This window comes from Amycolatopsis speibonae, assembly GCF_042647925.1.
Taxonomy (GTDB): Bacteria; Actinomycetota; Actinomycetes; order Mycobacteriales; family Pseudonocardiaceae; genus Amycolatopsis; species Amycolatopsis speibonae.
Map to the genome: position 1 here is coordinate 1 of NZ_JBHRWK010000044.1, position 55,957 is coordinate 55,957.

General features: G+C 69.3%; 54 protein-coding genes (1 of these 54 cut by a window edge). 29 read left to right on the top strand and 25 right to left on the bottom strand.

Annotation, left to right across the window (positions count from 1 at the left end; all coding sequences use genetic code 11):
- The first annotated feature begins 592 nt into the window (after positions 1-592).
- The 11 genes from ACFOSH_RS26150 to ACFOSH_RS26200 all read left to right on the top strand — a co-directional run bounded on the left by ACFOSH_RS26150 (position 593) and on the right by ACFOSH_RS26200 (position 10,554).
- Positions 593-1,387 (top strand): MlaE family ABC transporter permease, encoded by a 795-nt coding sequence (locus tag ACFOSH_RS26150; RefSeq protein WP_020630757.1) that lies wholly within the window; start codon positions 593-595, stop codon positions 1,385-1,387.
- On the top strand, positions 1,387-2,250 hold the full coding sequence (locus tag ACFOSH_RS26155) for an MlaE family ABC transporter permease (protein WP_378241706.1): 864 nt from the start codon (positions 1,387-1,389) through the stop codon (positions 2,248-2,250). Before ACFOSH_RS26150 ends, ACFOSH_RS26155 begins: the two co-directional genes overlap by 1 nt.
- Positions 2,247-3,512, top strand: a complete 1,266-nt coding sequence (locus ACFOSH_RS26160; protein WP_378241707.1) for an MCE family protein — start codon at positions 2,247-2,249, stop codon at positions 3,510-3,512. The genes ACFOSH_RS26155 and ACFOSH_RS26160 overlap by 4 nt, the downstream gene beginning before the upstream one ends.
- Positions 3,509-4,516: an MCE family protein gene (locus ACFOSH_RS26165; RefSeq protein ID WP_378241708.1), complete on the top strand. Its 1,008-nt coding sequence runs from the start codon at positions 3,509-3,511 to the stop codon at positions 4,514-4,516. Before ACFOSH_RS26160 ends, ACFOSH_RS26165 begins: the two co-directional genes overlap by 4 nt.
- Complete coding sequence (locus ACFOSH_RS26170; RefSeq protein ID WP_378241709.1) at positions 4,513-5,502, top strand: MCE family protein; 990 nt, start codon at positions 4,513-4,515, stop codon at positions 5,500-5,502. The genes ACFOSH_RS26165 and ACFOSH_RS26170 overlap by 4 nt, the downstream gene beginning before the upstream one ends.
- Positions 5,499-6,491, top strand: a complete 993-nt coding sequence (locus ACFOSH_RS26175) for an MCE family protein (protein WP_378241710.1) — start codon at positions 5,499-5,501, stop codon at positions 6,489-6,491. The genes ACFOSH_RS26170 and ACFOSH_RS26175 overlap by 4 nt, the downstream gene beginning before the upstream one ends.
- Positions 6,491-7,546, top strand: a complete 1,056-nt coding sequence (locus ACFOSH_RS26180) for an MCE family protein (RefSeq protein ID WP_378241711.1) — start codon at positions 6,491-6,493, stop codon at positions 7,544-7,546. Before ACFOSH_RS26175 ends, ACFOSH_RS26180 begins: the two co-directional genes overlap by 1 nt.
- A complete protein-coding gene (locus ACFOSH_RS26185) occupies positions 7,546-8,739 on the top strand; it encodes an MCE family protein (protein WP_378241712.1) in 1,194 nt (397 codons plus the stop codon). The genes ACFOSH_RS26180 and ACFOSH_RS26185 overlap by 1 nt, the downstream gene beginning before the upstream one ends.
- Positions 8,724-9,227: a hypothetical protein gene (locus tag ACFOSH_RS26190; RefSeq protein ID WP_378241713.1), complete on the top strand. Its 504-nt coding sequence runs from the start codon at positions 8,724-8,726 to the stop codon at positions 9,225-9,227. The genes ACFOSH_RS26185 and ACFOSH_RS26190 overlap by 16 nt, the downstream gene beginning before the upstream one ends.
- Positions 9,224-9,832, top strand: a complete 609-nt coding sequence (locus tag ACFOSH_RS26195; RefSeq protein ID WP_378241714.1) for a hypothetical protein — start codon at positions 9,224-9,226, stop codon at positions 9,830-9,832. Before ACFOSH_RS26190 ends, ACFOSH_RS26195 begins: the two co-directional genes overlap by 4 nt.
- Positions 9,833-9,894: 62 nt before the next feature.
- Positions 9,895-10,554: a hypothetical protein gene (locus ACFOSH_RS26200; protein WP_378241715.1), complete on the top strand. Its 660-nt coding sequence runs from the start codon at positions 9,895-9,897 to the stop codon at positions 10,552-10,554.
- 64 nt (positions 10,555-10,618) lie between these two features.
- Here ACFOSH_RS26200 and ACFOSH_RS26205 read toward each other — a convergent pair whose 3' ends face one another.
- A complete protein-coding gene (locus tag ACFOSH_RS26205) occupies positions 10,619-11,539 on the bottom strand; it encodes an RCC1 domain-containing protein (RefSeq protein WP_378241919.1) in 921 nt (306 codons plus the stop codon).
- Between the two features lie 346 nt (positions 11,540-11,885).
- Between ACFOSH_RS26205 and ACFOSH_RS26210 the strand changes: the two genes are divergently transcribed.
- Positions 11,886-12,512 (top strand): DUF6801 domain-containing protein, encoded by a 627-nt coding sequence (locus ACFOSH_RS26210; RefSeq protein WP_378241716.1) that lies wholly within the window; start codon positions 11,886-11,888, stop codon positions 12,510-12,512.
- Positions 12,513-12,581: 69 nt separating this feature from the next.
- Positions 12,582-13,961, top strand: coding sequence for a DUF6801 domain-containing protein (locus tag ACFOSH_RS26215; protein ID WP_378241717.1), 1,380 nt, complete (start codon positions 12,582-12,584; stop codon positions 13,959-13,961).
- Between the two features lie 90 nt (positions 13,962-14,051).
- On the opposite strand, the gene ACFOSH_RS26220 is transcribed toward ACFOSH_RS26215, so the two are convergent.
- From ACFOSH_RS26220 to ACFOSH_RS26240, 5 genes are all read right to left on the bottom strand, one after another.
- Entirely contained in the window at positions 14,052-15,335 is a 1,284-nt protein-coding gene (locus ACFOSH_RS26220; RefSeq protein ID WP_378241718.1) for a PucR family transcriptional regulator, read from the bottom strand.
- Positions 15,336-15,566: 231 nt separating this feature from the next.
- Positions 15,567-16,361 (bottom strand): arginase family protein, encoded by a 795-nt coding sequence (locus ACFOSH_RS26225; protein ID WP_378241719.1) that lies wholly within the window; start codon positions 16,359-16,361, stop codon positions 15,567-15,569.
- 241 nt (positions 16,362-16,602) lie between these two features.
- Entirely contained in the window at positions 16,603-19,980 is a 3,378-nt protein-coding gene (locus tag ACFOSH_RS26230) for a pyruvate carboxylase (protein WP_378241720.1), read from the bottom strand.
- A gap of 88 nt (positions 19,981-20,068) precedes the next feature.
- Positions 20,069-21,004 (bottom strand): S8 family peptidase, encoded by a 936-nt coding sequence (locus ACFOSH_RS26235; RefSeq protein WP_378241721.1) that lies wholly within the window; start codon positions 21,002-21,004, stop codon positions 20,069-20,071.
- An 18-nt stretch (positions 21,005-21,022) separates the two neighbouring features.
- Positions 21,023-22,207 carry an erythromycin esterase family protein gene (locus ACFOSH_RS26240; protein ID WP_378241722.1) on the bottom strand — a complete coding sequence of 395 codons (1,185 nt, stop codon included), beginning with the start codon at positions 22,205-22,207 and terminating at the stop codon, positions 21,023-21,025.
- A 31-nt stretch (positions 22,208-22,238) separates the two neighbouring features.
- Between ACFOSH_RS26240 and ACFOSH_RS26245 the strand changes: the two genes are divergently transcribed.
- Both ACFOSH_RS26245 and ACFOSH_RS26250 read left to right on the top strand, forming a co-directional pair.
- A complete protein-coding gene (locus ACFOSH_RS26245; RefSeq protein WP_378241723.1) occupies positions 22,239-22,856 on the top strand; it encodes a TetR/AcrR family transcriptional regulator in 618 nt (205 codons plus the stop codon).
- Between the two features lie 99 nt (positions 22,857-22,955).
- The gene (locus ACFOSH_RS26250) at positions 22,956-23,363 is read left to right on the top strand and encodes a hypothetical protein (protein ID WP_378241724.1); all 408 of its coding nucleotides are present in this window, start codon (positions 22,956-22,958) and stop codon (positions 23,361-23,363) included.
- Here the strand turns inward: ACFOSH_RS26250 and ACFOSH_RS26255 are convergent.
- From ACFOSH_RS26255 to ACFOSH_RS26275, 5 genes are all read right to left on the bottom strand, one after another.
- Positions 23,353-23,856: a GNAT family N-acetyltransferase gene (locus tag ACFOSH_RS26255; RefSeq protein ID WP_378241725.1), complete on the bottom strand. Its 504-nt coding sequence runs from the start codon at positions 23,854-23,856 to the stop codon at positions 23,353-23,355. The two genes, ACFOSH_RS26250 and ACFOSH_RS26255, sit on opposite strands and share 11 nt — an antisense overlap.
- Before the next feature lie 2 nt (positions 23,857-23,858).
- Positions 23,859-25,946 (bottom strand): caspase family protein, encoded by a 2,088-nt coding sequence (locus ACFOSH_RS26260; protein WP_378241726.1) that lies wholly within the window; start codon positions 25,944-25,946, stop codon positions 23,859-23,861.
- Entirely contained in the window at positions 25,943-26,323 is a 381-nt protein-coding gene (locus ACFOSH_RS26265) for a hypothetical protein (RefSeq protein WP_378241727.1), read from the bottom strand. Before ACFOSH_RS26265 ends, ACFOSH_RS26260 begins: the two co-directional genes overlap by 4 nt.
- Before the next feature lie 83 nt (positions 26,324-26,406).
- Positions 26,407-28,560 (bottom strand): ATP-dependent DNA helicase RecG, encoded by a 2,154-nt coding sequence (gene recG, locus ACFOSH_RS26270; protein ID WP_378241728.1) that lies wholly within the window; start codon positions 28,558-28,560, stop codon positions 26,407-26,409.
- A gap of 4 nt (positions 28,561-28,564) precedes the next feature.
- A complete protein-coding gene (locus tag ACFOSH_RS26275) occupies positions 28,565-30,148 on the bottom strand; it encodes a DAK2 domain-containing protein (protein WP_378241729.1) in 1,584 nt (527 codons plus the stop codon).
- A 133-nt stretch (positions 30,149-30,281) separates the two neighbouring features.
- Here ACFOSH_RS26275 and rpmB point away from each other — a divergent pair, with 133 nt between their 5' ends.
- Positions 30,282-30,473 (top strand): 50S ribosomal protein L28, encoded by a 192-nt coding sequence (rpmB, locus tag ACFOSH_RS26280; protein WP_007031450.1) that lies wholly within the window; start codon positions 30,282-30,284, stop codon positions 30,471-30,473.
- Between the two features lie 384 nt (positions 30,474-30,857).
- Here the strand turns inward: rpmB and ACFOSH_RS26285 are convergent, their stop codons facing one another.
- Genes ACFOSH_RS26285 through ACFOSH_RS26295 form a run of 3 tightly spaced genes read right to left on the bottom strand, consistent with a single transcriptional unit; the run spans position 30,858 to position 32,556 of the window.
- On the bottom strand, positions 30,858-31,535 hold the full coding sequence (locus tag ACFOSH_RS26285; protein ID WP_378241730.1) for a uracil-DNA glycosylase: 678 nt from the start codon (positions 31,533-31,535) through the stop codon (positions 30,858-30,860).
- A 20-nt stretch (positions 31,536-31,555) separates the two neighbouring features.
- A complete protein-coding gene (locus tag ACFOSH_RS26290) occupies positions 31,556-32,077 on the bottom strand; it encodes a gamma carbonic anhydrase family protein (RefSeq protein ID WP_378241731.1) in 522 nt (173 codons plus the stop codon).
- A gap of 8 nt (positions 32,078-32,085) precedes the next feature.
- Positions 32,086-32,556: a GNAT family N-acetyltransferase gene (locus ACFOSH_RS26295; protein ID WP_378241732.1), complete on the bottom strand. Its 471-nt coding sequence runs from the start codon at positions 32,554-32,556 to the stop codon at positions 32,086-32,088.
- Between the two features lie 109 nt (positions 32,557-32,665).
- On the opposite strand from ACFOSH_RS26295, the gene ACFOSH_RS26300 reads away from it, so the two are divergent.
- Positions 32,666-33,403, top strand: coding sequence for a GNAT family N-acetyltransferase (locus ACFOSH_RS26300; protein WP_378241733.1), 738 nt, complete (start codon positions 32,666-32,668; stop codon positions 33,401-33,403).
- On the opposite strand, the gene ACFOSH_RS26305 is transcribed toward ACFOSH_RS26300, so the two are convergent.
- Complete coding sequence (locus tag ACFOSH_RS26305) at positions 33,400-34,356, bottom strand: thiamine-phosphate kinase (RefSeq protein WP_378241734.1); 957 nt, start codon at positions 34,354-34,356, stop codon at positions 33,400-33,402. The two genes, ACFOSH_RS26300 and ACFOSH_RS26305, sit on opposite strands and share 4 nt — an antisense overlap.
- A gap of 137 nt (positions 34,357-34,493) precedes the next feature.
- Here ACFOSH_RS26305 and ACFOSH_RS26310 point away from each other — a divergent pair, with 137 nt between their 5' ends.
- Both ACFOSH_RS26310 and ACFOSH_RS26315 read left to right on the top strand, forming a co-directional pair.
- Positions 34,494-34,727 (top strand): Lrp/AsnC ligand binding domain-containing protein, encoded by a 234-nt coding sequence (locus ACFOSH_RS26310; protein ID WP_020630788.1) that lies wholly within the window; start codon positions 34,494-34,496, stop codon positions 34,725-34,727.
- A gap of 19 nt (positions 34,728-34,746) precedes the next feature.
- The gene (locus tag ACFOSH_RS26315; RefSeq protein WP_378241735.1) at positions 34,747-35,289 is read left to right on the top strand and encodes a DUF3515 domain-containing protein; all 543 of its coding nucleotides are present in this window, start codon (positions 34,747-34,749) and stop codon (positions 35,287-35,289) included.
- Position 35,290: 1 nt separating this feature from the next.
- Here the strand turns inward: ACFOSH_RS26315 and ACFOSH_RS26320 are convergent, their stop codons facing one another.
- Positions 35,291-36,262: a zinc-binding dehydrogenase gene (locus tag ACFOSH_RS26320; protein ID WP_378241736.1), complete on the bottom strand. Its 972-nt coding sequence runs from the start codon at positions 36,260-36,262 to the stop codon at positions 35,291-35,293.
- 33 nt (positions 36,263-36,295) lie between these two features.
- Positions 36,296-37,654, bottom strand: coding sequence for a MocR-like pyridoxine biosynthesis transcription factor PdxR (gene pdxR, locus ACFOSH_RS26325; protein ID WP_378241737.1), 1,359 nt, complete (start codon positions 37,652-37,654; stop codon positions 36,296-36,298).
- A gap of 91 nt (positions 37,655-37,745) precedes the next feature.
- Here pdxR and ACFOSH_RS26330 point away from each other — a divergent pair, with 91 nt between their 5' ends.
- Positions 37,746-38,399, top strand: coding sequence for a pyridoxamine 5'-phosphate oxidase family protein (locus tag ACFOSH_RS26330; RefSeq protein WP_378241738.1), 654 nt, complete (start codon positions 37,746-37,748; stop codon positions 38,397-38,399).
- A 78-nt stretch (positions 38,400-38,477) separates the two neighbouring features.
- Here ACFOSH_RS26330 and ACFOSH_RS26335 read toward each other — a convergent pair whose 3' ends face one another.
- Both ACFOSH_RS26335 and ACFOSH_RS26340 read right to left on the bottom strand, forming a co-directional pair.
- Positions 38,478-39,914 carry a sensor histidine kinase gene (locus tag ACFOSH_RS26335; protein WP_378241739.1) on the bottom strand — a complete coding sequence of 479 codons (1,437 nt, stop codon included), beginning with the start codon at positions 39,912-39,914 and terminating at the stop codon, positions 38,478-38,480.
- Positions 39,911-40,612, bottom strand: a complete 702-nt coding sequence (locus ACFOSH_RS26340) for a response regulator transcription factor (protein WP_378241740.1) — start codon at positions 40,610-40,612, stop codon at positions 39,911-39,913. Before ACFOSH_RS26340 ends, ACFOSH_RS26335 begins: the two co-directional genes overlap by 4 nt.
- Before the next feature lie 137 nt (positions 40,613-40,749).
- On the opposite strand from ACFOSH_RS26340, the gene ACFOSH_RS26345 reads away from it, so the two are divergent.
- From ACFOSH_RS26345 to ACFOSH_RS26370, 6 genes are all read left to right on the top strand, one after another.
- Positions 40,750-42,105 carry a ferredoxin reductase family protein gene (locus tag ACFOSH_RS26345; RefSeq protein ID WP_378241741.1) on the top strand — a complete coding sequence of 452 codons (1,356 nt, stop codon included), beginning with the start codon at positions 40,750-40,752 and terminating at the stop codon, positions 42,103-42,105.
- A gap of 17 nt (positions 42,106-42,122) precedes the next feature.
- Positions 42,123-42,542 carry an FMN-binding protein gene (locus tag ACFOSH_RS26350; protein WP_378241742.1) on the top strand — a complete coding sequence of 140 codons (420 nt, stop codon included), beginning with the start codon at positions 42,123-42,125 and terminating at the stop codon, positions 42,540-42,542.
- Positions 42,539-43,276: an FAD:protein FMN transferase gene (locus tag ACFOSH_RS26355; protein WP_378241743.1), complete on the top strand. Its 738-nt coding sequence runs from the start codon at positions 42,539-42,541 to the stop codon at positions 43,274-43,276. Before ACFOSH_RS26350 ends, ACFOSH_RS26355 begins: the two co-directional genes overlap by 4 nt.
- A gap of 42 nt (positions 43,277-43,318) precedes the next feature.
- A complete protein-coding gene (locus ACFOSH_RS26360) occupies positions 43,319-43,699 on the top strand; it encodes a VOC family protein (RefSeq protein ID WP_378241744.1) in 381 nt (126 codons plus the stop codon).
- Complete coding sequence (locus ACFOSH_RS26365) at positions 43,696-44,520, top strand: class I SAM-dependent methyltransferase (RefSeq protein ID WP_378241745.1); 825 nt, start codon at positions 43,696-43,698, stop codon at positions 44,518-44,520. Before ACFOSH_RS26360 ends, ACFOSH_RS26365 begins: the two co-directional genes overlap by 4 nt.
- A gap of 174 nt (positions 44,521-44,694) precedes the next feature.
- Positions 44,695-45,705 (top strand): asparaginase, encoded by a 1,011-nt coding sequence (locus ACFOSH_RS26370; protein WP_378241746.1) that lies wholly within the window; start codon positions 44,695-44,697, stop codon positions 45,703-45,705.
- Positions 45,706-45,781: 76 nt separating this feature from the next.
- Here ACFOSH_RS26370 and ACFOSH_RS26375 read toward each other — a convergent pair whose 3' ends face one another.
- The 3 genes from ACFOSH_RS26375 to ACFOSH_RS26385 all read right to left on the bottom strand — a co-directional run bounded on the left by ACFOSH_RS26375 (position 45,782) and on the right by ACFOSH_RS26385 (position 48,277).
- A complete protein-coding gene (locus tag ACFOSH_RS26375) occupies positions 45,782-46,261 on the bottom strand; it encodes a cysteine dioxygenase (protein ID WP_378241747.1) in 480 nt (159 codons plus the stop codon).
- Between the two features lie 259 nt (positions 46,262-46,520).
- Positions 46,521-47,534 (bottom strand): NAD(P)H-dependent glycerol-3-phosphate dehydrogenase, encoded by a 1,014-nt coding sequence (locus ACFOSH_RS26380; protein ID WP_378241748.1) that lies wholly within the window; start codon positions 47,532-47,534, stop codon positions 46,521-46,523.
- The gene (locus ACFOSH_RS26385) at positions 47,534-48,277 is read right to left on the bottom strand and encodes a lysophospholipid acyltransferase family protein (protein WP_378241749.1); all 744 of its coding nucleotides are present in this window, start codon (positions 48,275-48,277) and stop codon (positions 47,534-47,536) included. The genes ACFOSH_RS26380 and ACFOSH_RS26385 overlap by 1 nt, the downstream gene beginning before the upstream one ends.
- A 66-nt stretch (positions 48,278-48,343) precedes the next feature.
- On the opposite strand from ACFOSH_RS26385, the gene cofC reads away from it, so the two are divergent.
- Genes cofC through ACFOSH_RS26400 form a run of 3 tightly spaced genes read left to right on the top strand, consistent with a single transcriptional unit; the run spans position 48,344 to position 52,267 of the window.
- Positions 48,344-48,973 (top strand): 2-phospho-L-lactate guanylyltransferase, encoded by a 630-nt coding sequence (cofC, locus tag ACFOSH_RS26390; protein WP_378241920.1) that lies wholly within the window; start codon positions 48,344-48,346, stop codon positions 48,971-48,973.
- A gap of 58 nt (positions 48,974-49,031) precedes the next feature.
- On the top strand, positions 49,032-51,335 hold the full coding sequence (locus ACFOSH_RS26395; protein WP_378241750.1) for an RNA degradosome polyphosphate kinase: 2,304 nt from the start codon (positions 49,032-49,034) through the stop codon (positions 51,333-51,335).
- Complete coding sequence (locus tag ACFOSH_RS26400) at positions 51,332-52,267, top strand: NUDIX hydrolase (RefSeq protein WP_378241751.1); 936 nt, start codon at positions 51,332-51,334, stop codon at positions 52,265-52,267. Before ACFOSH_RS26395 ends, ACFOSH_RS26400 begins: the two co-directional genes overlap by 4 nt.
- Positions 52,268-52,975: 708 nt before the next feature.
- Here the strand turns inward: ACFOSH_RS26400 and ACFOSH_RS26405 are convergent.
- The 3 genes from ACFOSH_RS26405 to leuC form a co-directional block, all read right to left on the bottom strand.
- Positions 52,976-53,641 (bottom strand): HU family DNA-binding protein, encoded by a 666-nt coding sequence (locus tag ACFOSH_RS26405; protein ID WP_378241752.1) that lies wholly within the window; start codon positions 53,639-53,641, stop codon positions 52,976-52,978.
- A gap of 253 nt (positions 53,642-53,894) precedes the next feature.
- The gene (gene leuD / locus ACFOSH_RS26410) at positions 53,895-54,497 is read right to left on the bottom strand and encodes a 3-isopropylmalate dehydratase small subunit (protein WP_378241753.1); all 603 of its coding nucleotides are present in this window, start codon (positions 54,495-54,497) and stop codon (positions 53,895-53,897) included.
- A gap of 49 nt (positions 54,498-54,546) precedes the next feature.
- A protein-coding gene (gene leuC / locus ACFOSH_RS26415) for a 3-isopropylmalate dehydratase large subunit (protein ID WP_378241754.1) crosses the window boundary here: on the bottom strand, positions 54,547-55,957 show its 3' portion. The gene runs 8 nt beyond the window's last position; only the last 1,411 of its 1,419 coding nucleotides appear in the window; its start codon lies off the right edge, out of view — the gene reads right to left on this strand; the stop codon is at positions 54,547-54,549.

Below are 55,957 nucleotides of genomic sequence, written 5' to 3' on the forward strand. Positions count from 1 at the left end.
GGTTACAAGACCCCACACGAGGTCCACGCCGAGTATCTGAACCGACAGCTCGCAGCGTAAAATTAGCAACTAAGCAGCTGTCCGGAAAACACTGGGCCCCCCAACACGGGCCCACACCGACCCCGGAACGCCCCCAATGACATGACACGTTTGCCCTACCGCCAAGCCCGGCACACAGCCGGGCCAGCGCCAAGTCCGTGAAGGCCTCCTTGAGGGACCCTGGGTCCGCCAAGGCCTTCACGGACAAGCGACCCAAGAGCGACTCGAGGACCGATCGAGCCGCCAAGCGGGTGACCATCGGGTCACCACTGACCGTGGTGACCCACCCCGCCGCCGAACACGAAAGAACGGACAAGATCCCCGTCCGCCTTTGTCAGATAGGGACAAGAATTCACCGGTTACCAGGACGTGACGTCTTGATCACACCGAAGTTCTTGTCACCAGGCAGGCGCGTGATTAGCGTACCGACCAGTAGCAAACAGCACGGTAACACCCCGTTGATCTTATTCAACGATTCCGTTCCGCCATTCGGAGCAAAGGAATTGCGCAAGCTGGGGTGTATTCGCCGTGCCCGGAAAACGGGAGGGTCGGCGTGGGCGTCCGGACTAACGCACCCTCATTCCCCGGCGCGGGTGCGATCCGGGAGACCGGCAGGCTCTACTCACTCGGCCTCGACGTCGTCCGCCTGACCTTCCGGCGGCCGTTCCAGGCCCGCGAGCTGATCCAGCAGTTCTGGTTCATCGCGAGTGTGTCGATCCTGCCGACGGCGCTGGTCGCGATCCCGTTCGGCGCGGTCATCGCGCTGCACATCGGTTCGCTGACCGCGCAGATCGGCGCGCAGTCCTTCACCGGCGCGGCCAGTGTGCTGGCGATCATCCAGCAGGCGAGCCCGATCGTGACGGCGCTGCTGATCGCGGGCGCCGGCGGGTCGGCGATGTGCGCGGACCTCGGGTCCCGCACGATCCGCGAGGAGATCGACGCGATGGAGGTGCTCGGGGTCTCCCCGATCCAGCGCCTGATCGTGCCGCGGGTGCTCGCCGCGATGGGGGTCGCCGCCTTCCTCAACGGAATGGTCAGCGTGGTCGGTGTCCTCGGCGGCTATTTCTTCAACGTCATCATGCAGAACGGGACACCGGGTGCGTATCTGGCCAGTTTCTCCGCTCTCGCGCAGCTTCCGGACCTCTGGATCAGCGAGATCAAAGCGGTCATCTTCGGTTTCGTCGCGGCGATCGTCGCCTCTTATCGCGGGCTCAATCCGAAAGGTGGCCCGAAAGGCGTCGGTGACGCGGTGAACCAATCCGTGGTGATCACGTTCCTGCTCCTGTTCCTGTTGAACCTCGTGCTGACGACGCTTTACCTGCAGCTCGTCCCGGCGAAGGGCAGCTGATGACCACGACGACACCTCCCCCCACGAGCACCCGCGCCACGCGGGTCCGCGAGGCGGTGGACCGCCGGTTCGGTTTCCTGGACACGCTCGGCGACCAGATCCTCTTCTTCCTCAAGGCGCTCGCCTGGGTGCCGCGCGCGGTGCACCGCTATCTCCGCGAGATCACCCGCCTGCTGGCCGAAGTCAGCTTCGGCAGCGGCGCGCTCGCGGTCATCGGCGGCACGATCGGCGTGATGATCGGGATGACCGTGTTCACCGGCACGGTCGTCGGGCTCCAGGGCTATTCGGCGCTCAACCAGGTCGGCACGTCGGCGTTCGCAGGCTTCGTCTCCGCGTACTTCAACACCCGCGAGATCGCGCCGCTCGTCGCCGGGCTGGCGCTTTCGGCCACCGTCGGCTGCGGGTTCACCGCGCAACTGGGCGCGATGCGGATCTCCGAGGAGATCGACGCGCTCGAAGTGATGGGCATTCCCAGCGTCCCGTACCTGGTTACCACCCGGATCATCGCGGGCTTCCTCGCGGTCATCCCGCTGTACGCGATCGGCCTGCTGACCTCGTATCTCGCTTCACGCCAGATCACCGTCTGGTTCTACGGCCAGTCCGCGGGCACCTACGACCACTACTTCCTGCTGTTCCTGCCGCCCGGCGACGTGCTCTGGTCGTTCGGCAAGGTGCTGGTGTTCAGCGTCGTGATCGTGCTCGCCCACTGTTACTACGGTTTCCGCGCGAGCGGCGGGCCGGCGGGCGTCGGGGTGGCGGTCGGCCGCGGGGTGCGGACCGCGATCGTGGCCGTCAGCGTGCTGGACTTCTTCCTCAGCCTCGCGATCTGGGGCGCGACCACGACGGTGCAGGTGGCCGGATGAGCCGGCGCGGGCTGCGCAAGGCCGGGGTCCGGACGGCCGGGGTGCTGTTCCTCGTGGTGATGTCCGCCCTCGTGCTGCTGTCGATCAAGATCTATCAGAAGGACTTCGTCACGTCGGTCCCGGTGACGCTGCAGGCGGACCGTGTCGGCAACCAGTTGCGCGCGGGCGGGCAGGTCAAGGCACGCGGCGTGGTGGTCGGCGAGATCCGCGGCGTCCGTGCCACGCCGGGAGGCGCGGAGATCGACCTGGCCATGGAGCCCGGCAAGGTCTCCCAGCTGCCGAAGAACGTGTCCGCGCTGCTCGTGCCGAAGACGTTGTTCGGTGAGCGGTACGTGCAACTGTCCATTCCGGACGGATCGACGGCCGGACCCTTGAGTTCGGGCGACGTGATCAGCCAGGACCGCTCGGCCAACGCGATCGAACTGGAGCGGGTCTTCGACAACCTGTTGCCGCTGCTCCAGGCTGTACAGCCGCAGAAGCTCGCCACCACGCTGACCACGGTCGCCACCGCGCTGGAAGGCCGCGGCGACCAGATCGGCGACACCCTGGCCACCGCGGCCCGGTACCTCAAAGAGTTCAACCCGAACCTCCCGGCGCTGAACGACAACATCCGCGACCTCGCCACGGTTTCGAAGCTGTACGGCGACATCGCGCCGGACCTGCTCGACTCGCTGAGCGCTTCGGCGGTCACCCTCGACACCGTCAAGGAGAAACGTGCCGAACTGGCGACCGTGTACCAGCAGGTGACGTCATCTTCCCAGCAGGTCACGACGTTCCTCGCCAACAATCGAGCCAACATCATCGCGCTCGCCGCCGACAGCCGGGCTCCGCTCGAAGTCGCCGCGAAGTACTCGCCGAGTTTCGCCTGCACGATCGAAGCGCTGGCCAAGCTGAAGCCGCAGATGGACAAGGTGCTGGGCAAGGGCACCGCCGAACCCGGCCTGCACGCGGAGATCACCGTCACCCAGCCCCGCGCGAAATACGTTCCCGGCAAGGACGACCCGGTCTACAACGCCACCGGTGAACCACGCTGCTACCCGTCGAACAGCATGATGGGCCAGGGCATCGTGGCGACCGGTGAGAAGACCGCCGCGCTCCCGGGCGTACAGGGCGACCTCGGCCTGGCGAACTCGCCGCAGGAACAGCAGCTGATCTCCACGCTGGTCGCGCCGTCGGCCGGTGTCCCGGTCAACCAGGTGCCCGCTTGGGGCAGTGTGCTCGTCGGGCCGCTCTACCGGGGCACGGAGGTGACCTTGCGATGAGGAACTTCGTGAGCCCGCTGATCAAGGGGCTGATCTTCGTCGTCATCACGACGCTGGCCACGGTGCTGCTGGCGGTGTCCATCACGAACACCGGCCTCGGCGACACCAAGACCTACAGCGCCAAATTCCTCGACGCGACGTCGCTGAACGTCGGCGACGACGTCCGGATCTCCGGGGTGCGGGTCGGCCAGATCGAAGAACTCGAAATCGCCGACCACAGCCTGGCCCGGGTCCGGTTCTCGCTCGACTCCCAGCGCAGGCTGCCCGCCGACGTGAACGCGGTGATCAAGTACCGCAACATGGTCGGCCAGCGCTACATCGCCCTCGAACGCGGCAAGGGCACCCGCGCACTCCTGGACCCGGGGGCGGAGATCCCGCTGGAACGCACGACTCCCGCACTGGATCTCACGGAACTGTTCAACGGCTTCAAACCGCTGTTCCAGGCGTTGTCCCCCAAGGACGTCAACCAGCTCTCCGGCGAGATCGTCCAGGTGCTGCAGGGCGAGGGCGGCACGGTGGAAAGCCTGCTGGCGCACACCGGTTCGCTGACCACCACGCTCGCCGGTCGCGACAAGGTGATCGGTGACGTGATCACGAACCTGGACACGGTGCTGAAGACCATCAACGGCAAGGGTGACGCACTGTCCACTTTGGTCTCCACACTGAGGGAGCTGGTGTCCGGCCTGGCCGGTGACCGCGCCGAGATCGGGGAGGCCGTCTCCGGGCTCGCGGACCTCACCACCGCCACCGCCGGTCTGCTCGAACAGGGCAGGGAGCCGCTCAAGGACAGCATCGAGGGACTCGGCCTGCTCTCCGGCGCGCTGACGACCGACCAGGGCAAACCCGAGGTCGAACGGGTCCTCACCGAGCTTCCGGGGAAGCTGAACGACCTGGGCCGGATCAGCTCGTACGGATCGTGGATGAACTTCTACCTGTGCTCGGCCGTCCTCCGGAGCAACCCTCCCCGCGGGGTCCCGGCGACGGCGGAGAGGTGCGCGTCGTGAAACCCTTCAAGGAGCGGAACCCGATCGTCATCGGTGTCGTCGGCAGCGCCGTCGCGGCCGCGCTGCTGACCGCGACGCTCAACTACGAGAACCTCCCGATCATCGGCTCCGGTACCACCTACCAGGCCGAATTCTCCGAAGCGGCCGGGTTGCAGGCCGACGACGAGGTCCGGATCGCCGGGATCAAGGTCGGCGAGGTGAGCGACGTCCAGCTCGCCGAGGACCACGTGGTGGTGAGCTTCCGGGTCAAGGACGCCTGGCTCGGCGACCGGACCGCCGCCGAGATCAAGATCAAGACCCTGCTGGGCCGGAAGTTCCTCGCGCTGCGCCCGACCGGCGAGACGGTGCAGAACCCGAAGCAGGTCATCCCGCGCACCCGGACCGTGACGCCCTATGACGTCACCGAGGCTTTCAACGGGCTCGCCGACACCGCGGGCGCGATCGACACCGATCAGCTCGCGGAAAGCTTCACCACGCTCAGCGACACGTTCAAGAACTCGCCCGACCACATCCGGAAGGCCTTGGAAGGGCTGACGTCGCTGTCGAAGACCGTGTCCTCCAGGGACACCGAACTCGCCAGCCTGCTTTCGAACGCGCACGGCCTCACCACGACGCTCGCGAACTCGAACGAAGACTTCGCCAAGCTCCTCTCGGACGGCAATCTGCTGCTGACCGAACTGGACAACCGGCGCCAGGCGATCCACGACCTGCTGACCGGATCGAAGGACCTCGCCACCCAGCTTTCGGGCCTGGTGCAGGACAACAAGGAGCAGCTCGGCGGCGCGCTCAGCCAGCTCGGAGAGGTGACCGACATCCTGCAGCGGCAGAACGACAATCTCGCCAAGAGCCTCGACCTCGCCGCGCCGTACTTCCGCGTGGTGAACAACTCGCTCGGCAACGGACGCTGGGTGGACAGCTACCTGTGCGGGCTCATCCCGGAGAACCGGGATCCCTGCACCCCGCCGATTCCCGGAGGTGGGCGATGACCAGCAGGTTCGTCACCCTGGCGCTCGTGCTCGCGCTGGCCGTCGTCGGCGGTCTCTGGTGGATCTTCTCCGGCAGCGGGCTCGACCGCGTCACCGTGTACTTCTCGCGTGCCGTCGGTGTCTACAGTGGATCGGACGTCCGGGTGCTCGGCGTCCGGGTCGGCCAGGTCGAATCGGTGGCCCCGGAGGGCGAGCAGGTCAAGGTCGTCCTGACCGTCGACGGCTCGACGCCGATCGCCGCCGACACCAACGTCCTCGTCGTGGCGCCGAGTGTGGTCGCCGACCGGTACGTCCAGTTCACCAAGCTCACCCGCTCCGGGAACCGGCTGAACGACGGCGCGACGATCCCGATGGAGCGCACCGGCACGCCGGTGGAACTCGACCAGCTCTACTCCAGCCTCGACACGCTCGCCAAGGCCCTCGGTCCCAAGGGCGCGAACGCCGACGGCGCCCTTTCGGATCTGCTGCGCACCGGCGCGAAGAACCTGCAGGGCAACGGGAAGCCGTTCAACGAGTCGGTGCGCAACTTCGCCGACCTCGCCAGGACACTGTCCGGGAACTCGCAGAACCTGTTCGCCACCGTCGACGAACTGCAGCGGTTCACCTCGATGCTGGCGACCAACGACCGGAACGTCAGCGAGATCAACAAGCAGCTCGCCTCGGTGACCGGGACGCTGGCGCGGAACAAGGACGAGCTCGCCCGCGCGCTGAACGGCCTCGGTGGCGCGCTGGCGCAGATCCAGCAGTTCATCCGGGACAACCGCGCGCTGATCAAGTCCAATGTGGACAAGCTCGCGGTGACCACCGGGACGCTGGTCGACAAACGCGCCGCGCTGGCCGAGACCCTCGACACGATCCCGCTGGCGGTGACGAACGTGCTCGAAGCCGTCGACTCGAAGACCGGGAAGCTGCAGGGTCGCGGCCTCCTGCTCGACTACGCCCCGCTGCCGCTTCCGGTCGCCGGCGACACCTACACCGGGGGCCGCTGATGACCACGAAACGGACGATCGCGGTACTCGCCGCGTGCTGTCTCGCGCTCACCGCGTGTTCCTCCGATTTCAAGGGTGTCTACGACCTGCCGCTGCCCGGCGGCGCGGACATCGGCGACCATCCGTACCGGGTGACCGTGCAGTTCGCCGACGTGCTCGACCTGGTCCCCCAGGCCGCGGTGAAGGTCGGCGACGTCCCGGTCGGCCGGGTCGAGACGATCAAGCTCGGCGAAGACGGCTGGACGGCGGAAACCGTCCTGGCCGTCAACGGCGACGTCCGCCTGCCCGCCAACGCCATCGCGCGGCTGCGGCAGTCCAGCCTGCTCGGCGAGAAGTTCATCGAGCTCGCCCCGAGCGCGGCGAAGGCCGAAGGCAGGCTGGGCGACGGCGGGGTGATCCCCGTCGCGAGCACGAACCGCAACCCGGAGTTCGAGGAGATCTTCGGCGCGCTCTCCCTGCTGCTCAACGGCGGCGGGATCGGCCAGCTGCAGACCATCAACCGCGAACTGTCGAAGGTGATGGACGGCAACGAGGAGGAGATCCGCTCCTTCCTGTCCACTGTGGAACAACTGGTGTCCAACCTGGACACGCACCGCTCCGACATCACCTCGGCGCTCGACGGGCTCAACCGGCTCTCGACGACACTGGCGAACCGGAAGACGCAGGTCGAAGGCGCGCTCACCGACCTCACCCCCGGTCTGAAGAGCCTTTCCGAACAGCGCACCCAGCTCGTCTCGATGCTGCAGGCGCTGGACCGGCTCTCCGGGGTCAGCGTCGACGTGATCAAGAAGACCAGGGCCGATCTCGTCGCCGATCTCACCGCGCTCGCGCCGATCCTCAAGCGGCTGGCCGACGCCGGCGAGAACCTGCCCAAGTCGCTGGAGATCCTGCCGACGTTCCCGTTCACCGACGCCGTCCGCGACGGGATCAAGGGCGACTACCTGAATGTCTACGCCTCGATGGTCCCCGCGCCGGGCGTCGAACTGCCTCCCCCGGGCGAAGGGGTCCCGCCGGGGCTCCCCACCCTTCCGCTGCCGTCCTCCGGAGGTAGCTGATGCTCACCACCCGTGTCCGGATCCAGGTGATCGCGTTCGTCATCATCGCGCTGGCGACGACGGCGTTCGTGGGGGCCAACTACGCGGGGCTCGGCCGGCTCTTCGGGGCGAGCGGTTTCACCGTGAAGCTCGCGCTGACCGACGGCGGAGGCCTGTTCACCAACGGCGAAGTGACCTACCGCGGCGTCGCCGTCGGCCGGGTCGGCGAACTCCGGCTCACCGCCGGGGGCATGGAAGCGGATCTGCTGATCGACGACGACGCGCCGTCGATCCCCGCGAACTCGCGGGCGGTCGTGGCGAACCGGTCCGCGGTCGGCGAGCAGTTCGTCGACCTGCAGCCGCGGACAGGCGACGGGCCGTTCCTCGCCGAGGGTTCGGTCATCCCGCGCGAGGCGACAAGTGTCCCGCTGCCGGTGCAGCATCTGCTGACCGACCTGGACTCGCTGACCGCGTCCGTGCCGACCGAGGATCTGCGGACCGTGGTCGACGAACTCGACAACGCCCTGCGCGGTTCCGGCGCGAACCTCCAGGTGCTGCTGGACTCCACCACCGACTTCACCAAACAGGCCGCGAACCACCTGCCGCAGACGGAGAAGCTGCTCACCGACGGCTCGACCGTGCTGAAGACCCAGGTCGACTCGTCGCTGGCGTGGCGGCAGTTCAGCGACAACGCCAGGCAGTTCGCCCGGCAACTGGCCCGTTCGGACGGTGACCTGCGCCAGCTGATCGCGACCGCGCCCGGCGCGGCGACCCAGCTCTCCGGGCTGCTGCGGGACAACGAGCCCGGGCTGCCGATCCTGCTGGCGAACCTGCTCACCACGTCGCACGTGTTCTCCACGCGCACCGACGGCCTTCGTCAGCTGCTGATCAACACCCCGAAGGCGGTCTCCGCCGTCGACGCGGCCATCGACGGAGAGTCCGGGAAGGTCGGGCTGACCCTGACCTTCTTCGACCCGATGCCGTGCACCAAGGGCTACGAGGGCACGAAGATCCGCAGCAGCGCGGAACTCTCGGCGCTGCCGTTCAACACCGGTGCCGCGTGCACGCTCGAAAAGGGCGACCCGAGCTCGGTCCGCGGCTCGCAGAACGCGCCGAAGGGCGGTGTCCCGCCCGCCTCCATCCCCGGCGGGTTCGGCGCCGACGGCCAGCCGACGTCCACCAGCCTCGAGGAGATGTTGTGGCTGCGCAACTGAAGATCGCGATCGCCGTGTTCGCCGCGGCCTGCGCGTTCGCCGGATGGGCCGGGTACACCTGGTTCACCGCGACGGGTTCCGAGGCCGTGGCCTACGGCAACTCGCGCGACGACGCGCTCAAGACCGGGCGTGAGCTCGTCGCCCGGCTGACCAGCCTCGACCACCACCGCGTCGAGGAGGGCATCGCCGACTGGCTGGCCGCGTCGACCGGTCCCCTGCGCGATCAGCTGGGCAAGACCGACGACGCGACGAAGCAGACGCTCACCAAGAACGCGACGGTCTCGACGGGCAAGGTGCTCGACGCGGCGATCAGCGAACTCGACGACCACGCGGGAACGGCCAAGATGCTGGCTTCGGTGGAGATCACGATGGCGAAGGAAGGCGCGGCGCCGACGACGAAGCGCAACCGGTTCGCCGCCGGACTGACCAGGACCGGCGAAGGCTGGAAGCTCAGCGCGCTCGACCAGCTCCCGGTGGGTGCGCGATGACCGCCACGGCCGACACCGACGATGTCACGGAGACCGAAACCGAAACCGAGACCGAGACCACGGCCGAACCCGTCGCCGAAGAGACCGCCGAACAGCCGTCCCGCCGGCCGAAGCTGCCGCTGATCCTGCTGGTCGCGGCGGCCGTGCTGGTGGCGGCGGGGGTGTGGTTCACGCTGCAGGCGAGGTCGATCTCGTCGGCTCCGGCGGCGGCCAACACGGCGCTCACCGACGTCGGGGCGAGCGCCGAGGTGAACTCCGCGGTGACAGTGGCGCTCAACAAGGTCTTCTCCTATTCCTACGACCGGACGGACGTCACCGAAAAAGCGGCCGCTTCGGCGCTGAGAGGCAAGGCGCTGGAGTCGTACAACCAGTTGTTCGCACAGGTCAGGGAAAAGGCTCCGGTACAGAAACTCGTCCTCACGACCCGCGTCTCCTCCTCCGCCGTCCAGGAACTCGGCGACGGTAAAGCGCGACTGCTGGTATTCCTCGATCAAGCGGCGACACGAGCCGACAACAATTCGTCGACGACGGCCGCCGCCCAGCTTTCGATCACCGCGGAACGCGAAGGCGACAATTGGGTCATCACCGACCTCGTCCCCCGGTGACAAACAAGCCATTTCTCATTTTTCGAGCGGTATAAAACACGAGAGAAAACGAGGAGAAACCCATGTTCGGTCGAACGCGCCCGAAAACCGTCCGTCGCCGTCTCGGCACGGTGGTCGCACTCACCGCCGCGGCCGCCATGGCGGGCTCCCTTGCCGCCACCCCGGCCCTGGCGGACGACCCGGTGGAGATCCCGGTGTCCTACACCGTCACCGGGAAGACCGTGGTGAAGAAGACCGGCGGCAGCCTCGATCTCGGCCCGGGCCAGCTCAACGGCGCCCTGGTCATCGACGGTGACAACGTCGGGATCCGCGGCGATCTGTCCCTGCCGCCCTCGACGGCGAACATCTCGCTGGTCTCGGGTGTCTTCAAGATCAAGGCCCGCGTGCGGATCGAGCCGACCGGCCCGGTCACCGGCACGCTGGCCAACGGCGACCTGACCACCCATTCGCAGGCGAACATGCTGATCGACAACATCGTCGTCGGCCTGTTCTGGCCGGTCATCCCGCTCCCGACGGTGCCGAACGCCTGCAAGACGGTCAAACCGCTCGACCTGACCCTGGTGTCGAAGAACGTCGACCTGTTCGCGGAGACCATCCCGTCGTCGGGCGTGTTCACGATCCCCGAGTTCAAGGACTGCTTCATCAACGACCTCGCGCTGGGCGCGTTGATCTCCGGTCCGGGCAACACGATCAACCTGAACATGAAGTCGAACCTGTCCTGACGCGCAAGTCCGTGAAGGCCTCCTTGAGGGACTCCGAGTCCCTCAAGGAGGCCTTCACGGAACGTCAGCAGAAGTACGGCGCGTTCGGGTCGACCAGTGCGACACCGGTGCTGTCACCTGCGGAAATGGCGTAGACCGGGGCGCAGACGCCGGAGAACTTCCAGAAGTCCGTCGGCGGTTCCGTGCTGGTGTCCCGGCTTTCCTGCTTCACGTTGCTGCCCCAGGCGAAAACACTCCCGTCGGACTTGAGCGCGACGTTGTGGTTGTAGCCTGCGTCGATGGCGACGACGTCGGACAGCGCTTCCGGCGGAACAGTGGCCTGACCGGAAGTGTTGTCGCCCCACGCGATGACGCCACCGTTCTTCAGCGCGATGCTGTGCCGGAACCCCGCCGAGATCGCCGACACTCCCGACGTCGCCGCCGCGGGCACGGTGATCTGGCCTTTCCCGTTGCTGCCCCAGGCGACGACGCCGCCGTTCTTGAGCGCGAGCCCGTGGTCACCGCCCGCCGAGATCGCGGTGGCCCCCGACGAAACCGTCGTGGGCACGGCCGTCCTCGAACCCCAGCTCAGCACGCTGCCGTTCGCCTTCAGCGCGAGGTTGAAGTACGCGCTGGTGGAGATGGCGGTGACACCCGAGGTGGCGGCCGCCGGGACGACGTTCTGGCCGTAGAAGCCGTTGCCCCAGGCGATCACGCCGCCGTTCTTGAGCGCCAGTTCGTGCGCCCACCCCGCCGCGATCGCCGTGACCCCCGACGTCGCCGCGGCGGGCACGGTCGCCTGGCCGTAGTTGTTGTTGCCCCAGGCGATCACGCCGCCGTCCTTGAGCGCCAGATGGGTGATCGCGCCCGCCGAAACGGCGCTCGCGCCCAGCGCCGAGGCGGGTACGTTGCCCTGTCCCTGCGCGTAGTCGTTGCTTCCCCAAGGCCGCGCCTCACCGGTGGGCGCGGCGTCGGCGATACCGGAAAGGGAAACCGTGGCGATCATTACGGCTATCGCGGTAGTCGTCACGCGCCGTGTCGTGGATAGTCGATTGACTGAAGCCATGCGGCGAATGTTAACCCGGTTCCGCCGATCGGCCGCGCCTTTGTCATCGTCGCACAAACTTCATAATCGCATTCAGCGCCCACTGACAAGAACGAACAGGCTGCTCACCCACTCCGAAACATGTCGACATGAATCCTTGTTACGTACATAACTCGCGGGTAACCTCGGTTTACCCCCACCACCGAGAAGGCCGCTCAAGTCGAGCATATTTGATCAGAAAAATCCGCCGAAAGGCGCATGGGGAAAGCCGCCCGAGACGTAAACTGGATCAAAGGAGATGACAGGTATGTCCCGCAGACTTGGCAAGTTGTCAGCAGGCGTCGCCACCACCGGCATCGTGCTGGGCGCGGTCGCCGTGCTCACCGCCGGCACGGCCGCCGCCGCGACCACCTACGCCACCGGCACCGTCGCGTACATGTGCAACTTCCCCGGCATCGGCCAGCAGCAGCTGGACGTGAAGGCGAGCTTCGTCGGGCCGGACTCGATCGCTTCCGGGGCCACCGCGACTCCGTCGAGTGTCGGCGGCACCGCCACGATCAACGCCTCCATCAACGCCCTGCTCAACGCCGCCAACTACGACGGCGTCCGCGGCAAGGCCAACATGCCGATCACCATCACCAACGCCACCCCGGCGTCGGCGACGGTGACGAACCTGGACGTCCCGACGCAGATCAACCCGTACGTGCCCGGTCCCCGGTCGTTCAACATCGTCCAGGGCGCGGGCACCGGTGTCCCGACGTTCACCGCCGGCGCCCCCGGCTCGGCGACCGCGTCCCTCGGCACCACGATCAACGCGCCGCTGGACTTCCACAAGAAGGACGGTTCCTGGACCACCTGGAACTTCAACTGCACCGTGAAGAACACCAACCCGGCACAGAACCGCGCGTTCAGCCCGGCGATCCCGATCACCTGATGACCCCTCCGTGCGGGGCGGGGCGCCCCGCCCCGCACGGGCTCCACACCGGACACGAGAGGAACCCGTATGACGCAGCAGGTTCGCCGGGCACTCGGGAGGTTTCCCGTTCTGGCGGGCGTCATCCTGCTCGCGGGCGTGAACGGCGCACTCGCCTCCTCGGCGGCGACCGATCCGACGACGCCGCCGTCCCCGCCGCTTCAGGGCGCCGCCCCCGCGCGGCAGACCCTGAACAACACCTGCGTCTTTCCGGACCCCGTCGGTGAACGACCGGTCGTCATGGAGACCTCCGCCACCCTGCCGAAGGTCGTCCAAACCGGAAAACCGCTGCAGATCAAGGACTTCTCGCTGACCTTCAGCCTCGCCGAGGGCACGCTCGGCGAGGTCACCGAAGTCGCCGGTGGCGCGACCGTCGAGCTCACGGCCACGCGCGAAGACAAGAAGACCCCGGTGCCGGTCACCCTCACGATCCCGGCGACCAAGGTCCCCGCCACCGGTGAAGTGAAACTGGTCGCGACGGGCAAGGTGCCCGAAATCGCGATGACCGTCCCCGGCGAACTCCGGCTGTCCACCGGCGCCCCGTCTCTCGCACTGGCCTCGACCTCGGCCGAGACCCCGCTCAAGCCGATCACGTGTACCCAGAATCCTGGCCAGGACACCACTCTCGGCAGTGTCGCACTGCTGGCGATGGGTGTCGCGAAACCGGACAGCGGCAAACCGGGCGAGCGGAAGCCTCAGCCCGGCACCCACGCGACGAACGACGAACCGGACCCGAACGTCCTCGTGTTCCCCCTGCAGCCCTTCGAAGTGCAAGGCACGTCGACGATCGCCAAGCTCGGCGCGTTCGCGCGGCTCACCCAGGCGTTCATGTTCAACGCCTTCTGGATCGTCCCGCCCGACCCGCCGAGCAGCATCACCGGCACGACGATGATGCCCCCGAGCAAGGTGACGTTCCTCGGCTTCGGCTTCGCCCCGATCACCGCGACGATGGAACTGCTGCCACCGGATCACCGGGCCGGCAACCACATCATCGACATCAACGGCACGGTGATCTCGGAGCCGGACGGCTCCTCGACGGTCACCACCCGAATCGAAGTCTTCGCGAAACTGAGCGGTGTCACCATCAACGGCGTCGCTCTCGACGTCGGCGACAGCTGCCTCACCGCCGGACCGCTCGTGCTCAACCTCCGAGGGGAGAAGTACGACATGTTCAACGGCGGTGTGCTGCGCACCGATCCGAACGCCGCGGATCCCGCCTACCGGGAGTTCACGCTGCCGAAGTTCTCCGGCTGCGGGGTGAAGGAGAATCTCGATTCGCTCCTGAGCGGGATGTCGTCGGGACCGGGGAACCAGGCGTGCGTCGGCGTCAGCCAGGTCTCGCTCGACGGGTCCCCGGTGCCGCCGGAACGCAAGTGCCCCAACGTCGATCCGCCGGTGGCGCGCCGCTGAGCGCATTCCTGGTCCAGGTTTCGATCACGAGCGTGTGGTGAAGGGTCTTCAGGACACTTTGGTCTTGAAGACCCTTCACCGCATTCCGGGTCAAGATCCGCTCGGCGTCCACTGTGGACTCTTGCGCGGCGCCGGAAGGATCTCCGGCAGCGCATAGCCTTCGGGCGCCGAAGAAGGGGTGACACCGGCCCGCAGCGCGAGTTCCATTTCGAACCGCGCCCCCGGGTCGCGCAGGTGCTCGCCGAAGGTCGCCTGCAGCTGCCGCATGCGGTACCGGACGGTCTGCGGGTGGACCTGGAGGCGCTCGGCGATGTCGACGACGTTGCCCTGGCTGTCGAGCCAGGCACGCAGGGTTTCGAGCAGCCGTTCCTGCTGTTTCCCGGTCATGTCGGCGAGCGGGGCGAACAGGCGGTCGCGCAGCTGGCAGGTCAGCACGGAGTCGGCGTTCACGAGCAGGGTCGCGAGGTGTTCTTCGGCGCGGATCACGCGGCGGGCCTGGATGATCCCGCGTTCGGAGAGGTGCAGGGCGTCGCGCGCCCAGCGCAACGAATCGGCGACGGAGTCCAGCGGGCGGCACGGGCCGATCGACAGCCGATAGTCGGGCAGCGCGGCCTGCAGGGTGGCCAGCCGGGCGCCGGAGATCTCGCCGGGGACGAGGAGACGCGGCTCGGCGCAGTCGAGTTCGGCCAGGACGTCCGAATCCACCGAGTTGTGCCGCCGGGTTCTGACGGCGTCGTTGAGCGGGTGCAGCACCACCGGTGTCGCGCGTTCGGGCACCGGCCAGCCGGTCAGCTGCGCGAGTTCCGCGATCGCCTTCGACGGCGCGGGCGGGGTTTCCAGCACCAGGTGCAACAGTTTGCGGCGCCACGTGTCCAGCGCCCCCGCGGTGCGCGCCTTCGCTTCGAGGTAGCCGTCCAGCGCGACGGACGCGAGTTCGTCCATGAACGCGAGCATCGCGTCGGCCAGTTGCGACATCACCGCGGACGAGAGCCCGCTGCGGCGGCCGACGCGCATGATGCGCCGCCACGAGACCCGGGCGCCGACCCGGTACGCGGACTGGAGCGTGTCGAGGCTGCGGCCTTCCCGCATCTCGTTCTGCCCCAGGCGATGGTGGACCTCGTGCGACTGTTCCTTGGAGACGGAGGGATCCGCGATCTGGGCGACGAACAGCGTGATCGCGTACTCGACGCCCGCGCGGATCGACTTGCCGTAGGGCCCGTCGAGCGGGCGCGCGTAGGCGGGGATGGTCGCGCGGATCTCGTCGACGATCTCGTTGGCGAGACTGCCGAGTTCCGGTCGCAAAATATCGGCGAGCTTGCGCGGCAGTGCTGCAGGGGACTGCGCAGCGTGTTCGATCCCGCGCTCCACCGACATCGCAGCTCCTTTGCTCCGCCCAGCGTCCTGACATCCCACGATCGTCGTGAGGTGACAACGAACACATCGCAAACTCGCTCGTGAATGTGTCACCTTTCGCAGAAGAAACCGATTTCTTGTCACCGTCGTGACAAAATCACGGCTCACCCCTGAATTTTGATGACAAGTGCCCGGCAAACGGCTCGCACGGTACGTACGAACGGCCGAAGCGAGGCTCGCTGTGACGGAGTGTCACTGCTTTTCGGTGAGCAATTCACCGAGTACTCCGAGCACGGGCTCCAGCGGGCGCACCTCGGTGCCGACACATTCGGTGATCCCCGCGCCGACGACTTCGAAGCCGCTCAGCCCGCGAAGCATCGCTACAAGGCGCTCGATCGTCAACCCTCCGGGTTCCGGGCAGTTCAGCCCGTCGAACTCCGCCGGGTCGAGCACGTCGAGGTCGAGGTGGACGTACACCTTGTCCGAGCCGGCCAGCCCGGCGGCGACGTCGGCCGATTCGACGACGAGCCCGCGGTCGATCGCGGCCCGCTCGGCGTCGTCGAACACCCTTGTCCCGGCGAGGACGACGCGACCGGGTTCGACCGGCGGGTTCGCGGCGAAATCCGGGTCGCCCTCGCCGAGCAGCGATCGCAGCACCATGCCGTGGAACGCGCCCGACGGCGACGTCTCCGCGGTGTTGAGGTCCGCGTGCGCGTCGAACCAGGCGACGCCGAGGCCAGGCCCGAAGCGGTAGCGCGCGACCCCGATCGGGATCAGCTCGATCCCGCAGTCCCCGCCGATGGTCAGCACCGGCCCACCCGGCGCCTCCAGCGCGGCGAGCTGCGCGGCCCGGTTGGCGCCGGTGAGCACCTCGCGGTTGGCGATCCCGTCGACCACGGGCGAGGTCTCGCGGGTCTGCCGGATGTGGTGCACCGGGACGCCCAGCACGTGGCCGGCCAGCTCGGCGAGCGCGACGCAGCCTTCGGGCATCTCCGGCGCGCGCTCGGTCAGCGCGCCCTGGAACTGGGGTACGGCGTGGATCAGCACCGGTCCACGTTAGCGGCGACCGCAAGCCCGTGACCCGTTCTGGCTGCGCTTGATCCCAGTCCGTGAAGGGCCCCTTGCCTACCCTGACGGTAGCGATGGAGGCCTTCACTACCGTCATAATCGCAAGCGCACCACCAGTCACAGCAGATGCGCGTGAAGGCCCCCTTCCCTCGGCTCAGCCGAGGGAAGGGGGTCTTCACATACCTCAGGCAGCCAAGCGGCGGTGAGGCGTCGGTCCGCGCTACTCCAGGACGAGCAGCAGGTCTCCGCCTTCGACCTGCTGGACGGCGTTGATCGCGCGCCGCGACACCTTGCCGCCCGCGGAGGCGGTGATCGACGCCTCCATCTTCATCGCCTCGATGGTCGCGACCGTCGCACCGGCCTCGACCACGTCGCCCTCGGACACCTGCAGCGTGACCACACCCGCGAACGGCGCGGCGATCTGCTTCGGGTCGCCCTTGTCGGCCTTCTCCGTGGCCGGGATGTCCGACGCGATCGAGGTGTCGCGGACCTGGATCGGGCGCAGCTGGCCGTTGAGCGTGGACATCACCGTGCGCAGCCCGCGCTCGTCGGCCTCGCCGATGGCCTCCAGCTCGATCAGCAGCCGGACACCCTGTTCGAGGTCGACCGAGTACTCCTCGCCCGGGCGCAGCCCGTAGAAGAAGTCCTTGGACGGCAGGACCGACGTGTCGCCGTACTGCTCGCGGTGCGCCTCGAAGTCCTTCGTGGGCCCGGGGAACAGCAGCCGGTTCAGCGTCTGGCGACGGTTCTCGGCCAGTCCCTTGTGGTCCTCTTCGGACAGTTCCTGCACCGGCTTCGGCTGCGCGCGGCCTTCGAGGGCCTTGGTGCGGAACGGCTCCGGCCAGCCACCGGGCGGGTCGCCCAGTTCGCCGCGCAGGAAGCCGATCACCGAGTCGGGGATGTCGAACTTGTTCGGCTCCGCCTCGAAGGCGTGCGGTGAGACGCCCGCGCCGACGAGGTGCAGCGCGAGGTCACCGACCACTTTGGACGAAGGCGTGACCTTCACCAGGTGACCGAGGATCCGGTCCGCGGCCGCGTACATCGCCTCGATGTCCTCGAACCGCTCGCCGAGGCCGAGCGCGATCGCCTGCGTGCGCAGGTTCGACAGCTGACCGCCGGGGATCTCGTGGTGGTACACGCGTCCGGTCGGCGACGCGAGACCGGCCTCGAACGGCGCGTAGATCTTGCGCACGCTCTCCCAGTACGGCTCCAGGTCGCCGATGGCCTGCAGGTCCAGCCCGGTCGGCCGGTCGGAGTGATCGGTGGCCGCGACGAGTGCCGAGAGCGACGGCTGCGAGGTCGTGCCCGCCATGGACGCGACGGCACCGTCGACGGCGTCCGCCCCGGCCTGGATCGCGGCGAGGTACGTCGCCAGCTGGCCACCCGCGGTGTCGTGCGTGTGGATGTGCACCGGGAGGTCGAACTCCTTGCGCAGCGCGGAAACCAGCCGCACCGCCGCCGGCGCCCGCAGCAGGCCCGCCATGTCCTTGATGGCCAGGACGTGCGCTCCCGCACCGACGATCTGCTCCGCCAGCTTGAGGTAGTAGTCCAGCGTGTACAGCTTCTCGGCCGGGTCCGACAGGTCCGAGGTGTAGCAGAGCGCGACCTCGGCGACCGCGGATCCGGTCTCGCGGACGGCCTCGATCGCCGGGCGCATCTGCTCGACGTCGTTGAGCGCGTCGAAGATCCGGAAGATGTCGATGCCGGTCGCCGTCGCCTCCTCGACGAAGGCGTTGGTCACCTCGGTGGGGTACGGCGTGTAGCCGACGGTGTTGCGGCCGCGCAGCAGCATCTGGAGGCAGATGTTCGGCACCGCTTCCCGCAACTTCGCCAGCCGCTCCCACGGGTCCTCCGCCAGGAACCGCAGCGCGACATCGTAGGTCGCGCCGCCCCAGCACTCCAGCGAGAGCAGCTGCGGCGTGGTGCGCGCGACGACCGGCGCGACGGCGAGCAGGTCCTTCGTCCGCACGCGGGTGGCGAGCAGCGACTGGTGCGCGTCACGGAAGGTGGTGTCGGTGACGCCGATGGTCGGCGACTCCCGCAGCCAGCGGGCGAAACCGTCCGGGCCGAGTTCGGTGAGCTTCTGCTTCGAGCCGGGCGCCGGTTCGAGGTCCTTGGGCAGCTTCGGCAGCTTGACCTGCGGTTCGAGGGTGCGCGGACGCTCGCCGTGCGGCTTGTTGACCGTCTTGTCGGCGAGATAGGTCAGCAGCCTGGTCCCGCGGTCGGCCGAATGGCGCGCGGTGAGCAGATGCGGGCGTTCCTCGATGAACGACGTCGTGACCCGGCCTTCGCGGAAGTCCGGGTCGTCGAGGACGGCCTGCAGGAACGGGATGTTCGTCGCCACACCGCGGATCCGGAACTCGGCGACGGCGCGGCGGGCGCGGCCGACGGCGGTCTTGAAGTCGCGGCCGCGGCAGCTGAGCTTCACCAGCAGCGAGTCGAAGTGCGCGCTGATCTCGGTGCCGGCGAACGCCGTCCCGCCGTCGAGGCGGATACCGGAACCGCCGGGCGAGCGGTACGCGCTGATCATCCCGGTGTCCGGGCGGAAGCCGTTGGCGGGATCCTCGGTGGTGATGCGGCACTGCAGGGCGGCGCCGCGCAGGTACACCTTGTCCTGCGAGAGCCCGAGGTCGTCGAGCGTCTCGCCGGAGGCGATGCGCAGCTGCGACTGGACGAGGTCGACGTCGGTGACCTCCTCGGTCACCGTGTGCTCGACCTGGATCCGCGGGTTCATCTCGATGAAGACGTGGTTGCCGTCCTTGTCGAGCAGGAACTCGACGGTGCCGGCGTTGCGGTAGCCGATCTGGCGGGCGAACTTCACCGCGTCGGCGCAGATCCGGTCGCGCAGTTCGGACGGCAGGTTCGGCGCCGGGGCCAGCTCGATCACCTTCTGGTGCCGCCGCTGGACCGAGCAGTCGCGCTCGTAGAGGTGGATCACGTTGCCCTCGCCGTCGGCGAGGATCTGGACCTCGATGTGGCGCGGCTCGACGACGGCCTTCTCGATGAACACCGTCGGGTCGCCGAAGGCCGACTCGGCCTCGCGCGCGGCGGCCTCGATGGACTCGCGCAGCTGCGCGGGCTCCAGGACGCGGCGCATACCGCGTCCGCCACCGCCGGCGACGGCCTTGACGAAGACCGGGAATCCGATCTCCTCGGCGGCGGCGATCAGCGCGTCGATGTCGGAGGACGGTTCGGAAGAGCCCAGCACCGGCACCCCGGCCTCGCGCGCGGCCTTGACCGCGCGGGCCTTGTTCCCGGTCAGCTCGAGGATGTCCGCGCTCGGCCCGACGAAGGTGATGCCTTCGTCCTCGCACGCGCGCGCGAGGTCCGGGTTCTCGGAGAGGAAGCCGTAGCCGGGGTAAACGGCGTCGGCGCCCGCCTTCTTCGCGGCCGCCACGATTTCCTCGACCGACAGATAGGCCCGCACCGGATGACCGGGTTCGCCGATCTCGTAGGCCTCGTCGGCCTTCAGCCGGTGGAGCGAATTGCGGTCTTCGTGCGGGAACACAGCCACCGTGCCCGCGCCGAGCTCGAATCCGGCGCGGAACGCGCGGATGGCGATCTCACCCCGGTTGGCGACCAGTACCTTGCGGAACATGCCGGTCCTTCCCATCATCGGATCGGTAGGTGAGGCACGTTACCTGCTAGCTCCCGCAGGGCGGGAGTTGTTGCCCAGGTGATGGACGTCATCCCCGCTTGAGTTGCGTACCCGGGGTCTGGAGCAACCTGTTCGCGGTGCCCGCGTGGACGCCGGTCAGCACGTCGACCGCGGCGAGGTCCACGAGCGCTTTCGTGACGTCCGCCGCCGAGACCGCCGGGTGCAGGGCCCGGTACAGCGCGGCCACCCCGGCGACGTGCGCGGCGGCCGACGAGGTCCCGCTGAGCACCCGGCCACCGTTGCCCCCGGCGTTGGGTCCCGGCACGTCCACGCCGGGTGCGAACAGGTCGACGACCTCGCCGTAGTTCGACGTGGACCCGACCTGGTCACTCGCGTCGGTCGAGCCGACGGTGAGCGCTTCGGTGACCCTGCCGGGTGAGAACTGCCCTGCGTCGGTGGCCTCGCCACCGGCCGGGAGGGCGACCGGGACGACCGCCGCGAGCGCGCGGACGGCGGTGTCGAGCTGGTCGTTGGCGGTGCCGCCGATGCCGAGGACGGCGACGGCGGGCTGCTGTGCGTTCTGCGTCACCCAATCGATACCCGCGATGATCTTGTCCGTCGCCCCGCCGCCCTGCGCGTCGATCACCCGGACCGGGACGATCTGCGCGGCCTTCGCGACGCCGTAGCTCCTCGACGCGGCGACACCGGCCAGGTACGTGCCGTGACCGTTGGTGTCGGAGGTGTCCGTGCCGCCGTCGAGGAAGTCCTTACCGGGCTTCACCCGTCCGCCGAAGTCCGGATGCGCCGCGTCGACACCGCTGTCGATCACGTAGACCGTCACGTCCTTGGCGTCGGTCTCGTAGTGATAGAGCTGGTCGAGGCCCGTTCGCTGGTCGATCCGGTCCAGTCCCCAGTTCGGCGGGTTCTGCTGGACTTCCGTCGCGGAGGCGGGCTGGGCCACGGCGGTCACCAGCAGCGCCGAGCAGGCCAGTGCGCCCATTCCTCGTACCAGTCGCATGATCATGCCTCGGGCCTACGCCTGTCACCCGCGAGTGGCAACCTCAACCACCCGATCGGTTGGGGCCGGTCGGAGGTGCCCGCTGACCGTCGACTCCGGGAAGCAGACCAGCGCGTCGAAGGCGTTGACGACGTCGACGGGGTTGAACAGGTGCGCGTGACGGATGCTCTGCGGTCCCTCCGTTCCGCGTCGCGGGCGGAGGTCCACGAGCCCAGGGCCTTCGGCCTCGACGCTGCCGTCCGCGGGTGTGTCCAGATCCTGGCGGTACACGGTGAACCCGAGCCGCGCGGCCGGATCCGGCTTGAGGCCGGTGGTCTCGCCCTCGGCCGCGGTGAGCGCCAGCGCGAAGTAGTCGTCGCCGAATTCCGCCGCCAGATGCGTTCCCGCCGAAGGCGAGGTGAGCCCGGGGAACGGCGAGAAGGGCACCCGCTGGAGGTGTCCGTTGTGGAGCATCACGACGATCTTCGTGTCGTCACCGTGGAGACGCCGGATCAGCCGGACGGTCTCGGCCATGTAAGCGTCGCGCGAACCGCTCTGCAGGGCGGGCGCGTCGCCGGACATCATCGCGGCCACCTCGGCGAGGTAGGCGTCGACGCGCAGCGCGCCTTCGACGTGGTGCTCGGCGACGGCTGTGTCCCCGTAGACGGGACGCAGTGAGGTGAGGTGCGTCTTGAGCCGGGTGAGCGCCGCGGTCGCCTTGTCTTTTGTCCCAGTGTCGAGGGCGGCGTACTTGGCGGGCGCCTCCGCGCTGCTGATCGACGCGTATCCCTCGGTCGCCTCGATCGCGGCGTCGACAAGGCCCACAGCGGCCTCGTCCACAGTGGACAGGTAGGCGCGGACCGCTTGCAGTGCGGGCACGGGCGAGCCAGCGGAACTCGGCACGTCGAGACCGAAGTACCGGACGTCGCCGCGCTCGCGAAGCCACGTCAGCATTTCGTGCGCCTCGGGCGACTCACCGAGCGAGAAGGTGAAGCCGTCGCGGCCGATGTCGGCGACCTCCCCGGGAGCGCCGTTCAGCCAGTCTTCGACGAGCTTGCCCTCGGCGAAACCGGATTCGAAACCGACGACACGGAAGCCGTGGTGCTCGACGAGGTGCTGGAGCAAACGATTGCGCAGGTCTCCGAACTCGTGGACGTGGTGGTTGTTCTCACCGATGGCGACGATCTTCGCGTCCCCGATGAGTTCGGCGATCTTCGCTGGGTCTGACATACTGACCACACTAACGCAACAGGAGTAGCAGTTGGCAACCTCCGGTACCCAGCGGCCAGGCGGCCGGACCGAACGCACGCGCCAGGCCGTCCTGCACGCCACCCTCGACCTGCTGGCCGAACACGGCTTCGGCGAACTGACCGTGGACGCCGTCGCCGAACGGTCCGGAGTGCACAAGACCACGGTGTACCGGCGCTGGTCCTCACCGGACGGTCTCGTCGCCGCCGCGCTGCAGATGGGCGCGGAGGACGACTGGAAGGCGCCCGACATCGGGTCGCTGGAGGACGATCTGTACGAAGTGGCCGCGGAGGTCGTGCGGTACTTCACCGAGCCCGCGCTGAAGGAGTTGCCGACGGCGTCGGTGCTGGCGGCCTTCCAGTCACCTCAGGCGGCCGAGGCGCTGCACGACTTCTACGCGGACCGGCACGTGCGGATGGCGCCGATCGCGGAACGGGCCGTCGCGCGGGGCGAGGCTCCTCCCGGGACGGATGGCGACGAACTCGTGCGGGCGGTGTGCGGGCCGATGTTCTACCGGCTGTTCCTGTCCCGGGAACGGGTCACAATGGCGGACGCGCGGGTCTCGGCGCGGGCGGTGGCTGCCGCCGCGCGGGAAGGCGCCTTCGTACCCGCGCCGCGTTCAGAGGACTGAACGCGGGAGGTTGGTCACGCGCTGAGGACAGTTTTACCGTCAGCGACAAGGACTTCCGGGTCCACACTGGTCTCTCCGTGCCGAGAGAGGGAGCCCGTCATGACCGAGGAAGTTCGCGACAAAGCGCCGGAAATGCCGCGCCAGCTCAAGACTGTCCGCGTCTTCCTGTGGATACAGGCGGTCCTCAATCTCCTCGCCAGCGCGCTCGTGACCGCCCTCGCGATCAACGAACTCGACCACGGCAACGAAGAAGCGGGACTCGCTCTGGCGTTGGCGCTCCTCGGCTTCGCGGTCTCCCTCACGCTGATCGCGTGCGCGATCAGGATCTCCCGCGGTTCGTCCTGGGTGCGGCCCACGGTGATCGGCGTCGAAGGACTGTCCGTGGTCCTGGGGGTGATCAGCCTGATCAGCGGCGGGGCGGTCACCCAGCTGATCGGGATGGGCATCGCCATCGGCATCATCGTCGTCCTCAACAAGCCCGAAGAACGCGCCTGGTTCACTCGCTGACGAGGTCGATCCGGTAGCGCAGTTCGGAAAGCGGGACGTCTTCGCCGGGCATGGTGTCGGTCTTCTCCGCCCCGTCCGGCGTCCATCCCGCGGCCGAGTAGAAGCGCCGGGCGCGCTCGTTCGAATCGAGCACCCACAGCGTCGCCTCGCGGTGCCCCGAATCGCGCAGCGCGGCGACTGCGGTGTCGAGCAGCAGCCTGGCCAATCCGGTGCCCCAGCACGCCGGTTCGAGGTAGATCGCGCGCAGTTCCCCGCGTTCCCTGTCGACGGCTGCGAAGCCGAGGAGCGAACCGTCCTCGACGAGGACAAGGACGTCGCCCCGGTTGGCGGGGTCGGCGAGGATCCGCTGCCAGCGGCCCGCCCTACCCTCGACCGAAAGATCGCGCAGGTAGAGCTCGGGCAGCAGACCTCGGTACGCCGACTGCCACGACCGGACGTTCACCTCCGCGATGGGCCAAGCGTCCTCGACGGTCGCGGGGCGGATCGTGGGCATCCTCAGCCTTTCCGGGCCGCGAAACCGGTCACGATGGCCAGCGTGAGCACCATCCCCAGCGCGATGCCCCAGCCCGCGCCGGTCACCCGCGAGCTGCTCGGCATCGCGTAGAACAGCGCGCACACCATGACGATGCCACCGCCCGCCACCCCTCCTTGGAAGGCGATCCCGAACGCCGCCGGCCGCAGGAGCGCGCCGAGCACGGTCCCGATCAGGAGCATCACCGCGACCACGAGGTAGAGCGCGCCCTCGTCGGCCCGGCTGGACGAGTACGCGAAGAGTTCGCCTGCCTCCACCGCGAGACCGGCCACGCCGCCGATCCCGGCCACGAGGACCGCGACGGCGAAGGCGTCACGCGGTTTCCCCAACTTGAGCCGGAAACTCCGGTCGCGCCGCACCGCGATCAGCGCGCAGACAGCTCCGGCGATCAGGCAGGCGTCGGCGAGCACGAGGACGGCCAGGCCGTACGGGATCGCGGAAAGCAGCGCCAGCCCGCACAACGCTCCCGGCCCCGCCATCCGGCGCGTCCGCGACAGCGACATCGCGATCCCCGCGCCGACCGCGAACACGATGAGCGGTACGACGGTCCAGCCGCCGTCCTCGAAGAAATCCTCCAGGCTGCTGCTGAGCGGGAAAGCGATGATCACCAGGTACACCGCCGCCACGAACGCGAACACGCCGGCGGCGGCAGCGAACGGATCGGGCTTCGGCCGTGGAGCGGCGGCTTCGACGGGCGGCGCCGGCGGCGGAGGTTCGGGCACCGGCGAAGGCGCGCGCACAGGCTCGGGCAGCGGACTCGGCGCAGGCGCCGGTGCTGGTGCCTGCGCGGGCGGGGGTTCGGGCATCGGTTCCTCGACGACCTGGCCCTCGACCCGCACCACCACCTCGCCGGTCGGCCCGGTCACGGTGACCCGTGCGTCGAACGCCCCGGTCTCCACCAGGTCCAGCGAAATCTCGGCGCCGCCGTCTACTTCGGTCACCCGCAGCCAGGAATGCGACGACGCGAACCGGCAGGCCCGCGCGATCGGCGGCCCTTCCAACCGGATCCGCGCCACCGGCCGCGTTCCCCGGACGACCTCGCCGAACCGCACCACCTCGGGTTCGGTGCGCACCCGCGATTCCCGCCGCGCGAGCTCGGCGGCCTCGGCGATGTGCTGGATGTCGGTCTGCGCCATCGTGGCGAGGACTTCGTGCGCGCCGATGGCGACGGAGAGGTTCTCGCTCGTCAGCCGCCGCTGCAGTTCCGTCACCGCGCCGAGGCGGGTGAACATGTTCGGATCCTCGCTCGCCGCGCGCAGATCGGCCGGGACCGGCGACGGTTTGATCCGGCGGCGCCTGCTCCGGGCCAGGTACAGCTCACCCTGCATCTCGATGTCGCGGCTGGGCGTCTGGTTCGGGTTCCGCTCGCGGACGCTGTCGAACAGGTAGTCGTAAAGCTCGCCGAGCGCGATCCAGCCGTCTTCGTCGCGGTCCGCGTCGCCTGTCCGGAGACCATCGACCAGCGCCGAGGTGAACACCGACGGCCGCGCGTGGTCGTCGGCGAGGTGATCGCCCTCGAAGGCGTACTCGATGGAGTTCGACGCGGTGATCACCGCACGGCCGCGGCCGCCGAAACCGCCGCCGGGGAACGCGTCGAGCACGTTGGCCTCACCGGAGGCGCGCACCGCGACCCCCTGGCTGAAAGCACCGCCGTAGCAGCAGTCCAGCAGGAGAACAATGCTCCGCGACCGGCTCACCCGCATGCAGCGCTGGACGAAATCGGCGGGAACGGCGCTCGACGCCAGCCGCTCCGGCCTGGTGTTCCTGGCGGCGAAGAACAGGTCCCCCGACTCGCTTTTCAAGCCATGACAGGAGAAGTGCACCAGCAGGACGTCGTCCGGCGCGCTGTCGGCGAACAGGTCCTCGACCCGGCTCGCGATGACGTGCGCGGTCTCGTCGCGCACCACCTGGACGTCGAAGTCGCTGATGTCGCGATCGGCGAGGACCTCGGCGAGCGCCTCGGCATCGGCCGCCGGGGACCGCAGCGCGCTCAGGCCGGGGTTGTCGTACTCCCCGTTGGCGATTATCAGGGCACGCCGCGCGCCGGTCATGACGGCGAATGCCTGCTCACGAACAGATCGACGAGTTTGTCCTGATCGGAGAGGGTCGCTTCGGACAGCTCCAGCACGTCGCCGTCGATCTCCAGCCGCACCGTGCGCTTCACCCGTCCGCCGCGCGAAAGCCACTCCCGCACGGCGGCCACCACCGAGCGCAGCCCGTCGGCGGACTTCCCCACCGTGACCAGGAGACCGCCCGCCGTGGCCGCGTCGAACCCGCGCGAGCCGGGCGGCGCTTCGCCGGCTGGAAGCGCCTTGACGTCGGCGACCCCGCGTTCGATCAGTTCCCCTCGGAGATACCCGGCGAGCTGGTCGACCCGCTCGGCGTCGGCCCCGTCCTCACCGAGCTGGACCCGCACCGATGACGTCATCCCCGGCCTCCCTCGCCCGCACAGAACGAGGAAACCTCGCGTCCCGTCCTGCGACAAGGTCCGATCGGGCAGAGATGTTCACGTCAGCTTTTTTCCAGGTACTCCACACGATCTTCGTCGACGACGTCGGCGATCATGTGCGCCAGCCCGAGGTAGTTCCCCAACGCCGGGTCCTTCTCGACTATTTCCAGCGCCCGCGCCCTCGCCTCGGCGATGACTTCCTCGTCCTGCAGCAGCGACAGCAGTTTCAGGGTCGATTTCTTCCCCGACTGCGCGGCACCGAGGATGTCGCCCTCCCGGCGCAGTTCCAAGTCCATTCTGGACAGTTCGAAACCGTCCGTCGTGGATTCGACGGCGGCGAGCCGCTCGCGGGTGGTCGTCCCGTCGAGGGTTTCGGTGACCAGGAGGCACAGCCCCGGCACACTGCCCCGGCCGACGCGGCCGCGCAGCTGGTGCAGCTGGCTGATGCCGAACCGGTCGGCGTCCATGATCACCATCGCGGTCGCGTTCGGCACGTTCACGCCGACCTCGATTACGGTGGTCGCGACGAGCACGTCCAGCTCGCCCTTGGAGAACGCCTGCATCACGGCGTCCTTGTCGTCGGAGGGCATCCGGCCGTGCAGGGCCGCGATCTTCAAGCCCTTCAACGGTCCTTCGACCAGCTCGGGTGCCACGTCGAGGACGGCGAGCGCGGGCCGCTTGTCACCCTTGTCCGACGCCGGTTCGTCGCCGATGCGCGGGCAGACGATATACGCCTGGTGTCCCTTGCCGCATTCCTCACGGACCCGCTGCCACGCCCTGTCCAGCCAAGCGGGCCGCTCCGCGACCGGCACCACCGACGTCTTGATCGGCGACCGGCCGACCGGCATCTCGCGCAGCGCGGAGATCTCCAGATCGCCGTAGACTGTCATCGCGACCGTGCGCGGGATGGGCGTCGCCGTCATGACGAGCACGTGCGGGCTGGTCTCGTCGGCGCCGCGGGAGCGCAGCGCGTCCCGCTGCTCCACGCCGAAACGGTGCTGCTCGTCGACCACGGCCAGGCCGAGATCCGCGAAGGACACCGTGTCCTGGATCAGCGCGTGCGTGCCGACGACGATCCCGGCCTCGCCGCTGACCGTCTCCAGCAACGCCTTCTTGCGTTCCTTGGCGCCCATCGAACCGGTCAGCAGGGTCACCCGTGTCGCGTTCTCCGCGCCGCCGAGCTGGCCACCCTGCCCGAGGTCGCCGAGCATCTCGCGCAGCGACCGCGCGTGCTGCGCGGCGAGGACCTCCGTCGGCGCGAGCAGCGCCGCCTGCCGCCCGGAATCGACGACCTGCAGCATGGCGCGCAGCGCGACCACGGTCTTGCCGGAACCGACCTCGCCCTGCAGCAGCCGGTTCATCGGATGCTCGGTGGACAGATCCCGGGAGATCTCCTCGCCGATCTCCTGCTGGCCCGACGTCAGCGCGAACGGGAGCCGTTTGTCGAAGGCGTCGAGGATGCCGCCTTCGGTGTGCGGGCTGGCTTTCGCGGGCCGGGAGACAAGGGAATGCCGCCGCTGCGCGAAAATCAGCTGCACCGCCATGGCTTCGTCCCATTTGAGCCTGCGGCGCGCGGAGTTCAGCGCGTCCCAGCCCGACGGACGGTGGATGCCGCGCAGCGCGCTTTCCAGGTCGGGCAGGCCGTACCGGGCCAGCAGCTCCGTCGGCATCGGGTCCTCGTCGACCTCCAGCACGTCCAGCACCTGCCGGACGCTCTTGGCGATCACCCACGTCGGGATCCCCTGCGCCGCCGGGTACACCGGGATGATCTCGGCGAGGAAGTCGTCCAGCGCCTCGGCTTCCCTGTCCGCCTCGAACAGTTCGTACTCGGGGTTCGCCAGCTGCAGGACGTCGCGGAAGGCGGTGACCTTGCCCGCGAAGAGCCCGTTCTTGCCGGGTTCGAGCTCCTTTTCGCGCCAGGCCTGGTTGAAGAAGGTGCACTGCAGGCGGCGTTTGCCGTCGGTGATCACCATTTCGAGCAAGGTGCCGCTGCGCGCCTTCATCCGGCGCTTGTTGACCCGCTCGATCCGCGCCATCACGGTCGCGTGCTCGCCGAGTTCGAGCCCGGCGATGTCGGTGAGCTGCCCTCGCTCGGCGTAGCGGCGGGGGTAGTGGCGCAGGAGGTCGCTGACCGTCTCGATCTTGAGGCCCTTGGCGAGTGCCTTTGCCGTCGCCGCGCCCACGACCAGTTTCAGGTCCGCGCGCAGGTTGGTCATGCGGTCACTCCACCCCCATCAGAAGCACGGCGTCGGGCTGGCCGCCGGCGTAACTCGTCAACTCGACCTCAGGATGTTCCAGGCGCAGCTGATCGGCCAGCTCACCGGGCAACCGGACCGGGACGTCGACGCCGGTCAGCACGGTGACCAGCTCGCCACCGAGGGCCAGCATCCGGTTCAGCACGCCGACCGCCGCCGCGACCAGGCTCGTCTCCGAGGCGGGCGCGGGCTCGATCAGCACGACCTCGCCGTCGACGAGGCCGACGACGTCACCGGCCTGCGCCCGGCCCACCCAGGTTAGCGACTCCTCGTGCGCGATCCGCAGTTCGCCACGCCTGGTGGCGGCGGCCGCTTCGGCCATCGCGACCACGTCGTCGTTGGTGCGGCGGTCCTTGTCGTGGACGGCCAGCGCGGCGAGCACCTGGACGGGTGACACACAAGGGATGACGACGACGTCGCGATCCGCGGCCATCGCGTGCCCGGCCGCCGCGTCGGCCGCGGCGGTCAACTGGTGACCGCCGGGGAGGACGGTGACGTGATGCCCGGCGGCCTCGTTGATCAGGCCCAGCATCTCCTCGACCGTCGGCGAGACCCCCGGCGGCACGGACAGCACCGCGACGCCCTCGGCCCGCAGCAGCTCGGCCAGCTGCCCGCCGTGGACCACGGCGACCACCGACCGGTCGATACCGCCGCCGACCTCGACCGGCGTGGGCGTGATCAGCGGCTCGACCCGGACCCTGCGGGGGCGGCCGAGCTCGATCCCGGCCTCCAGCGCCGCGCCGATGTCCGCGCAGTGCACGTGGACGGCGTACGCGCCGGCGCCGTCCCCGGCGACCGTGACGCTGTCGCCGAGGCCGCTGAGGGTCTTGCGCAGCGCGGGGAGACTGCCTTCGTCGACGCCGTCGAGCAGGTACATGACCTCCCAGGCCGTCGGGGCGTCGACGGTGTGGTGGTGATGCGCTTCGAGGGGGTGTTCCGGCTCGGTGAGACTGCCGGAGATCACGCCTGCCAGGGCGTCGAGGACCGCGACCAGGCCGCGAGCCCCCGCGTCGACCACCCCGGCCACGGCCAGGACGGGCAGCTGCTTAGGGGTCTCTTCGAGCGCTTCGGCGGCGACGCTCGCCGCGGTGGCGGCCACCTCTTCGAGCGACCCTGTCGCGTCGCGGACTGTCGCGGCGACGGCGTGGAGCACCGTCAGGATGGTCCCGGCGACGGGTCGGCTCACAGCGCCCGTGGCGGCCCTGTCCGCGCAGCCGAGCGCCTCCGCGAGACCTGGCCCGTCGAGCTCCCTGGCGGCCGCCGACTCGGCGATCCCGCGCACGACCTGCGACATGATCACGCCCGAGTTGCCCTTGGCCGCCGCGACCGCGCCCTTCGCGAAGACCGCCAGCGCCTCGGCGGTGGTCCCCGGCTCGGCCTCCGCCAGCGCGTCGCGGGCCGCGGTCATGGTGAACAGCAGGTTGGAGCCCGTGTCGGAGTCGGCGACCGGGTAGACGTTGATGCCGTCGATCGCCGGTCGCAGCACCGACAGACTGTGCACACAGGCCGCCGACCAAGCCGACACCGCCGCCACGTCCAGCACCCGCACGCCATGACCTCCTAGCTGTTCCAGCGAGGGTATCGACCCGGTGCCTGAGGGCTCTGAGCCACTGGTTACTATGGTCGAGTTGCCCAGCATGCTGGGCGCATCATTCTTTGTCCCAGATCCAGAGGAGTTCGACGTGGCTGCCGTGTGCGACGTCTGTGGCAAGGGACCGGGCTTTGGCAAGTCGGTCTCGCACTCCCACCGGCGTACCAACCGCCGGTGGAACCCGAACATCCAGACCGTTCACGCCAAGATCGGTCTTTCCCAGCGCAAGCGCCTGAACGCCTGCACCTCGTGCATCAAGGCGGGCAAGGTCGTTCGCGGCTGAGCCGGGTTTTTGGGGAATGGCGGGTGCTCTTCGGAGCACCCGCCATTTTTTATGGGCACGGTGCTGGCTTCAAGTCCGTGAAGGCCTCCTTCCCTACTCTCAAGGTAGGGAAGGAGGCCTTCACGGACTTTGGCGTCGCCTCAGGAGTCACACCGGCCACTGTTGTCACGCGTTTGAGGTGAGTGCCCGCGCCGGGCTCCGCTTCCCCACTGCGCGCAAGTCGGGCTGGGCGCGCGGGGTCGGGGTGGTCGTGAGTGGCAAGTGGGGTTAGAACACGAATCGCCGCTCACGACCACCGGGACCGGACGCCCGCCAGCCGCCCCCACCCCGCGCCCGCTTCGCGCCTCACTCCCCAAGTAGAGGACTAATTGCGGCGGCCGAGGGTCAGGGGAGCTTCCAGTCCACGGGGCCGGCGCCCTGGTCGGCGAGCAGCTGGTTCGCCCGGCTGAAGGGACGCGACCCGAAGAACCCGGCATGCGCCGAGAGCGGGCTCGGGTGCGCCGACTCGATGCACGGCACCTTCCCCAGCATCGGCTTCAGGTTCCGCGCGTTGCGGCCCCACAGGATCGCCACCATCGGCTCGTCCCGCGCGGCGAGGGCCTTGATGGCCTGCTCGGTGACGTCTTCCCAGCCCTTGCCCTGGTGCGAGTTCGATTTGCCCGGCTGCACCGTCAGCGCCCTGTTGAGCAGCAGCACGCCCTGGTCGGCCCACGGCGTCAGGTCGCCGTTCGACGGCAACGGGTGCCCGAGGTCCTCGCAGTACTCCTTGTAGATGTTGATCAGGCTCTTCGGGATCGGCCGGACGTCCGGCGCCACCGAAAAGCTCAGCCCGACGGCGTGGCCGGGCGTCGGGTACGGGTCCTGCCCGACGATCAGCACCCGGACGTCGTGGAACGGCTGCTGGAAAGCCCGCAGCACGTGTTCCCCTGCCGGGAGGTAGGTCCGGTCGGCGGCGATCTCCGCGCGGAGGAATTCCCCCATCGCGGCGACCTGCGGCGCCACCGGTTCGAGGGCTTGCGCCCAGCCTGCTTCGACGATGTCCTGCAGCGGTCGTGCGGTCACGGCGTGCGAGCTTACTCACGTCACCCGAGCCGCCGGAGTTCGACCCGGAACCGCGCCGCACGCTCGACATACCCGTCGACGACCAGCTTGATCATGTCCGGCCCGAAAGACGTGTTCAGCCGCGTCTTCGCCGGGACGCCGAGCGCGATATGCCCACTGTCCACATGGGACCCATAGGGGAGAACCGCGCCCGCGCCGACCATCCCGCCGTCCTCGACGACGGTTCCGTTCAACACCACCGATCCCGACGCGATCAGGCAGCCCTCGCCGATCCGCGCGCCCTCGATGTGCACCGAATGCCCGACGGCGGAGGAGTTCCCGATCACCGTCGGTTCCTTGCGGGTGCAGTGCAGGACGCAGCCGTCCTGGACGTTGGACCGCTCGCCGATCTCGATGTAGCCGTGGTCGCCGCGCAGCACCGTCTGCGGCCACACCGACGCGAACGCCGCGATGCGGACGTCGCCGATCACCGTCGCGTCGGGGTGGATGTAGGCGTCAGGGTGGATCGAGGGTTCGAGGTCGCCCAGTGCGTAGATCGGCATGCGTGCTCCTAAACCAGCGACTTGCCGTAGCAGACGCTTTCCGGTTCGTCCTTGTAGTACCCGAAACCCGGCATCTCCCGGTAGCCGGCCGAAACGTACAGCGCGATGGCCTCCGGCTGTTTGTCACCGGTTTCCAGCACCATACGCAGCCGTCCGGCCTCGGCGGCCGTCCGTTCCAGGTCGGCGAGGATCGCCCGCGCGATCCCCCGCCCCCGCGCCGAAGCCATCACGAACATGCGCTTGATCTCGGCGTCGCCGGGCCGCAGGGGGTCCGGCCCCTCGTGCGCCCGCCAGGCACCCGAGCCCACGGGGACGTCGTCGAGGTACGCGGCCACGAACAAGCCCTTCGGCGAGGCGAACTGGGCCCCGTCCATCGGTGTCTCGTCTTCGCCGCCGTACCGGGCGGCCAGTTCGAGCTGGGCCTCGGCCAGCAGCTTCACCGCGTCGGGGTGGTCGTAGGGCAGCACACGAAGGTCCATGAGCGCGAGATTAGCGAGCGGCCCTGTCGCGGGAAAGCAGAATTGGCCCAAGCGGATGTGGCGTGATCGGCACTGTCGCCGCAGCCGTCCTGCGCCTTGGATTCCGATCATGTCGATCGAAGCCGAGGCGCCGCTGCGCCAGGCCCGCAACTCCGCCGCGTTCTGGGCCGCGACAGGCCGGTCCCGCGGCCACGAGGTGATCCGCCGCCGCGGCTTCCTCGCCGTCGCCGGTGACGAGCGCGCCGGACTGCGTGTCCTGCTCCAGGAACCCGATCCCACCGCCGACGACCTGGCGGAGATCACCGAACTGGCCGCGCTTGCGAAGGGTCCGGTGGACGCCGAGGATCCCTTCAGTGTCACCGATCTGAGCCATCTCGGGGAGATGCGCAGCTGGCGGATGCCCGTCATGCTGCGCCCGCCCGCGCCCGTCGCCGAACCCGTGATGGAGGTGGTCCGAGTAAACGCCGATGCGGACCTGCGGGCGGCCGAACGCGCGGTGATCGCGGGCTTCGAACTCTCCCGGTTCGAGCCCTACCTCGCGGGTGAGATGTTCCCCACGGCCCTGCTCGGGCAGCCGGGGGTCGCCGTGTTCGTCGCGCGGCTCGACGGCGAGGTCGCCGGGGCGTGCGTCACGGTCGTCGAGGACGGCTTCGGCAGCCACTACTGGGTCGGCACGCCGGAAGCCTTCCGCTCGCGCGGCGTGGGACGCGCCGTGATGCTCGGCTCCCTCGCCCCTTTGGCAGGGTCTCCGGTCACGCTCACGGCCTCCAAGGCAGGCAGGCCGCTGTACGAATCCCTCGGCTTCACCGTCACCGCGGAATCGACTTGGTGGGCCTCACGCTCCTAGCGCCAGTGCTGCCATCCGCCGTCGTGTCCGTACCGCTTCCCGTCCACCGTCACGCCCGAATCCGGCATGGTCACGACGCCGATCTCGCTCCAGCCCTCCGGCAGGTCGGCGAAAGCGGGGAAGGTCGCCGCGAAAGCGTGGTCCTCGCCGCCGGTGAGCACCCATTTCAGCGGGTCGGCGCCGAGCGCGGTGCCGACCTCGGTCAGCCTGCTCGACACGTCGAGATCCGCCGTCCGCACGTCGATCCCGACGCCGGACGCCGTGGCGATGTGGCCGAGGTCGGACAGGAGCCCGTCGGACACGTCGATCATCGACGTCGCGCCGCCGTCGGCCGCGCGGATGCCCGCCTCGTAGTCCGGTTCGGGGCAGCGCTGCGCGTTGACCACGCTGACCGGTGAGCGGAAACCCCGCCCGAGCACGGCGAGTCCCGCCGCCGCCCAGCCGAGCCGTCCGCAGACCGCGACGACGTCGCCGGGGCGGGCGCCGGACCGCGTCACCGGTTCCCGGCCACCGAGGTCGCCGAGCGCGGTGACACTGATCACGATCTGGTCGGCGCGGACCATGTCGCCGCCGACGATCCCGACCCCCGCGCGGTCGGCTTCGATCCACATGCCCTGGGTGAGTTCGGCGACAAGCGAAGTCTCGGTGTCCGATGGGCAGGCGAATCCCATGAGGACGGACGTCGGCCGGGCGCCCATGGCGGCGATGTCGGTGAGGTTCACCGCGACCGCCTTGCGCCCCACCTGTTCGGCGCTGGACCAGTCGAGACGGAAGTGGACCCCCTGCACGAGGACGTCGGTGGTGGCCACCGTCCGGCCGTCCGGGGTGGCCACGACGGCCGCGTCGTCCCCCGGTCCGAGCAGCGTCGACTCCGGCTGTTTCCGGCCTGCCGTCACCGCTTCGATCAACCGGAATTCACCGGTCCCGGCGACCGTGCCGTCGTTCGGTGACACCCGTCACCTCCACTTTCCCTTGTCCGGACAAATGTCGATCACCGATAGTCGGAAGCCCTAGGTTTTTCCCGAGGCTGGCGATACGTTGCTACAACGTTCCTACCTTGAGCCGACTAAGACAGACGAAGGGGCGCGCCGTGGTCCACGCATACATCCTCATCCAGACCGAGGTCGGCAAAGCCGCCGCGGTCGCCGCGGAGATCTCCACCATCTCGGGTGTCACCAGTTCGGAGGATGTCACCGGCCCCTACGACGTGATCGTCAAGGCCGCGGCCGAGACCGTCGATCAGCTCGGCCAGCTGGTGGTCGCCAAGGTGCAGAACGTGGAGGGCATCACCCGTACGCTGACCTGCCCGGTCGTGCATCTGTAAGAGGTGGTGTAGTGGTCCGGTGGCTGACACGGACACCGGCGCTCCCCCGAAACCACTGCTGATCGCGGCCGCTTGCCTCGCGGTGCTGCTCGTCGCGGGCGTGGCCGTCTTCGGGCTGACCCGCGGCGCGGAGCCCGAGGCCCCGGCCGCGGACGGCCCGCTCCCGCTCGTCCCGGTCCCGGCGCCTCAGTCAGGATCACCCGACTGTGCGAAGCTCGTCGGCGCGCTCCCGCACGAGCTCACCTCGTCCGGGAACACGCTGGTGCGGCGGAAGCTGGCCGACCCCGCCCCCGAGGCGACGGTCGGCTGGGGCACCGGCGATCCGGTGGTCCTGCGGTGCGGGCTCGGCAAGCCGCCGGAGCTCACCCGGACCTCGCAGCTGCGGACGATCGACAACGTCCAGTGGCTACAGGTCGAGGGCGAGGGCACCGCGACGTGGTTCGTGGTGGACAGGCCCGTCTACACGGCGCTCACCGTGCCGGACACCGCGGGAACAGGGCCGCTCCAGACCATTTCGGACGTCATCGGCGCCAATCTCCCCGCGGTACCCCTGCGGTTCTGATTCAGGGCACGACCAGCAGGGTCTTCCCGGTGTACCGCCGCGCCTCGATGTCCGCGTGCGCGGCGGCCGCCTCGGCCAGCGGGTACGTCCGGCCGATGACCGGCGTCAGCGTCCCTTCGGCCGCCTGCCGCAGCACTTCCCGCACCCGGCGCGGATTGTCGGGCCAGAAACCGACCAGCTGAGCCATGTCCACAAGGGACAGCCGGGCACGATCGGCGGCACCGATCACCGTCTCCGCGCCACTGGACATGCCGTAGCCCGAGAACCGGCCGCCGTTCTTCAGCAACGCCAGGGATGCCGCGCCCAGTTCGCCGCCGACGCCGTCGAAGACCACGTCCAACCGGTGGCCTCCGGTGCGGGCGAGGACCTCGCCGGTCCAGTCCGCCACCGAGTAGTCGACCGGCTCGGCGCCCAGTTTCCGGGCGATCGCCGCCTTTTCGCCGCCGCGGACCGCCGCGATGACGGTCGCGCCCGCCGCGCGGGCGAGCTGCACCAGCAGGCTGCCGAGACCGCCGACGCCCGGCGACACCAGAATCCGCTCCCCGGCCTCGACCGGGGTCTTCTCCAGCAGCGCCAGCGCGGTACTGCCGTCGTTCAGCAGGGCCAAGGCTTGCTGAGGGTCGAGCCCCGCCGGGACCGGGAAGGTCTCGTCCGGCGACGCGATGACCGTGTCCGCGTATCCCCCGCCGTATCCGCCTGTCGCGCTGGTGACGACGACTTTGCCCAGCCAGGTCTCGTCGACTCCGGCGCCGACCGCGTCGACCGTGCCGGCCACCGCGCCACCGGGCACGTACGGCGGCTCGACAGCGAACACGTCGGGACCGTCGCCCCGCCGGATGAGGGCGTCGAGCCAGCCGACCCCGGCCGCCGTCACCGCGACGCGGAGCTCGCCCTCCGAGGGCTCGGGGGTGGGCAGTTCGACCTGTTCGAGGACATCGGGATCGCCGAATCGGGACACTGTGATCGCACGCATGATCGCAAGGTAGGACCTCCAGTTCGCTGGAGGTCAACCGAGCACGGGGATCAGCGGTTTGAGCGCGGACCGGAGCGTTTCCCGCGAACAACCCGCGTAACCGATGAGGTTCCCGAACACCGTCGGCGTCCCGACGAAGTGCCGGACCAGCCCGTCGAGCCGGATCCCGGCGCGTTCCGCCGCCGCCAGCCGCGCCGCTTCCTCGGCCGCCGATCCACAGGGGACGACCAGATGCGCGCCCGCGTCGTCGCCGAGCACCGGGATCCCCGCCGACGTCAGCGTGGCCGAAACCAGGGACCGGCGCTCCGAAAGCTCCCTCCGCAGCTTTCGCAGGTGCCGCCCCAGATCGCCGTGCCGCGCGAGTTCCGCGACCACCCGCTGTCCGGCGGGCGACGGACGCGTCCCGGTCGCTTCGCGATACTCCAGCACCGCGGCCGCGACCGGTGACGGCGCGACCATCCAGCCCGCGCCCAGCGCCGGGGTGAGGATCTTGCTCGTGGTCCCGAGATGCGCGACGACGTCGGGCGCGAGCGCGGCCAGCAGCGGCAGCGGCGCGACGTCGAACCGCAGCTCGCCGTCGTAGTCGTCCTCGATCACCAGCATGCCCTCGGCGCGGGCGAGTTCGACCAGTTCGACCCGGCGGGACGCGCTCATCCGGCTGCCGAGCGGGTACTGATGCGCGGGCGAGCAGTACACCGCGCGGACGTCGGCGGGGACGGCGTCCAGGCGCAGGCCCTCCTCGTCGACCGGGACGGGCACGACCTCCATCCCCGCCCGCCGGAACGCCTGCACCGCGCGCTGATAGCCCGGTTCCTCGATCGCGACCCGATCGCCGCGCGAGAGCACCGAGCCCGCGAGCTCGATCACGGCCGCCGTCGTCCCGCCGGTGGCGAGCACCGTTCCGGCGGCGAGCCCGCGGTGGCGCAGCAGATGCTCGGACACCGCGTCCCGGTACGCGGGCAGGCCGGCCCTGTCCTCGCGATAGGTCGGGCGCGGGTCGGCGGCGGCCCGCCACGCGCGGCGCCAGGCGGCCCTCTCGACGCCGTCGGCCCACGGGACGCCCGGCGTGAGGTCGATCAGCGTGGGCGGAGCGGCCGGCTTGCCCGGTGCGAGGCCTTTCGACGGCCTGTCCGCGGGCGGTGTCGTGGTGACGTAGGTGCCGGAGCCGTGGCGGCCCGCGATCCAGCCCTCCGCGTGAAGCTGCTCATACGCCGCCGATGTCACCGTGCGGCTGACACCGAGCCGGTTCGCGAGCGCCCTGGTCGAGGGCAGCCTGTCGCCGCCGCGCAGATGCCCGTCGCCGGCGGCCGCGCGCAACGCGTCGGCCAGCTGGACCGCGAGCGGGACGAGCGAATCGCGGTCGAGGCTGACCGGCAGAGCGGTGTCGGACATCCTGTACTCCGCCCTCTCGACAAAGTGGCCTTCTCAAGTATAGGAGAATTGGCCGTTATTACAGGCCACTCTCGTGGGTGAGACTACTCCCATGTCCACCCCGCTCTCTCCCACCGACCGGACCACCCTCGGCCGTAAGAAGAACCGCGCGCTCACCGACCGCTCGGCGCTGTACGCGGTACTCGACGAAGGCCTGATCTGCCATCTCGGCGTCGTGCGCGACGGTGTCCCGCTGGTCATCCCGACCGGCTACGGCCGCGACGGGAACACGCTCTACCTGCACGGATCCACCGGGGCGAAGAGCATGCGGGACTCCGACGGGGTCGAGATCTGTGTCACGGTGACCCTGCTCGACGGCATCGTCTACGCGCGCTCGATCAACAACCACTCGATGAACTACCGCAGCGCCGTGATCCTGGGCAAGGCGGCCGCGGTCACCGACGCCGACCGGAAGACGCACGGCCTCCGCGTGCTGACCGATCACCTCGCGCCCGGCTCGTGGGAGCACGCGCGCGACGTCAACGCCAAGGAGTTCGCGTCGGTTTCGGTGCTGGAGCTGGACCTCACCGAGGCGTCGGTGAAGATGCGCGGCGAGGGTCCCGACGATCCCGAGGACGAGGTCGCGGACGATCTCGCGTGGGCGGGGGTGCTGCCGGTGCGGACGGTGTTCGGGGAGCCGGAGCCGTCGGTGGACCTGGCTTCGGCGTGGACGGTGCCGGACCACGTGAAGGGGCGGGTCGGGTAAGGCTCACCAACGCTATGAAAGGTCCTTTCCTTGCAAATTTTGCAAGGAAAGGACCTTTCATAGCGCGCGGGATCGGGGTTACGGGTGCGTTCGTGGTAGCCGCACGGTGAAAGTCGTCGCCCCCGGAACGCTCGAAACCTCGATCGTCCCGCCGTGCGCGGAGACCAGCGAGAGCACCACCGAAAGCCCGAGCCCGGTCCCGCCGTTGCCGCGCGTCCGGGCGGTGTCGACCCGGAAGAACCGGTCGAAGATCCGCTCCCGCGCTTCCGGCGGGACCCCCGGCCCGGCGTCGCTCACCCGCAGGACGACCTCGGCCCCCGAGGCCTCAGCCGAAACCGTGACCGGGGTGCCGGGCGGCGTGTGCACCGCGGCGTTGGCGAGCAGGTTGTCCAGCACCTGCCGCAGGCGCACCGGATCCGCTTGCAGGACAACACCTTCCGGGAGCGGGCCGACGGTCAGCGGATGCTCCGGGCGGCCGGCGGTGAAGGCCTCCCCCGCGTCGGTGATCAGCTCGGCGAGGTCGAGGTCGACCAGCCGCAGCGGGGCTTCGGTCTCCGGCGCGTCGAGACGCGCGAGGAGCAGGAGATCGTCGACGAGCACGCTCATCCGCTGCGTCTCTTCACGGATCTTCGACAGATGCGCCTCGCGTTCGGCGGGTTCGTTCGCCGCGGCGTAGCGGAAAAGCTCGGCGTAGCCCCGGATCGACGTCAGCGGCGTGCGCAGTTCGTGGGAGGCGTCGGCGATGAACCGCCGCAGCCGCTCGTTCGCCTCCCGGCGCGCGACCAGTGAGGAATCCAGGTGCGCCAGCATCAGGTTGAACGCCGTCCGCAGTTCCTCGACCTCGGCGCCGCCGCCGCTCGCCTGCGCGCGCACCGGGAGATCGGCGTTCGTGGTCAGGTCGTGCGACGCGATGTCGTGCGCCGTCCCGGCCATGTCGCTCAGCGGCCGCAATCCGCGCCGCAGCACCAGCCGTCCGGCGATCACCAGCACCGCCAGCGCCAGCAGGAACGCGACGACCTCGACCATCACCAGCTGGCTGACCGTCCGGTCCAGATCCGCCTGCGGCGCGGCGCTGACCAGCACGATGTTCCGGCTCGGCTCGATCGGGCAGGCCCGGACGCGGTAAGTGCCCTTGTCCTCGATGTAGACGGTGCGCAGCACCTCGGTCCGCGTCGCGTCCTCGGCGACCTTCGCCAGCGCCTTCGTGTCCGGTGGCAGGGAACCGCCGTCCTGCGCCAGCGCGTCCCCGTTCCGCACCGCGAAAACGGCGGAAAACCAGCCGTAGGCCTGCTGAGGTTTCCCGCCGTGCGTGGTGCGCAGCGACGGCACCTGGCTGATCTGGGTCTTGGCGAGCTGCTCGTCGAGCCTGTCGTTCAGATAGCCCTTCATGATGCCGACCATCACGGTGCCGACGACGGCGAACACCACCAGCGCCAGCACGCCGAGTCCGAGCGCCAGCCGGGTCCCGAGCCTCGACCGGCGCCAGGCGTGATACCACCGGTACAGCGTTTTCATCTCGCGGCCTGCCGGACCACGTAGCCGACCCCGCGCACGGTGTGGATCAGCGGCTCCTTGCCCGCGTCGAGTTTGCGCCGCAGGTGCGAGATGACGAGTTCGACCACATTGGACCGGCCGCCGAAGTCGTATTCCCAGACGTGGTCGAGGATCTGCGCCTTGGTCAGCACCGAAGGCGAACGCCGCATGAGATAGCGCAGCAGTTCGTACTCGGTCGGCGTCAGCTCGGCGGGCCTGCCGTCGCGGGCGACCTCGCGGGTGTCCTCGTTCATGGTCAGATCGCCGACCCGCAGCAGAGCGGCCGCCCTCGCCTGGCTGCTGGTGCTTCGCCGCAGCACCGCGCGCAACCGCGCCATCAGTTCCTCGACGGAGAACGGTTTGACGAGGTAGTCGTCACCGCCTCGGGTGAGCCCGGCGACGCGATCCGCCGTCGCGTCCTTCGCGGTGAGGAAGACGACGGGCACCGCCGTCCCCGCCTCGCGGAGCCTGTCCAGCACGGTGAACCCGTCGATACCGGGCAGCATCAGATCGAGCACGACGATGTCGGGCCCGAATTCGGCCGCCCTGGCGAGCGCGGCCTCACCCGATCCGGCGGTGACGGCTTGCCAGCCCTCGTAGCGGGCGACGGTGGCCACCAGGTCGGCGATATGCGGCTCGTCGTCCACCACCAGCAGGCGAACGGGGTTCTCGGTGTTCACCAGGCCCATCCTCCGTCAACGCGCGCGCGAGAGCGAGGCGGGAGCGCAGACGACAGGAAGCCGACAGGTTCCGCCAAGAAAGGTCACAGGTTGGCACAGCAGGCTCGGCACTTGAACCGGACCGGAAGGGACCACGTGTGAAAACCATGACGCAGACCGCCGTGAGACCGCGCCCGGCGATCCGTCCCAGGATCGCCGCACGCGCCGGGCTCTTCACCTTCATCGGGGCCAACGTGGCCGCCGTGACCGCGCTCTTCTTCGCCGCGGGGCCATCCGACAACGTCCTCATCAGCGTCGGCAGGCTCGCCGGGCTGTACGGGGCGCTGGCGATGGCGTTCCAGCTGCTGCTGGTCGCCCGGCTGCCGTGGCTCGACCGCCGCCTCGGCATGGACCGGCTCACCGTCTGGCACCGCTGGACCGGGTTCAGCCTCCTGTGGACACTGCTCACCCACTTCGTCTTCATCGTCTTCGGCTACTCGCAGGTCGAGAACAACGGCATGGTGGACGAGTTCGTCACGATGGTGACGAAACTGGAGGGGATCCTGCGCGCGGTCGTCGCGCTCGCGCTGATCCTGCTCGTCGGCGCCGTCTCCGCGCGGTTCGCCCGCCGTCGCCTGGCGTACGAGACCTGGCATTTCCTGCACCTCTACACCTACGCGGCGGTCGTTCTGGCGTTCAGCCACCAAATCGCGCTGGGCGGATCGTTCGCGTCGTCACCGGGGGCCCAGGCCTACTGGTGGGCGGTGTGGGGTGTCGCGCTCGGCTCGGTCTTCGCCGGCCGCGTGGTGCTGCCGCTGGCGCGGAATCTGCGGCACCGGCTGAAGGTCGTCGCCGTGGTCCCCGAATCCGACGACGTCGTCTCGGTGTACATCACCGGAAAGCACCTCGACAAGATGCCCGCGAGGGCGGGCCAGTTCTTCCTCTGGCGCTTCATGACCCGGGATCGCTGGTGGCAGGCCAATCCTTTCTCGCTTTCGGCCGCACCGGACGGCCACACCCTGCGCCTGACCGCGAAAGCCGCCGGTGACGGCAGCGCGTCGCTGCGGTCGCTGAAGGTCGGCACCAAGGTGTTCGCCGAGGGCCCGTACGGCGCGTTCACCACGATGCACCAACAGAAACCGGACGCGCTGCTGGTCGCGGGCGGCGTCGGGATCACCCCGATCCGCGCGCTCCTGGAGGAGATCTCCGGCCACGTCGTGGTGCTCTACCGCGTCCGCACCCAGCTCGACGCCGTCCTCCTGCCTGAGCTGCGGGGCTTGGCGCAGGCGCGCGGCGCCGTCGTCCACGTCCTCAGTGGACCGTCCGATCAGGCCGGTCCCCACGGGCCGGTGCTCGGCGCGCACAGCCTGCGGCTGATGGTGCCGGACATCGAGGACAGGGACGTCTTCGTGTGCGGCCCGCCCGGGATGACGTCGGCGACGTTGCGCAGCCTGCGGGAGCTGCGGGTGCCGAGCAGTCAGGTCCACGCCGAACGCTTCAGCCTCGCCGCCTGAACCAGGGAGTCCCGATCATGAAGAAGACCATCGTCGCCGTCACGGTCGCCCTTTCGACCTTCGGCTTCCTCGGGGTCTGGCTGTACGAACCGGGTCCGCTCGGTTCGGAGACCGTGGCCGTCGCCGCGCCCGCGCCGTCCACCGTGTCCTCTTCGGACGGTGGCGCCTCCGAAGGCGCCGAGCGCACCGTCGACGGTTCGGTGGAGAGCAACCGGTACGGCACCGTGCAGGTGCGGCTGGTGATCTCGGCCGAGGACAAGATCTCCGAGGTCCGCCTGCTGCGGCGGCCGGTCAGCGGACGCGGCGTCGACGCGATCCCGGTCCTGCAGGAGGAGACGCTGACCGCGCAGAGCGCCGACATCGACACCGTCTCCGGGGCGACGTCGACGAGCGAGTCGTACGTCAAATCGCTCCAGGCGGCACTGGACGCGAGATGAACCGTGTCGAGCAGGTCATGGGGCTGCCGGTCTCGGTCGACGTCCGCGCGGGCGGCGAACTCGTCGACCACGCGATCGACGGCGTCTTCGGCTGGCTGCGGGAGGTCGACGCCCGGTTCAGCCCGTTCAAGGCAGGCAGCGAGGTCTGCCGCTACGACCGCGGCGAACTCGCGCCTTCGGAGCTGAGCGACGACCTGCTCGAAGTGCTTTCGCTGTGCGACCACTACGAACGGCTGTCCGGCGGGGCGTTCACCGCCCGGCTCCCCGGACGGCGGCTCGACCCGAACGCGATGGTCAAGGGCTGGGCGGTGCAGCGGGCGGCGTCCTTGCTGCTCGCCGAGGGCCTGGACGTCTTCTGCGTCAACGCCGGTGGCGACGTCGTCACCTCCGGCGAACCGGAACCCGGCCGCGCGTGGCGGGTCGGCATCCGGCATCCCGAACGGTTCGACGCGATCTGCGCGGTGGTGGAGTCGTCCGGCGGCGCCGTCGCTACTTCGGCGGAATACGAGCGCGGCGCGCACATCCTGGACGGGCGGACCGGGCGCCCGGCCACCGGGCTGCTGAGCGTCACTGTCGCCGCCGGCGACCTCGTCACGGCGGATTCCCTGGCCACGGCCGCTTTCGCGCTGGGAACCGAGGGGATCGCCTGGATCGCGTCGCAGCCGGACTGTCAGGTGCTGATCGTCGACGCGAACCGGCAGGTGCACCGGTCTCCGGGGCTGCGGCTGGGCTAAAACGGTGGCAGGGGCCCGCGGGCTCAGGCAGACTGCGGACTCATGGCTTCTGTAGTGCAAAACTTCTTCTTCGACTGCGCCGACGCCTACGAACTGGGGCGGTTCTGGAGCGAGGTCGTCGGCAAACCGATGGCCGACGACGACGTGCCCGGCGATCCCGAAGCGATCATCATGCTGGACAACGGTGTCACGCTGTTCTTCGGGCAGGTCCCCGAGCCGAAGACGACGAAGAACCGCATCCACCTCTGCCTCGAACCCGACATCCCGCGCGACGAAGAGGTGGAACGCCTGCTGAAGCTCGGCGCGACGCTGCTGCACGACCGGCGCAAGCCGGACGGCACCGGCTGGGCCGTCCTCGGCGACCCCGAAGGCAACGAATTCTGCGTGCTGCGCAGCGCCGCGGAAAAGGCCGCGACCTCGTGACGGACTACGTCACCGTCAACCGCGCGAACTGGGACGAACGCGCTCCGGCCCACGCCGCTTCGGCGGATTACGGCTACGAACGGTTCGTCGCGGATCCCGCGCACCTCAGTGGTGTGGTCACCTTCGACCGGCCGCTGCTCGGCGACGTCTCCGGTGCGCGCGGAGTGCACCTGCAGTGCCACATCGGCACGGACACGCTTTCCTTGTCCCGCCTCGGCGCGCGGATGACCGGACTCGACTTCTCCGCCCCCGCGCTGGAGATCGCGCGACGGCTCGCGGCCGAGACCGGCGCGGAGATCGACTACCACGAGTCCGATGTGTACAGTGCCGCCGACGTCCTGGGCGCCGGGGAATTCGACCTCGTCTACACGGGAATCGGCGCGATCTGCTGGCTGCCCGACATCGCCCGCTGGGGACAGGTCGTCGCGGCGTTGCTGCGGCCGGGCGGACGGCTGTTCATCCGGGACATGCACCCGATGCTGGGCACCCTCGACGAGACTCAGCCGCAGATCACTCCGCGCTTCCCGTACTTCGAGCAGGCCGAACCGCTGGTATTCGACGTGCCGGGGACCTATGTGGACACCGATGTCACGTTCGAGAACAACCGGACGCACGAGTGGAACCACGGGCTGGGCCAGATCGTCACCTCGCTGCTCGACGCGGGGCTGACGCTGACGCGGCTGGTGGAACACGACAGCGTGCCGTGGAACGCGCTGCCCGGGTTCATGACCCCGGTCGAGGCGACCGAGGAATGGCGGCTTTCGGAGAATCCACAGCGGCTGGCGGCGAGTTTCACCATCGAAGCCGTTAAGCGGGCTTGAGCTCCGGCTTCCCACGCGTTTAGTCCTCTGAATGCGCCGGCCCCTCACCGAGGTGTCCGGCAGTCCGTGAAGGCCTCCTTCCCTACCTTGAGAGTAGGGAAGGAGGCCTTCACGGCGTCCCGCATTCAGCGGACTACTTGCGCCGGGTCCGGCCGACTTTGAAGAATGCGAAGCATGTCGAGTGATCCCCGACGGCCCCTTGTCGCCGTCGCCGCCCTGGGCGGCACCATCTCCATGGTCCCCGGTGACGGTGAAGACCACGCCGTCCCCCGGCTCACCGCCGCCGACCTGCTCGGCGACCTGGGCGAGAACCTCGAGATGGACGTCCGCGCGGAGACGCTCGCGGGGATCTCCAGCGCTTCGATGGACTTCGCGACCCTGATCAGGACCCGCGACTGGGCCGCCCGAGCCGTCGACGAAGGCGCTGAAGGCGTTGTCGTGGTCCAGGGCACGGACACGCTCGAAGAGACCGCGTACTTCTTCGAGCTGACGTGGGCTTCCGAGGCCCCGATCGTGATCACCGGCGCGATGCGCAACCCCAGTCTGCCCAGCGCGGACGGCGCGGGGAACCTGCTCGCGGCGCTGACCGTCGCCGCCGATCCCCGCAGCCGGGGCCGCGGCTCGCTGGTCGTGTTCAACGACGACGTCCACGCCGGACGCTGGGTCCGCAAGACGCATTCGAGCCACGTCGAGGCGTTCTCCTCGAATCCCGCCGGGCCGCTCGCGCTGGTCAGCGAGGGTTTGGTGCACTACTTCCACCCGGTCGCCGCCCGTCCGGCGGCGTTGCCGTTGGAGAACGCGGACTTCTCCGGGCTGGTCCCGATCGTCGAAAGCGGCGTCGAAGACACCGGCGAACTCCTGGAGACGCTGGTCAAGGCCGGGGTCAAGGGAGTGGTGCTCGCCGCGAACGGCGCCGGGCACGTTTCGGCGGGGTCCGCCGACGTGATCGAGCGCGTGCTGCCGGAGGTGCCGATCGTGGTCGCCGGCCGGACCGGCGCGGGGCCGACGTTCCGCGGTACCTACGGCTTCCGCGGTTCGGAGTCCGACCTGATCGCGATGGGCGCGACGATGGCGGGCTGGCTGGACCCGCGCAAATCCCGGCTCCTGCTGCACACCCTGCTCGCCACCGGTGCCTCGCGAGACCGCGTCGAGGCCGAATTCCGCCTGCGCGGCGACCTCGCCTGAAGCCCCGCGTTCCGTCCTCTGGATGCGGTAGTCGCACGCGCAAGGAACGCATTCAGAGGACTAAATGCGGGAAGCGTCAGTCCCGGATGGGGCCGGTGATGGGGTCCAGGTGGTACGGGCGCATGGTGCGCGGCTGGTGCCGGTAGACGTGCACGCTCACGGCGGGGTCCGGCCCGTCGTTGCGCACCTCGTGGATGTAGCCCGGACCGAAGACGCGCGACTGGCCTTCCGACAGCGAATGCAGCTCCGTCACCGCCCGGCCGTCGGACGCGCGCCGGGCGACCGTCTCGCTCAGCTTCCCGCCGACCACGGTGAACGCGCCCGCGGCGAATTCGTGGTCGTGCAGGTCGGTGTACTGGCCGGGCAGCCAGCTCATCAACCAGATCTCCTGCAGTTCGTCCGCCTCGACGAGGGCGGAGAAACGCTCCTCGGGGTCGTAGCGCAGCAAGTGCCGCCAGCGGTCACGGTCCGCGGCGAATTCGAGCGCGACGCGCACCGGGTGGCGCAGGGCGGGGTTTTCGGGAATGACGAGCGTGTTGTCCGGGACGGCGAACATGAAGGAGTCCTCGCAAAGGAAAGAAGGTGTCGATCTGGGCCGGGGCGGGGTTCACCGACAACAGAGACACGCGCACGCGACCGCGCCAAGACCCGAGAGGCCCCGCGACACAGTCATCCCACGTGCGAACATGCCCTCAGCGAACCAGTGCGGAGCCCGGCGGTCAACCGATCTCACACCGTGGACCGTGAGTTCTGCACCCGCGATCCATGCTCGCAGCACGAATCGGGCGCGGTCTGTCGCGATCCTGCGGTCTTTCTCAGGACCACTCGTGCTTCTGCGACCGTCCGAGCAGCTCGGCTCCGGCACGCCGCGGGTCGACACCTTCGTAACAGACGCGGTGCATCGCGTCGGTGATCGGCATGTCGACGCCGAGGCTCAGCGAAAGCTCCCGGATCGACGTGCACGACTTGACGCCCTCGGCGACCTGACCGCCGGTGGCCGCCAACGCCTGCTCCAGCGTCTCGCCCCGGCCGAGCCGCTCGCCGAAGGTCCGGTTGCGCGACAACGGCGACGAGCACGTCGCCACCAGGTCGCCGACGCCCGCCAGCCCGGCGAAGGTCAGCGGGTCGGCCCCGAGTTTCGCGCCGAGCCTGGCCATCTCGGCCAGCCCGCGGGTGATCAGCGTGGCCACGGTGTTGGCGCCCAGCCCCAGCCCCGCCGCCATGCCGCAGCTGAGCGCGATGACGTTCTTGCACGCCCCGCCCAGCTCGCAGCCGACGACGTCGGTGTTGGTGTACGGCCGGAAGTACTGGTTGAAGCTCGCCTGCTGGATCGCCTTGGCGTTGTCATGGTCGGTGCAGGCGAGCACCGCCGCCGCCGGCTGCCCCAGCGCGATCTCCTTCGCCAGGTTCGGCCCGGACACGACCACGATCTGCCCGTCGTCGACCCGGGCGATCTCGGCGATGACCTCGCTCATCCGCTTGAGCGTGCCCAGTTCGACGCCCTTCGCGAGGCTCACCAGGATCGCGTCGGACGGCAACAGACCGGACCACTCCGACAGATTGGTCCGCAACGTCTGGCTCGGCACCGCGAGGACCACGGCCTGCGCGCCGTCGAGGGCCTCGGCCGGATCCGCCGTCGCGGTGATCCGCTCCGGCAGTTCGATATCGGGTAAATAGGACGAATTGAGATGCCGATCCCGGATTTCGGCCGCGACCTCGGGCCGCCGGGCCCAAATGGTCACGTCACGTCCGGCGTCGCCGAGCACCTTGGCGAACGCCGTCCCCCACGATCCGGCGCCGAGCACGGTCACACGCTGGACCTCGGCCATCAGGCGTCTTCCCCCGGCTTCTTCGCGGGCGGTTCCTCCTGGCGGATGTCCGCGAGCAGGGTGGTGATGTCGGTCATCATCAGATCGGTGACCTCGCGCAGCTTGGACGCGCTGCGCGTGGACCCGTCCTTGTAGGCCGAGAGGTCCATCGGCTCACCGACCAGATGCGTGATCTTCTTGCGCGGGAACGGCGTGAACTTCTTCGTGTAGCCGTTGAAGATGTGGTTCGTGCCCCAGCGCGCGACCGGGATCACCGGCACGTCGGTCTCCAGCGCGAGCCGCGCGGCGCCGGTGAACGGCTTCTTCGGCCAGCCGTCCGGGTCCTTGGTGATCGTCCCCTCGGGGTAGATCACCACGATCTTGCCGTCCCGCAGCGCCTGGTGAGCGGCCTTGAGGCTGTCCCCCGCGGCTTTCGAACCCCGCGAAACCGGGATCTGCCCCGCCCCGACGAAGATCTTGCCGAACAGCGGCGTCCTGGTCAGGCTCTCCTTGCCGAGGAAACGCGGCACCCGCTTCTGGCGGTGCACGAACACCGCGTCCACCACCGGGTCCATGTGGGACACGTGGTTGAGCAGGAGCAGCGCGCCGCCTTCGCGGGGGATCCGACCGGCGTTGCGGTAGACCCGCTTGCCGATGGCCGTCGCCGGGTAGAACAGTGCGGCGGCGATGCCCACCCAGATGCCGCCCTTCTCACGCCGGGCCAATTCGTCCTCCTCGAAGTCACACGTGTCGTCCCAGAGCACTGATCCTGCCGCGCGCACGCGAGCGCGGTCCAGGGAGGGTCGGGTAAGAATGCAGATGTGGACAGTGTGGGTACCGACCTGATCGTGCCGATGAAACGCCCGGCGCAGGGCAAGTCGCGGCTTCGCGGCGCGGTCGTGCCCGAGCGGCACGCCGAACTGGTGCTGGCGCTGGCCTACGACACGCTGTCCGCGGCGACCTCGGCGGACGGGGTCCGCCGGGTGCTGGTGGTCGCCGCCGACCCGGCGTCGGTGGCGGAGCTCACCGAGTTGGGCGTCGAGATCGTCACCGAGCCGTCGGGGGGCGGATTGAACGCGGCCCTGCGGTACGGCGAAGAGCTGCTCCGCCGGGATACGCCGTCCGGTCTGGTCGGTGCCCTGCAGGCCGACCTGCCCGCGCTGCGGACCGAAGACCTCACCGCCGCCCTCGCCGAGGCCGCCGGGCGCCGGGCGTTCGCCGCGGACCGGCAGGGAACGGGCACGACGCTGTTGCTCGCGGGGGCGGGCCGTGCGCTGGCACCCCGGTTCGGCGAGGGTTCCGCGCGGGCGCACACCGCGTCCGGTGCGACCCCGCTCACGATCGCCGCGGAATCACTCCGCGCGGACGTGGACACCTCGGATGATCTCGCTCACGTCCGCACCCTCGGTGTCGGAAAGCGCACTTCAACCCTGTTGGGAACACCCTGCGTGGTGATGTGACGAGAGTTCACCCCGCGGACCCGCGCGCGGCGCACATAATCGCGCCGAGTGGTGAACAATGAAGCCCGTGAGCACAAACGACGGCGGCACCCCGAACTCGGCAAGGAAGCGGAAGACCTCCGCCGCGAAACCGGAACCGGACAACGGCACGGCGAAACCGTCCCGGGCCGGAAAGACCAACAGCTCGGCTCCGCGCGCGGCCATCCGGGCGACCCGCGGCGGTTCGGCCAGCCGTCCCGCGCAGGAGTTCCGCTCGCTGCCGGGCGCGCCTCCCGCGGTGACTTCGGCGCCCACCGCCGTCGAAACACTGCCCGACGACCGGTACTTCAACCGTGAGCTGTCGTGGCAGGACTTCAACGCGCGCGTGCTCGCGCTGGCCGAGGACGAGTCGCAGCCGCTGCTCGAACGCGCCAAGTTCCTGGCCATCTTCGCGTCCAATTTGGACGAGTTCTACATGGTTCGGGTCGCCGGGCTGAAGCGCCGCGACGAGACCGGTCTCCCGGTCCGCAGCGCGGACGGGCTCACCCCGCGCGAGCAGCTGGCCTACATCGCCAAGCGCAACCAGGATCTGGTCGAGCGGCACACGAACGCCTTCGAGCTGCACTTGCGGCCGCAGCTGGCCGACGAAGACATCCACATCGTCGGCTGGAACGACCTCACCGGCGCCGACCAGCTCCGGCTGTCCAACTACTTCAGCGAGCAGATCTTCCCGGTGCTCACACCGCTGGCCGTGGATCCCGCGCACCCGTTCCCCTACATCTCCGGCCTTTCGCTCAACCTCGCGATCACCGTCCGGGACCCGGAGGCGGGCACCGAGCGGTTCGCGCGCGTCAAGGTCCCGAGCAACGTGCCGCGCCTGATGCGCATCGAGCAGCAGCCGAGGGAGGTCCGCACAGCCACCTTCCTTCCGCTGGAGGAACTGATCGCCGCCCACCTCGGCGAGCTGTTCACCGGGATGGAGGTCACCGAGCACCACGCCTTCCGGGTCACCCGCAACGCGGACTTCGAGGTCGAGGAAGACCGGGACGAGGACCTTCTCCAGGCCCTGGAACGCGAACTGGCCCAGCGCCGGTTCGGCCCGCCGGTGCGGCTCGAAGTGGCGCAGGACATGAGCGAGCACATGCTCGAACTGCTGCTGCGCGAGCTGGAGGTCGACCCGCGCGACGTCGTCGAGGTCCCCGGTCTGCTGGATCTGACCTGCCTGCACCAGTTGTCCGGTGTCGACCGGAAGGAACTCAAGGACCGCCCTTTCGTCCCGGCGACGCATCCGGCGTTCGGTGAGCGCGAGACGCCGAAGTCGGTGTTCGCGACGCTGCGCGAGGGCGACGTCCTCGTGCACCACCCGTACGACTCGTTCTCCACCAGCGTCCAGCGGTTCATCGAGCAAGCCGCCGCGGACGAGAAGGTGCTGGCGATCAAGCAGACGCTGTACCGCACCTCCGGCGACTCCCCGATCGTCGACGCGCTGATCGACGCCGCCGAGGCGGGCAAGCAGGTCGTCGCGCTGGTCGAGATCAAGGCGCGGTTCGACGAGCAGGCCAACATCACCTGGGCCCGCACGCTGGAACGCGCCGGCGTGCACGTGGTGTACGGGCTCGTCGGGCTGAAGACGCACTGCAAGGTGTCGATGGTGGTGCGCCAGGAGGGTTCGACCATCCGCCGCTACTGCCACATCGGCACCGGCAACTACAACCCGAAGACCGCGCGGCTGTACGAGGACCTCGGCATCCTGACCGCCGACCCGACGATCGGCGCGGACCTGACGGACCTGTTCAACGTGCTCACCGGGTACTCCCGCCAGGACACCTACCGCAACATCCTCACTTCGCCGCACGGGATCCGCCGCGGCATCGTGCGCGCGATCGGCGAGGAGATCGAACTCGCCCGCGCCGGCCAGACCGCCGGGATCCGGCTCAAGTGCAACTCGCTCGTCGACGAGCAGATCATCGACGCGCTGTACCACGCATCGCAGGCCGGAGTGCCCGTCGACATCGTGGTGCGCGGGATCTGCGCGCTGAAGCCGGGAGTGGAAGGACTGAGCGAGAACATCCACGTGCGCTCGATCCTCGGGCGGTTCCTGGAACACTCGCGCATCTTCAACTTCCGCGCGGGCGGCACGCACTGGATCGGCAGCGCGGACATGATGCACCGCAACCTGGATCGCCGGATCGAGGCGCTGGTGCGGGTCAAGGATCCGAAACTGACGGCGCAGCTGGACTACATCTTCGAATCCGCGCTGCACCCGGCCACCCGCTGCTGGGTGCTGGCCGCCACCGGCGAGTGGACCCCGTTCCCCGCCTCCGGGGACGACGTCCGCGATCACCAGGTCGAGCTCGCGAAGCGGCACGGAGCCGCCGGATGAGCGGGGTCGTGCGGGCGGCGGGCGCCGTCCTCTGGCGTCGCGCCGGGGACCGGATCGAGGTCGCGCTGGTCCACCGGCCGCGCTACGACGATTGGTCGCTGCCGAAGGGAAAGCTGGATCCGGGCGAGACCATCGCGGAGGCCGCGGTCCGCGAGATCGCGGAGGAGACCGGATTCGAAGCGGTGCTCGGCCGGTATCTGGTGCGGACCGAATACACCGTGGCGGGAGCGCCGAAGACCGTCGACTACTTCTCCGCGCACGCGGCTTCCGGCGAGTTCGCGCCGAACGAGGAAGTCGACGAACTTCGCTGGCTCGACGCGGAGGTGGCGGAGAAACTGCTGACGCGGCCCGGGGACGTCCGGGTGCTGCGCGAGTTCTCCGCGCTGCCGCCCGCGCTCACCACGGTGATCCTGGTGCGGCACGCCAAAGCGGGTAAGCGTGACGAGTGGAACGGCGACGACGACCTGCGGCCGCTTTCGGACGCGGGTCAGCGTCAGGCCGAAGCGCTGCGTTCCTTGCTGCGGCACTACGCGCCGGACAGGGTGCTCTCGGCGCCGAGGCTTCGTTGCGTCCAGACGGTGAACGGGCTCGCCGAGGATCTCGGGACCGAGGTCCGGCACGAGCCGCTGCTGTCGGAAGAGGGCTACTGGCCGGACCCGGTGCTCGGTGTCGCGCGGCTGCTGGCCATCGCCGGTGACGGCGGGACGCCGGTGGTCTCCAGTCAGGGCGGCGTGATCCCGGACGTGGTCAGCGCGCTGGCCGACCGCGACGGCGTCGACCTGCCCGCCGCGCGCGGCGGTGTGGTGCCGTCGAAGAAGGGCTCGTTCTGGGTGCTGTCCTTCCGCGCTCCGACCGAAGAGGACGGGCCGGTGCTGGTGGCCGCGGACTACTTCGCGTCGCCTTTGCCCACGCCCGCTCCGGCGCATCGCTGACGCTCGATTCGTGTGAAGGCCCCCTTCCCCTCGGGATGGGGGCCTTCACGCGCCAAGGGCGAAGGGATGGTCCGGTGGGCGGGAGGCGTTGTGCCCGGCGGCGATGCCGGTCGACGCTCAGGCGCTCACCTGGCCGTGAAGGCCTCCTTTCCTACTCTGAAGGTAGGGAAGGAGGCCTTCACGGACCTGTCATCCGGGCGTTCGCACCACTTTCCCGGTGCGACTCCCCCACGTGGGTGACGTGCCGCTACTCCGGCCGTGTGCCAGGGAAGCGGAACTCGCCGAGTCTGAAGTGCCTGTGGGTAGGTGGATCCGCCGCGACGTGAGTTCCGACACCGCGTCAGCGCGGGGAGCCGCAGGGCGCTGTCCAGCGGCGACACCGATCGTCTCTCCACTGTGGAGGACGCTTCGGGGAGTGCGGCCGGGCGGTCCGGCGGAACGGGACGATGCGCCATCGGGGTGACCGTCGCGAAGCAATCGCCATAGGCGCGCCACATTCGTCCACAGAACGCCGCGGATCCGTTCCAGGCCCCTTTATTCCCCGGCACCCCCGCTCAAGGGCGTTGTGAGGAAAGGAGACGGCCGCAACGCACTGACAGGCGCATTTCGCGGTGATCGGTCCGGCTCCGACGGGTTCCGGGCCGAAAAATGCGGCAGGGCCCCGCGCCGTGCGCGGGGCCCTGCCGTTGGCTCACTCGTGGAGAGAGCTTACTTCTTCTTCGCAGCCGCCGAAGTCCGCTTGGCCGGAGCCTTCTTGGCGGGAGCCTTGGCGGCGGGAGCCTTGGCGGCCGGCTTCGCGGCGGCCTTGGTGGCGGTCGCCTTCTTGGCCGTGGTGGCGCGAGTCGTGGCCTTGGCCGCGGTCTTCGGCGCCGCCTTGGCGGCGGTCGTCTTGGCCGGTGCCTTGGTCGCGGTCGCCTTGGCGGCCGGCTTCGCGGCGGCCTTGGTGGCAGCGGCGGCGCGCGTCCGCGTGGTGGTGGTACGCGTCGCGGCCGGGCGGCTGGCGGCCGTCCGGGTCGTCGTCGCGCGGGTGGCGGCGGCCCGAGTGGTGGTGGTGCCGGCGGTCGCGCGCTTCACAGCGGTGGCCTTCGGCAGCTTCTTCGAACCGCTGATGACGTCCTTGAAGGTCGTGCCGGCGCGGAAGGCGGGCACGTTGGTCTTCTTGACGCGAACGGTCTCACCGGTGCGCGGGTTCCGCGCGGTACGGGCGGCGCGGGCGCGCTTCTCGAACACACCGAAGCCGGTGATGTTCACCTTCTCGCCCTTGTTGACCGTCCGGATGATGATGTCGACAAGGCCATCGACGGCCTCCGACGCGACCTTCTTGTCGCCCAGGCGCTCCGACAGCGCCTCGATCAGCTGGGCCTTGTTGGCCATTCCAGTCCTCCAAGAAGAACTTGTTGTACACGGCCCCGTCGGCCGACTTAGCGCACACGGTATTACCAATGCAGCACAAATTCCAAACGACGCGCGGAAATTTCCCTTGCCTCGGGGGCTGTTCCGCCTCTTGAGGGACCCCTCCGGGGCCTCTCGAGGTGCCGTTCGGTGCGGTTTCGGGGCTCTGCGAAGGACCCTCGGCCGGGGTGCGGATTCCCTGCTCAGCAAGGGAATCCGCCCCCTTTGACCAGGCCTAGGAGGTGGCCGCCGGGAGGGTCACCGGCTTCCAGGAGGGGCGCTGAATCTCGAAAGTGTCGATCTCCTCCGCGTGGCGGAGTGTCAGGGCGATGTCGTCGAGCCCTTCGAGGATCCGCCAGCGGGTGTAGTCGTCGATCTGGAAGGGCGCGGTGAAGTCCTTGGCTCGTACCGTCTTCGACTCGAGGTCCACCGTGACCTCCGTCCCAGGCTCGTTTTCGAGCAGCTTCCACAGCAGTTCGACGTCCGCCTGGGCGACTTCGGCGGCCACGAGGCCCTGCTTGCCCGAGTTGCCGCGGAAGATATCCGCGAACCGGGACGAGATCACGGCACGGAAGCCGTAGTCCATCAGGGCCCAGACCGCGTGCTCGCGGGAGGAACCGGTGCCGAAGTCCGGGCCCGCGACCAGGACCGAACCGCTGGTGAAGGGCTCTTGGTTGAGGATGAACGACTCGTCGGAGCGCCAGGCGGCGAAGAGCCCGTCCTCGAAGCCGGTGCGGCTCACGCGCTTGAGGTAGACCGCCGGGATGATCTGGTCAGTGTCCACGTTGGACCTGCGCAGCGGGACCCCGACGCCGGTGTGGTGGGTGAACGCGTCCATGGTGGGAACTCCTTCGCGGATGTCAGCGATGTCAGCGATGTCAGCGCGGTCAGCGGGCGGTGGCGGGCTGCAGGTCTTCGGGGCTGGACAGGGTTCCCCGCACGGCCGTCGCGGCCGCCACGAGGGGCGAGACCAGGTGCGTCCGGCCGCCCTTGCCCTGCCTGCCTTCGAAGTTGCGGTTCGAGGTCGACGCGCTGCGCTCGCCCGGCTTGAGCTGGTCCGGGTTCATGCCGAGGCACATCGAGCAGCCCGCCTGACGCCATTCCGCGCCCGCTTCGGTGAAGACCTGGTCCAGCCCTTCGGCCTCGGCCGCCTGGCGGACCCGCATCGAGCCGGGGACGACGAGCATCCGGACCGACCCGGCGACCTTGTGCCCGCGCAGGACGTCCGCGGCGGCCCTCAGATCCTCGATACGGCCATTCGTGCAAGAGCCGAGGAAAACGGTGTCCACCGCGATCTCCCGCAGCGGCGTGCCCGGCTTCAGGTCCATATAGGACAGGGCCTTTTCAGCGGCGATGCGCTCGTTCTCGTCGCCGATGCGCTCGGGGTCGGGCACCTCGGCGCCCAGCGGGAGCCCCTGGCCCGGGTTCGTGCCCCAGGTCACGAAAGGCGTGAGCTCGTCGGCGTTCAGGCGCACCTCGGCGTCGAAGACGGCGTCGCCGTCGGTGCGGAGTTCGCGCCAGTTCTCGACGGCGGCGTCCCAGTCGGCGCCCTGCGGCGCGTGCGCACGGCCCTTCAGGTACTCGAACGTCGTCTCGTCCGGGGCGATGAGCCCGGCGCGCGCGCCGGCTTCGATGGACATGTTGCAGACCGTCATCCGGGCTTCCATCGACAGGTTTTCGATGGCTTCGCCGCGGTACTCGAGGACGTAGCCCTGTCCGCCGCCGGTGCCGATCTTCGCGATCACCGCGAGGATGATGTCCTTCGCCGTGACACCGGGCCGCAGGGCACCATCGACCGTGATGGCCATCGTCTTGAATGGACGGAGCGGCAGCGTCTGGGTGGCCATCACGTGTTCGACCTCGGAGGTGCCGATCCCGAAGGCCATCGCGCCGAAAGCGCCGTGCGTCGAGGTGTGACTGTCGCCGCACACCACGGTCATCCCGGGCTGGGTCAGGCCCAGCTGCGGGCCGATGACGTGCACGATGCCCTGCTCGGCGTCGCCCATCGGGTGCAGCCGGACGCCGAACTCCTTGCAGTTGTTGCGAAGGGTGTCGACCTGGGTACGGGACACGGGATCCGCGATCGGCAGCTCGATGTCGATCGTCGGGACGTTGTGGTCCTCGGTCGCGATGGTGAGGTCGGGGCGGCGCAGTTTCCGGCCCGCCAGGCGGAGTCCGTCGAAGGCCTGCGGGCTGGTGACCTCGTGCAGCAGGTGCAGGTCGATGTAGAGCAGGTCCGGCTCGGCCCCCTCGCCGCGCCGCACCAGGTGCGACTCCCACACTTTCTCGGCCAGTGTC

Excerpts from the sequence above, each read along its gene's own strand:
- ACFOSH_RS26230 (WP_378241720.1), bottom strand. The coding sequence starts at position 19,980 with ATGTTCCGCAAGGTACTGGTCGCCAACCGGGGTGAGATCGCCATCCGC.
- leuD (WP_378241753.1), bottom strand. The coding sequence starts at position 54,497 with ATGGACGCGTTCACCCACCACACCGGCGTCGGGGTCCCGCTGCGCAGG.
- ACFOSH_RS26205 (WP_378241919.1), bottom strand. The coding sequence starts at position 11,539 with ATGATCGCCACGGTTTCCCTTTCCGGTATCGCCGACGCCGCGCCCACC.
- ACFOSH_RS26395 (WP_378241750.1), top strand. The coding sequence starts at position 49,032 with ATGAAGCCCGTGAGCACAAACGACGGCGGCACCCCGAACTCGGCAAGG.
- ACFOSH_RS26290 (WP_378241731.1), bottom strand. The coding sequence starts at position 32,077 with ATGCCGATCTACGCACTGGGCGACCTCGAACCCTCGATCCACCCTGAC.
- ACFOSH_RS26355 (WP_378241743.1), top strand. The coding sequence starts at position 42,539 with ATGAACCGTGTCGAGCAGGTCATGGGGCTGCCGGTCTCGGTCGACGTC.
- ACFOSH_RS26250 (WP_378241724.1), top strand. The coding sequence starts at position 22,956 with ATGACCGAGGAAGTTCGCGACAAAGCGCCGGAAATGCCGCGCCAGCTC.
- ACFOSH_RS26160 (WP_378241707.1), top strand. The coding sequence starts at position 2,247 with ATGAGCCGGCGCGGGCTGCGCAAGGCCGGGGTCCGGACGGCCGGGGTG.
- ACFOSH_RS26405 (WP_378241752.1), bottom strand. The coding sequence starts at position 53,641 with ATGGCCAACAAGGCCCAGCTGATCGAGGCGCTGTCGGAGCGCCTGGGC.
- ACFOSH_RS26375 (WP_378241747.1), bottom strand. The coding sequence starts at position 46,261 with ATGTTCGCCGTCCCGGACAACACGCTCGTCATTCCCGAAAACCCCGCC.
- ACFOSH_RS26380 (WP_378241748.1), bottom strand. The coding sequence starts at position 47,534 with ATGGCCGAGGTCCAGCGTGTGACCGTGCTCGGCGCCGGATCGTGGGGG.
- ACFOSH_RS26350 (WP_378241742.1), top strand. The coding sequence starts at position 42,123 with ATGAAGAAGACCATCGTCGCCGTCACGGTCGCCCTTTCGACCTTCGGC.
- ACFOSH_RS26175 (WP_378241710.1), top strand. The coding sequence starts at position 5,499 with ATGACCAGCAGGTTCGTCACCCTGGCGCTCGTGCTCGCGCTGGCCGTC.
- ACFOSH_RS26330 (WP_378241738.1), top strand. The coding sequence starts at position 37,746 with ATGTCCACCCCGCTCTCTCCCACCGACCGGACCACCCTCGGCCGTAAG.
- ACFOSH_RS26185 (WP_378241712.1), top strand. The coding sequence starts at position 7,546 with ATGCTCACCACCCGTGTCCGGATCCAGGTGATCGCGTTCGTCATCATC.
- ACFOSH_RS26215 (WP_378241717.1), top strand. The coding sequence starts at position 12,582 with ATGACGCAGCAGGTTCGCCGGGCACTCGGGAGGTTTCCCGTTCTGGCG.
- ACFOSH_RS26200 (WP_378241715.1), top strand. The coding sequence starts at position 9,895 with ATGTTCGGTCGAACGCGCCCGAAAACCGTCCGTCGCCGTCTCGGCACG.
- ACFOSH_RS26370 (WP_378241746.1), top strand. The coding sequence starts at position 44,695 with ATGTCGAGTGATCCCCGACGGCCCCTTGTCGCCGTCGCCGCCCTGGGC.
- ACFOSH_RS26165 (WP_378241708.1), top strand. The coding sequence starts at position 3,509 with ATGAGGAACTTCGTGAGCCCGCTGATCAAGGGGCTGATCTTCGTCGTC.
- ACFOSH_RS26335 (WP_378241739.1), bottom strand. The coding sequence starts at position 39,914 with ATGAAAACGCTGTACCGGTGGTATCACGCCTGGCGCCGGTCGAGGCTC.
- ACFOSH_RS26260 (WP_378241726.1), bottom strand. The coding sequence starts at position 25,946 with ATGACCGGCGCGCGGCGTGCCCTGATAATCGCCAACGGGGAGTACGAC.
- ACFOSH_RS26155 (WP_378241706.1), top strand. The coding sequence starts at position 1,387 with ATGACCACGACGACACCTCCCCCCACGAGCACCCGCGCCACGCGGGTC.
- pdxR (WP_378241737.1), bottom strand. The coding sequence starts at position 37,654 with ATGTCCGACACCGCTCTGCCGGTCAGCCTCGACCGCGATTCGCTCGTC.
- ACFOSH_RS26210 (WP_378241716.1), top strand. The coding sequence starts at position 11,886 with ATGTCCCGCAGACTTGGCAAGTTGTCAGCAGGCGTCGCCACCACCGGC.
- ACFOSH_RS26240 (WP_378241722.1), bottom strand. The coding sequence starts at position 22,207 with ATGTCAGACCCAGCGAAGATCGCCGAACTCATCGGGGACGCGAAGATC.
- ACFOSH_RS26400 (WP_378241751.1), top strand. The coding sequence starts at position 51,332 with ATGAGCGGGGTCGTGCGGGCGGCGGGCGCCGTCCTCTGGCGTCGCGCC.
- ACFOSH_RS26220 (WP_378241718.1), bottom strand. The coding sequence starts at position 15,335 with ATGTCGGTGGAGCGCGGGATCGAACACGCTGCGCAGTCCCCTGCAGCA.
- ACFOSH_RS26255 (WP_378241725.1), bottom strand. The coding sequence starts at position 23,856 with ATGCCCACGATCCGCCCCGCGACCGTCGAGGACGCTTGGCCCATCGCG.
- ACFOSH_RS26265 (WP_378241727.1), bottom strand. The coding sequence starts at position 26,323 with ATGACGTCATCGGTGCGGGTCCAGCTCGGTGAGGACGGGGCCGACGCC.
- ACFOSH_RS26320 (WP_378241736.1), bottom strand. The coding sequence starts at position 36,262 with ATGCGTGCGATCACAGTGTCCCGATTCGGCGATCCCGATGTCCTCGAA.
- ACFOSH_RS26295 (WP_378241732.1), bottom strand. The coding sequence starts at position 32,556 with ATGGACCTTCGTGTGCTGCCCTACGACCACCCCGACGCGGTGAAGCTG.
- ACFOSH_RS26180 (WP_378241711.1), top strand. The coding sequence starts at position 6,491 with ATGACCACGAAACGGACGATCGCGGTACTCGCCGCGTGCTGTCTCGCG.
- ACFOSH_RS26195 (WP_378241714.1), top strand. The coding sequence starts at position 9,224 with ATGACCGCCACGGCCGACACCGACGATGTCACGGAGACCGAAACCGAA.
- recG (WP_378241728.1), bottom strand. The coding sequence starts at position 28,560 with ATGACCAACCTGCGCGCGGACCTGAAACTGGTCGTGGGCGCGGCGACG.
- ACFOSH_RS26360 (WP_378241744.1), top strand. The coding sequence starts at position 43,319 with ATGGCTTCTGTAGTGCAAAACTTCTTCTTCGACTGCGCCGACGCCTAC.
- ACFOSH_RS26235 (WP_378241721.1), bottom strand. The coding sequence starts at position 21,004 with ATGATCATGCGACTGGTACGAGGAATGGGCGCACTGGCCTGCTCGGCG.
- ACFOSH_RS26300 (WP_378241733.1), top strand. The coding sequence starts at position 32,666 with ATGTCGATCGAAGCCGAGGCGCCGCTGCGCCAGGCCCGCAACTCCGCC.